The following is a 57,671-nucleotide window of genomic DNA, read 5'->3' as shown; positions in this document are numbered from 1 at the left end:
GGAATGTGGATGATGTCGCCATGCCCCGCCTGCCGCACCTGTACGTCCCAGGTTCCGGGCAAAGCGGGGTCAGGGGTGAAGGTAAAACGGCCGTTCTCATCCGCCACCCCTGTCAACCACGGCGTCGCCGGGTCGTTGGGCGCATACACCACCACCTGCCCGCCGCCCATCGGCTCGCCGGAATCATAACGCGCCTGAATTTGAATCACTGTGTCCAGACTATACTCAATCTTGGCTCCGTGCGCGGCGGCTGTCGCCGTTCCCGCCAGCAGCCAGACCAACGCGGCTGTCCACCAAATCTGTCGTTTCATGGTTATCCTGTGAAAATGGGAGCGCGGACGGGACGTCCGCCCTGGCAGGCGAAACGCCTGCGCTTCCAGGGCTTTCAAGTGAATTCAGCGGCCCTACTGGCTGTGACAATGCCCTTCGCCGACGTGCCCCAGGCTGGGCAAAATGTCTACCAACGCCTGATACGCGGCCGGGTCCATTTGCGCTTGTAGGTCGCTCAGGGTGGCATTGAGTTGGCCGCCGCTGGCCACGGCCGCAAACGGGGCAAAACCGGGCGCGCCCAGGTTCAGGTCATCGTCGGCCGGTGTAGCGGCGTCGCCGAAGATATGGTCGAAGTGGAAGGTCAGTTCCAGGTCGGTTGTGCTGTTGGCTGCCAGGATGCCTTTGCGCCCATCGCCCACGTAGTCGCCGCACCAGTATTCGTAGCTGGTAGGGATGCTAATGGTGAAGGGGATGGTTTGGGAACCGGCAACGGCCGTGCCCACCATCACCAGAGTGCTGCCCGCCGCCGCGCCATCGGCCGCCGGGGCCATCCGCCACGACAGTGCGTTAAACTGCCCGGCCGGCGCATCGGCCGCTGCGCCAATGAACAGTGGTTCCGCGTCCGCGCCACCCTCGGCCAGATCCACCAGATGTACGCCAGGCAGCGCCGCCCGCGTTTTGCTTTCAATTGGCGCTGCCGAATGGGCGTCGTAAGGCGGATCGGTTTGGTAGGCGGTGATGTCGCTCAGATTCACGTAGACATGATCAAAGGTAATCTCCCAGCCATCTTTCGACACAAAACCTTGCCGCACAAAATCCTCGCCATTGGCGCGGAAGGCCAGTTCGCCTGTCTCCGCTGGCGAACACGCCATCAGCAGAGACAACATAAGCAATAATAGTAGTGATAACGACCATGTGATTCCTGTTTTCATTACTGTCTCTCCTTGAAAGAATTGATGACAAAAAACAAAGGGATACAAGGGACAAAAGGGGGTTATGTGGCGCAGGCTGCGCAGAGGCCAGGCAGCGAGACGTGGTGCAAATCCACCACAAAGCCTTGCGTCTGCTGGCACTGCTGCGCCAATCCATCCAGCGGCGACGCCTCCATCTCTGCCACCTGCCCGCACTGGCGGCAAACCAAGTGGATGTGTGGCCCATGATGCAGCGACGAGTAAACTACGCCGCCTTCGCCCAGGTCTGCCCGCTGGATCAGCCCTTGCTCCACCAGGAAGTTGAGCGTGCGGTACACCGTTGCCAGATTGACGCCGCTGGCCTGGCCTTGCACGATGGTAAACACCGCTTCGGCCGTCAGGTGCTCGTGAGGCTCGCCTTGCAGCAGCGCGGCGATAATCATCTCCCGCTGTGGTGTGATGCGGAATTGGCGCTGGCGCAGGGTGTCCAGAATGGTTTGCAGATCGTACATGCGAATTTTCCTTATTGCAATTATTTGCAATAACGTCATTCTATCTGATCAGGCGTAAAATACAAACCAGGGAGTTTGTAAGAGCCTTGACCTGTATTCGGTAATCTATAATCCGTAATCCGTGTTCCGTAGGGTGCGGCCTATGGCAAATGCTGACGGAAAACGGATTACGGAACATGGTTTACGGCTCAGGATGGAACTATACGGCCGTGACCGACGTCTTTAACCACAACATAGTTCTTGTCCAATCCTTTGTCCCTTACGTTCCTTTGTATAGCAGGAGGCCATCATGTCTAAAAACGCTCAGATCATTCTCGTCCTTGTCTTTGTTGCTCTGGCGGCTGGGTTGGCCGGGTTAAGCTGGTACTACGCCAACCTGCCCGACCACCTGAGCCAACATGAGACCATCATCCTGGGCCAGAGCGATCTGGTTCCGGGCAGCACGGCCGTTTTGCGTGTAGCCGTGCGTGACAGCCGAGACGCCGCGCCGCTGACCGGGGCCACCGTGAACGTCCGGCTGCAAGCTCCCGGTGGCGCAGCCCAAACCGTTTACAGCGGCCAGACCGACAGCCTGGGCACGGCCGATGTCGCATTCGCTGTGCCCGATGACGCCCAAAGCGACTACACCCTGATCATCGAAACCGCCTCTCCCCTGGGCGACGACCGCGTGGAACGCCCCATCACACTCAGCCGTGACTACCGCATCCTGCTCACTACCGACAAGCCACTCTACCAACCCGGACAGGTCATTCACCTGCGCGCCCTGGCGCTGAGTACCTTCGACCGCGTTCCGGCCGCCGGGCAAGCGTTGGAAATCGCCATCGCCGACGGCAAAGGCAATACTGTCTTCCGCCAGACCGTGCCCATCTCCGCTTTTGGCGTCGCCAGCGCCGATTTTCAGCTTGCCGGAGAAGTGAATACCGGCCCTTACAAAATCACCGCCACGCTGGGCGGTGACTCCTCGGAAAAAACCGTCACCGTGGAGCGGTACGCGCTGCCCAAATTTAACGTCACCCTGACCACCGACCGCGCCTATTACCGCCCTGGCGATGTCGTGCGCGGCAGCCTAAACGCCGCCTACTTTTTTGGCAAGCCGGTGGCCGACAGCGCCATCACCCTTACCGGGTTCACGTTTGATTTTGAGCGCCAGGACGCCGTCGCCCTGCAAGGGGTGACCGACGCGCAGGGTGGTTACGAATTTGAATTCACTCTACCTGGGTTTATTGTGGGCAGTGATTTGGAAGGTGGGTTGGGCATGTTCTACCTGCAAGCCAGCGTCACCGACCAGGCCAACCAGACTGAAGCCAAGCAGTTGTCGCTGCCCGTGTCTGAGCAAGGACTGATCATTGAGGCCATCCCCGAAGGTGGGCAGTTCCGTTCCGGCGTGGAGAATTTGCTCTACGTGCTGGTCAGCACGCCGGATGGCGCGCCGGCCCCAGCCGAATTGTCGGTGGCGTGGCAGAGCGAGGGGTTGGCGGACACGGCCGTTACCAACCCCTACGGCCTCGCCCAATTTCCCATCACCCCCACCAACCCCTACCAACAACTCACCATCACCGCCAGCGATGCGCAAGGGCGCAGCGCCAGCCAGACTTTCTACTTCGATGGCAGCTACCAGGCCGAGTCGGTGCTGCTGCGCCCCGACAAGCCCATCTACCAGGTGGGCGAGACGATGAATCTGGTGATCCTCACCTCGGCACAGAGCGGCGCGGTTTACCTGGACATCATCCGCGAGGGGCAGACCATCAGCACCCGCGCCCTGCCCATTACCGACGGCCAGACGTTGACGGCCGTTGACATACCCCCCGATTTCTTCGGCACGTTGGAACTGCACGCCTACAAAATCTTGCGCGACGGGACCATCGCCCGCGACACGCGGCTGGTGCTGGTGGACGAGGCCAACGATTTAGCCCTCACCCTGGCGCCGGATAAAGAAGAGTATAGGCCGGGGGAAACGGCCGTTCTCACCATCCACACCGCCGGGCAAACCGGCGAAGGGGTGGCCTCCGCCATTGGGTTGGCCGTTGTGGACGAGGCCGTCTTCGCCCTGGCCGAGCAAGACCCCGGTTTCGCCAAACTCTACTTCATGCTGGAGCAAGAGCTGCTCCAGCCCAAGTATGACCTGCACGGCTTCTCTGTGCCCGATTTGCTCACCGATCAGCCGGTTGCCGACGCCGCTTTACGCGCCGCGCAGGAGGGGGCGGCGGCCGCTTCGCTGGCCGAAGCCGCGCCGCAGTCGGTCAACTTCAGCCTGCAAGCCAACTCCCACGACGACGCCATGCAACTGGCCTACGAGCACCAGGACAATTACTTCACCATCCTCAGCGGTGGTCTGTTTGCCCTGATGTTGACCGTAGCCCTGGCGATTGGCGGGATTACGGCCGTGGCCGTCTGGCGCGCCGGTAGTTTTTGGAAAAAGTTGGGTACGGCCGTTGGCCTCGGCGTAGTTGGTCTCATCTTCCTCTACGGCCTCATCACCCTGGTCAACGACGTGTTCTGGCGCTCCGGCGATACGATTATGAGCCTGCTGGCGCTGGCCTGTTTGGGCAGTTTTATTGCGCTGCTGGTCATCGCCTGGCGCAAAAAAGAGCGGGCGCTGAGTTGGGGTCTCTGGCTGCTGCTGGCTTTCGTCGTGCTGCTGCCGCTGCTGGTCGTCGTGGGCGACATGGGCAGCTTTAATCCTGACGACACCTGGCTGTGGCTGACAATCGTCGTTTTGCTGCTGATTCCGCTGGCCTTTTTGCTGCACGCGGCCGGATTTGTGTGGCAGAAGCGGTGGGGAACGGCCGTTCTCGCCTTGTTCGTGGCCCTGGGCGCGGCGGCCGTGCCGCTGGCCGGGACGATGGCTTCACAAGTGGGCACGACCTTGGGCCGCACGGGAATGGGGCTGGATGGCGGCATGATGATGAACGACATGGTGGTGGAAGCCGAGGTGATGATGGCCGTCGAGGAGATGGCCCCCATGCCCACGGCCGCGCCTGCCGCCGACAAATCTGCCTCAGGCAGCGAACCGCCCCGCCTGCGCCAATACTTCCCCGAAACCATGTTCTGGCTGCCCGATGGCGAGACGGACGCCAATGGCAACCTGGTCGTAGACATCCCCGTCGCCGATTCGATTACCACCTGGCGATTAACGGCGCTGGCGAGTTCACAAGACGGCCGTTTGGGTTCGGCCACCGGTGGCTTGCGCGTCTTCCAGGAATTTTTTGTGGATTTGAATCTGCCGCTGGCCCTCACTGTCGGCGACGAAATCGCCGTGCCGGTGGGCGTCTTCAACTACCTGCCCGACGCCCAGACCGTGCGCCTAGTCGTCGAAGACGCGAGCTGGTTCACCCTGCTGGACGAGCGCGAAAAGTCCATCGAAATCGCCGCCAACGACATCGAAGTGGTCTACTTCCGCGTCCGCGCCGACCAGTTTGGCCGCCAGCCGTTCACCGTCACCGCCTGGGGCAGCACGATGAACGACGCCATCCGCAAGGAAGTGCAGGTGGTTCCTAACGGGAAGGAGATACGCGGGAGCGAAAGCGGCCGTTTGACTGTCGGCGAACCCATCCAGACCAACGTCGCCATCCCCACCGACGCCATCCCCGGCACGCAGGCCATCACCGTCAAAATCTACCCTGGCGTGGTCAGCCAGGTGGTGGAAGGGCTGGACAGTATGCTGCAAATGCCCAACGGCTGCTTCGAGCAGACATCTTCCACCACCTATCCCAACGTCCTGGTGCTGGATTATTTGCAAGCCAGCGGCCAGGTCTCGCCCGAAGTGCAGTTTAAGGCCGAGGATTACATCAACCTGGGCTACCAACGGCTGACGACTTTTGAAGTGAACGGCGGCGGCTTTTCGCTCTTCGGCTACCCGCCGGCCGACCGGATGCTGACAGCCTACGGGCTGCAAGAGTTCAGCGATATGAGCCGCGTATTTGAGGTAGACCCGGCGCTGGTGCAGCGGGCCGCCCGCTGGCTGCTGGACCAACAGCAGGGCGATGGCTCCTGGGAAAACGATCAGGGCCTCGTCCACGAAACAACCTGGAGCAGCCTGGAGAACGACCGCCTGCCGGTGACGGCCTACATTGTCTGGAGCCTGACGGAAGCGGGCTTTTACGACGAGTCGGGCACGCAGCGCGGCCTGAGCTATGTGCGCCAGCACGTCAGCGAAGCTGGCGATCCCTACGTAATGGCGCTGGTCGCCAATGCCCTGGTCTCGGCTGATTTAGCCGGGGGTGGCGATATAAGCGACGTGACCGAGAGCGTGCTGAATCAACTGGCGGGCCTGGCGCAGCCGGATGGCAGCGGCGGCGTCTCCTGGTCCAGCGGCGTCGCCAGCTTCGCCGGCAGCGAGGGGCAGACGGGCAGCATCGAAACAACGGCGCTGGCGGCGCTGGCTTTCTTGCGCGCCCAAAGCCATGATGACGTGGCCAACGACGCCCTGACCAGTCTCATCAGCCAGAAGGACAGTTTTGGCACGTGGTACAACACCCAGGCGACTATTTTGGCCTTGAAGGCGCTGATTGAGACGGTGCGTAGTGGGGCGGAAGATATGAACGCCGCGGTCACCATCACCCTGAACGGCGGCCAGACGCGCACATTGCAAGTGACGCCGGAGAATTTCGACGTGGTGCAGCAAATCAGCTTTAGCGATGCGCCGCTGGGCGACAGCGTGGTGGGCATCACCGTCGAAGGCGAAGGCAGCCTGATGTACCAGGTGACCAGCAGCTACTACTTGCCCTGGGAAAAGCTGGCCGATTACCCGGAATTGATGAATGTTGAGGAAGCGCTGACGATTGACGTGGCCTACGACCGCACAGAGCTGGCCGTCAATGAGGCCGTGACGGTGGATGTGGCGGTAACGCTGAACGGCGCTGGCGCCTATGCCAAGCAGGCGCTGATTGACCTGGGCATTCCGCCCGGCTTTGTGGTGAATACGGACGATCTGGCGTTGTTGGTGGCGCGGAGCAACCAAACGGCCGTCGCCGAAGGCCAGCCATCCATCCAACGCTACGAACTAACCGGCCGGCAAATCCTCATCTACCTCAACAACCTCAGCGGCGGGCAGCCCCTCAGCTTCAGCTACCGGCTGACGGCGCAGTACCCGCTGCGCGCCCAAACCCCGGCCAGCAGCGCCTACGACTACTACAACCCTGATGTAAATGGCGAACATGCGCCGGAGATGTTGGTGGTGGCGGAGGAAAGTTAGGTCCTGAAATAGAGTTGTCAAATCTTTAAGATTTGGCAACTCTATACTTTTTTATTCGTGGTGGTGGGTGTAGCCCACTCATGAAGTCTCCTTTATAATTATGCCACTTTTACCTCTTTGTCCCTTTGTCATCAATTCTTCAGGAGGCAGCAATGGCAACCCCAACCCATCCCCTGGCCGGAAAACCCGCGCCACGCAGTCTATTGGAAAACATCCCTCGTCTTATTTCCGCGTATTACACCCACAAACCGGACTCAACCGACCTGGCGCAGCAGGTGGCGTTTGGCACGTCGGGGCATCGCGGCAGTTCGTTGGACGGCAAGTTCAACGAGGACCACATCCTGGCGATTTGCCAGGCGTTGGTGGAGTACCGGCGCGGGCAGGGGATTGATGGGCCGTTGTACGTGGGCATGGACACGCACGCTTTGTCGGAACCGGCGCTGGCAACGGCCGTTGAAGTGTTTGCCGCCAACGAGGTAGACATCGTCATCCAGGCCGGGCTGGGGTACACACCCACGCCGGTCATCAGTCACGCCATCCTGACGCACAACTACATGGGCAAAGGGGGCACGGCCGATGGCGTGGTCATCACCCCGTCGCACAACCCGCCCAACGATGGCGGTTTTAAATACAACCCCCCTTCCGGCGGTCCGGCGGACACAGGCACCACCAAAGTGATTCAGAATCGGGCCAATGAAATCATGCGGCAGGGATTAACGGCCGTGCGCCGTATGCCCTATCAAAAAGCGCTGCAAGCCCCCACGACCCACCTTTACGATTACATCACGCCCTACGTGGCCGATCTGGGCAGCATTATCAACATGCCGGCTATCGCCGCCGCCGGGCTGAAAATTGGCGTGGATCCGTTGGGTGGGGCGGGCATCGCCTATTGGGAACCGATTGTGGCGATGTATGGGCTGGATTTAGAGGTGGTGAACACGGCCGTTGACCCCACCTTCGCCTTCATGACTGTAGACAAAGACGGCAAAATCCGTATGGACTGCTCCTCGCCATATGCGATGGCCGGCCTGATCAGCCTGAAAGACCAGTTTGACGTGGCCTTTGGCAACGACCCGGACTACGACAGGCACGGCATCGTGACGCCCAGCGCCGGTCTGCTGAACCCCAACCATTACCTGGCTGTGGCTATCTGGTATCTGTTCCAAAACCGACCGGGCTGGCGGCCCGATGCGGCGGTGGGTAAAACGCTCGTTTCCAGTTCGATGATTGACCGTGTGGCCGCCCATCTGGGGCGGCGGCTGGCGGAAGTGCCGGTGGGTTTTAAGTATTTTGTGGATGGGCTGGTGGATGGCTCTTACGGTTTTGGCGGTGAGGAAAGCGCCGGGGCCTCCTTTTTGCGGCAGGATGGCACGGTGTGGACGACGGACAAGGACGGCATTATTTTGGATTTGTTGGCGGCGGAGATAACGGCCGTTACCGGCCAGGACCCCGGCCAGCATTATCAGGCGCTCGAAGCGCAGTTTGGCAGCCCAGTTTACGAGCGTATGGATGCCCCGGCCAACCGCGAACAAAAAGCGGTCCTGGCCAGCCTGTCGCCAGAGATGGTCGAGGCGGCCGAGCTGGCCGGCGAACCCATCACCGCCAAACTCACCCGCGCGCCGGGCAACAACGAGCCTATCGGCGGGTTGAAAGTGGTGACGCAAAATGGCTGGTTTGCCGCACGGCCGTCGGGCACGGAAGAGATTTATAAAATTTACGCCGAGAGCTTCAATGGGCCGGAACACCTGAAGCGTATTCAAGAAGAGGCACAGACCATCGTTCAGGCGGCGTTCCGCAAAGCAGGTATATAGACGATTGGGGCCGCTGGCAGTAAGACCTGGCAGGTTTCACAAAACCTGCCAGGTCTTGGTCTTACGACAACTGTTCCTGAAAAAACGCAGTCATCCGATTGTAGACTGTTACCCGGTTTTCAAATTTCAGCACGTCGTGGCCTTCGTCGGCAAAGAGCAAATAATCCACTGTTTTGCCCAACCCGCGCAGCTCCTCCACCAGTTCCCGCGATTCTTGCTCAATGACACGCGGGTCGTTTTGCCCCTGGACGACCAGCAGCGGGCATTCGATCTGATGGATGTAGGTGCGCGGCGAACGTTCTTGCAAAAACTCTTGCTCCGTCTCCGGGTCGCCAACCAGCATTTTCATGAATGGCTTCCATGTTTCCGGCACACGCCCGGCAAATTGGCTCAGATCATACGGGCCAAACATATCCACCGCCGCCGACCACAGCTCTGGGTGGCGGCTGGCCAGGGTTAGCGTCATATAACCGCCATAAGAACGGCCGACCACCCCGGCGCGGCTGACGTCCAGGCGGGGGTCTTGGGGCAATACCTGGGTCATGGCGTGAACGTGGTCCAGCCGGTCCTGGCCGCCCCAGTCGCGCTCGACGCGCTTCATGTAGGCAAAGCCGTAGCCCGTGCTGCCGCGGACGTTGGGCACAAAAACGGCAAAGCCGTTGAGGGTGAGGAATTGGATGAAAGGCATGGAGAACCAGGCGAAATCGGGTCGTTCCTGTCCCTGGGGGCCGCCGTGAACGTAGTAGATTAACGGCCGTTGCCCCTCATAGCCTAATTCCGCTGCCGGTAGATACAGCCGGGCCGATATGCGCAGCCCATCATACGAGACAAACGAGGCGTCTTCGCCGGCCGAAAGCAGGTCTGGGGCGATGCCCAGCACTTGCTCGTTGGTGTGCCGCCGAATCTGGTCCCGTGCGGCCCCTTCGATCGTGTAAAGCTGCGTCGGCGAGGTGGAGGTGGAGAAGGAAAGGGCAAAGCGGTCGCCGGCTGCGTCGTAGGTCACCGATTCCAGCACACCGTTGGACAATTCCCCTTCGCCGCAAAGTAAATGGACCAGGCTCATCGTCCAGGTTGTTTCGTCGAGTTCGCCTTCGTAGAGCCAGGTGCAGCCGTCAATGTTAAATTGCAGGCTGTAGCGGCTGCCAGTCAGATGTTCCACAGTTTCCATCTCGCCCACGCCGCTGTGGCGGACGCCCTTCAGGTGAATAGGCGTCACATGTTCCGGATCGGCGAAGGGCATGTAGGCCAGGCTGTAGCTGTCGTCGAAGAGGATGCTGGAGAAGATGAGGCCCTGCCCATTGGCGGTGAAGTGGAGGTTGGAAACGGCCGTTGGCTCCACCTTCTGCCCCGCCTGCCGCTGCGCCAATGTCACCCCATAAAAGTGCCGTGGCGTCTTGTCGGCCCGGCTGGCGTGGTAGAGGACGGGATCGCCCATGCCAAACTGCTCAGCCAGGATGAACTGGTCGTTGCTTTCGTTGATGCCCATCGGGAACATGCCATACGTGCCTTCGCTGATTTTTTCCAACTCACCGGTAGACATGTCGGCCAGGTAAGAGGTAAAGAGGGATTCGCTGCGCGATTGGGCGATGAAGTAGACGGTGTTTTGCGCCAACTTTTCGCCGACGGCCATGACGCTGTGATTGGGGAACGTCTCGCGGAAGGGAAATTCCGGGTAGCCGCCGTCTATGGAGATGATTGCCGGTTGGTAATTTTCGTCACCGTCCTGGTCAATCAGCACCATGATTTTGCCTAGATCGGGGAAGACGATGAAGGAACGACCTTCGATGAGGTGTGGATTTTGCAGGGCGATGTTGCCGGGCAGCAGGGGTTGGGGCACGCTGCCGCCGAGTTTCATGCGGTAGAGGTTGTTACGGCCGTTTAAATTGCTGATGAAAAAAAGCTGGTCGCCCACTACTTGGGGCGTCAGAAACAGGCGCGCGGATAGAAGGGACTCGATTCGATACATGATATGATCTCCTTGTGAATGGGTAGTTTTTTTGTTGATCCGGCTATGGTGTGCTGCTGTTTTCTGTGGGACGGTGAACCGGGAAAAAGGCCAGCGTCAGGTTGTAAAGCGGGGTTTGCGGATCGGTCTCGTTGGTTTGGGAAAGCGCGTCGTATTCTTGCAGCAGGGCATCCAGACGGCCGTACAACGCCCGTGCCTGCTCCTCCGACAGATGAAAGTTTGCCCGCAGCAAACTGCCTTTGTGGGGCTGCCCTTTCTCTTTCAGATTTACCAGCCCGGCGCGGATGCTCTGCTGAAATTCGCGCTGCGCCATGGTAAAAAATGAGCCAAGCAGCGCATTCACCGGCCCTTCATCGCTGCTCGTCGCCAATAGGTTGTCGTCAATATGGTATTGGCGCGCCACCGCCTGATACCGCTTCTCAATAATGCCGGAGACGATTTGTGTATCTACCACATGAATGAACCCTTTTTCTTCCAATAAATTGATGTGGTAGTACAACTTCGTCGGCGGCAGGACAAGCGCGGCGGCCAATTCTTTGACAGTTTGTGCCTGCTTCAACCGTTCTAGCAGTTGCAGCCGCAGCGGGTGGGTGATGACCTTGAGGCTTTCGACGTCGGCGATGTTGAATTCGTCCAGAAGTTTGGACATCGGTTTATTCACCTTTGTTTAACCATTGTAATTATCTTGAATGATTGAGAAAAGTTTAATGCAAGACGGCCGTTTTGTCAATGGGTGTGTTTCATTTCAGTTAGGGGCAGTGGATTGGCAGGATTTGCTCCTCGACAGCACTTATCCACCTGTGCTTCTATATCAAATTATGATATTATTATTACCATGATAAAAATAAGATTATCATAAGGAAAAAGTGAAACATGACAAAAATCACCACCCATAGAGGCGAGATCATAGACGATCCACAAATTATTAAGACCTTGTTGAATGATCCCCGCGCTGGTTGGCTGTGGTTGGTCTTGCGCGTCTGGCTGGGCTGGCAGTGGTTGTCGTCTGGTTGGGGCAAAATTGGCAACCCCGCCTGGATGGATGGCGGTCAGGCGCTGCGCGGTTTCTGGCAAGGCGCCGTCGCCATCCCGGAGACCGGCCGTCCGCCGATTGCTTTTGATTGGTATCGCAGCTTTCTGCAAACCTTGCTCGACGCCCAGGCCTATACCTGGTTTGCCAAATTGGTTGTGTATGGCGAGGTGCTAATTGGCATTGCCCTGATTCTTGGTGCGTTCACCGGTGTCGCCGCCTTCTTCGGCGCGATGATGAACTGGAACTTTATGATGGCCGGCAGCGCCAGTACCAACCCCATGCTCTTCATCATTGCAGTTGGGCTGATCATGGCCTGGAAAGTGGCCGGGCACATCGGCGCCGATTACTTCCTACTGCGTTGGATTGGCACGCCCTGGGGCTGGGTGTACACCCCGACTGAAAAGCGCCTGTCCATCAGCCCTAACCAACCAGATTCAGCGCCTGCCGGGTAACGGCCGTCAGGTCGGGCAGCGGCGCTGGGATGGGTTCCAGCATGATGTGGCGTTGGGCGGCAACGGCCGCTGCCTCATCCCGCACCCGCTGCCAGGACGCCGGGTGCGCCGCCGCCAGCCACAACATCTGCTGCGCCAGCGCCGTTTCGCCTCGCGTCATGGCGACTTCTGCCAGCCCCACCAAAGCCGCTAACAGCAGCGGTTTCACGCCCAACTTCTGCGCCAACGCCAGCGCCTGGCCGTAGGCAGCCGCGGCCTCGGCTGTCTGCTCCAGTCGCCAATATGTATGCCCCAAATGCACCAGGGAAAAGATCATGCCCCGTTCATTGCTGGCCGCCTGCTTTAAAGCCAGACTTTCCTGCAAATAAACCAGCGCCTGTTCTGGCTGCCCCTGTGCGTTGGCGACGTCGCCCAGGTTATTCAGCAGAATAGCCACCCGCGCCTGGTTGCCTTCATTTTGTTGAATGGTCAGGGCTTGTAAATAGGCAGCCTGGGCGTCGGCGTATTCGCCGCGCGCCGCCAACACCAGCCCCAGATTCGCCAGCGAAGCGCCATACGCCGGCAGATTGCCGCCGGCCTCATCCAGCAAGACGGCTTCACGCAGCGCGGCCGCCGCCCCGTCGTTGTCACCCAGGCGGTGCAGCAGCAGCCCATAGTTGCTTAGCCCCTTCGCCAGCGATTGCGGCGCGCCCCGCTGCCGCAGCAAGACCAGGCTTTGGGCGAAAGATTCTTGGGCCAACGCATAATCGCCCTGGTTTTCCCAGGCGCGTCCCAATGCCGAAAGGGTGGTCGCCAGCGCCGCCTGGTCGCCCAACTCGCTGAAACATTGGCGCGCCTGCTGCAGGTGGGCGATGCCGCCAGCCGATTGGTCGAGCTGGGTTTCATAAGACCCCAGGACGCGCAGACAGTGCCCGACTCCGACCGCATCGTCTATTTGTTCCAACTCTGGCAAGACGGCGCGCAGTAGAGACACGGCCGTTTCCAACCGTCCCGTCTCGCCCATAAAATAGGCGCGCCAGGTATCCAGCCGGGCCACCAATCCGGCGCTCGCCGTGTCTTTTTGGCGCAGCGGGCGCAGGCGCTCGGCGGCGGCGGTAAATACCGTTTTGCCTTCTGTCAGCTTGCCGCTGTCGGCGAAGAAGGCGGCCAGCGGCGGCAGCATGACCGCCAGTTGGTCCACGTGGGCGTCAGCTACGGCCGTTTCCCAGGCATGGCGCACATTGTCCAACTCCACCCGAATGGCGGCGATGGCCGCCCGCTGCTGTGGCCCTTGCAAGGCGGGCTGCATCTGCTGCAAGAAGTTGGCGTAATAACGGCCGTACCGGGCCAATGCCCCCGCCTGTAAATCCGGCCGGTCGGCCAAAGCATCGGCGGCAAAGTGGCGCACCAGGGCGTGCAGCGCATACCGACCGGGGCGGGTCACCCGCAGCAGCGATTTGTCCACCAGCGCGGCTAACGCGGCCACCGACCGGCCACCGACCTCCAGCGCCGCGTCGCGGCTGAACTCGCCGCGAAAGAGGCTGATTTGCGCCAGCACCTCCTGCTCGACCGGCGTTAGCAACCGCCAGGCGTAAGCAAAAACGGCCGTGATGCCCTGTTGGCGCGCTGGCAAATCGGCCGCCCCTGGCGATTCAGCCAACAGGGCGATGTTGTGGCGCAGGGCAGCGGCAATTTCCTCCGCGGTGAAATGTTCGGTCAGGGCGGCGGTCAGCTCAATCGCCAGCGGCAAGCCATCCACCAGGCGGCAAATGTCGGCGACAGCGGCCAGATTGGTGGCGTTCAGGCTGAAGCCGGTCAACGTCTGGCCGGCGCGTTCGGCAAACAGGGCGATGCTGCCATTTTGCGCCACCGTCGCCAGCGTCATCTGGTCGGCTTCGGGCAGCGCCAGACCGCCGACGGGCACAACGCGCTCGGCGCGCACGCGCAGCCGCGCCTGAGACGTCGCCAGGATGGTGATCTGTGGCGCAGCCTCTAACAGCGCCGCCACAAACTGGGCGGCGGCCGGCAGCAGGTGTTCCAGGTTGTCCAATACCAGCAGCGCTGTTTTGTGCGCCAGATAAGCCGCCAGACTATCCCAGGGCGCATCAGGCTGTTGCAGGACCAGGCGCAGGTGGTCGCTTACGGCCGCAGCCAGGATAGATTGGGCCGATGCCGGGTCGGGCATGGGCACATCGGCCAGCGACGCGAACCAGACGCCATCGGCGAAGTCTGGCATCACCTGTTGGGCGGCGGCCAACGCCAGCCGCGTTTTGCCCACGCCGCCCGGCCCCATCAGCGTGATCAGCCGCGCCGCCGACCCCGACAAAATGGCGACCACCTGCGCCAGCAGTTCGTCGCGGCCAATGAGCGGGGTAGTCGGCGGCGGCAGGTTGTGGCGCAGAGCGTCATGGCGCAAAGCGGACGACGGCGGCGTGACCGGCAGGGTGTCTGTCTGGATGAGGCGATAAAGGGTGTTGGTTTCGGCCGATGGTTCAACGCCCAACTCGTCGGCCAATACCTGGCGGCAGCGCTCGTATTGGGCCAGGGCGGCGGCGCGTTGGCCGGAGTGGGCCAGCACCGCCATTAAGTCGCGGTGGGCGTTTTCTTGCCAGGGCAGCAGGTGCAGCAGGCGGCGCAGCGTATCGGCCTGCCGGGGCAGGTCGTTGGCCGCGGCATAACTGGCGCTGAGGCTGTGCAGGGCATGGACCATCTGTTGGTGCAGCGATTCTTGTTGCAGCAGCCGCCAGTCGGCAAAATCTGGGCTGTCGTCCAGCTGCAGGCCGGGCAAGAAGTCGCCATGGTAGAGAGAGACGGCCGTTGCCAACCAGTGGCGGCATTCCAGGCAGCCGCGGGCGTCGGCGTGGTCGTGATGGTCTACCGCCGCCAGCAGACGGCGCAGCGTTACCACATCCACCCATACGGCCGTATGGTCGGTATTCAACTGCACGCTCTGTTGGCTGATGATCAGGGCTGGCGGTTGGGTGGACAGCAGTGGGGCGGCTGCCTGCCGCAGGTTTGAAAGCGCCTGACGCAGGCTGGCGCGGGCGGCGGCCTGGCTGTATTCCCCCCAGAGCAGCGTCGCCAGAGTTTCCCGGCTGTACGGCCGTCCGCCGTTCAGGGCCAGGTAAGCCAGCAGCGCGCGAATTTTGTCCGAACGGAAAGCCGTCACCGGCGCTTCATCCACCTTTGCCTGAAAGGCTCCCAGCAGTTGCAGATGAAAAACAGCCATAACGGCGATTATAAGCCATTCGTCACGTTTTTGTAATGGTCACGATTTGCTCAAAGTCATTCTGAGCGGAGTCTTCGGAGCGAAGAATCCCAATTTGTCGGCAGCACGGGGATTCTTCCTCGAAGACTCGTCAGAATGACAGTACTTCAAACCAAATCGTGACCATTACACCATTCGTCACGTTTTCGTCACGCCGGTTCAAGTAAAGTAACGCCAGGATTCACCATAGGGGCGTGGTGGGCGTGTAGATTCAATTCTGATGGACAAGGATGGAACAATGGCTGAACCGACATCGGGGTATCAGGCGTATGTGCTGCGGCTGTGGCAAGAAATGCCACACAGAACGTGGCGGGCTGTGGTGCAGCCGGTTCCCAACGGAGAATGGCTGGCCTTTAACAGCCTGGACAGCCTGTTTGCTTACCTGTACCAGATGACCGCCAACGATACGCCCCAACCAACCAATCAACCAAACTCGGAGGTAAACAGATGACAAATGTAAACATGAATCAAGAACGAAGCTGGAAAAAGTGGAGCGGCGCATGGCCGCCGCTGGTCCTGCTGCTGCTGTTATTTGTTGGGTTGTTGGCCCTGGCTCAGGGGCGCGTGGCCGCCGCGCCTGAACCCATTCCCCCGGCGCCGGAAGCGGCGCTTACCTGCGGCATCAACCCGTTTAGCAGCGGCTATGACCTGTTTGGTGAGGATGAGATTTTGGTGGGGTATACCAGCGGCGATTTTGTGGGCAATCGGCTGTCTAACTTTTCCTTGAATTTGGAAGAGTGGGGGTTGGCTGAACGCAACCTGTTTTTGGAGGAGACGGCCGTCTGGGGGGCCAACATTCAGAGCCAGACGGCCGTCGCCGCCGACCTGGATGGCGATGGTTACACTGAAATGGTGCAAAGTTTTGTCACCACCAATGCCAGTCAACCTGGTTATTACATTGCCGTCTTCAATCCGGTTTACGGCGTCACCTACAGCAAACTCAGCGCCACCAGTCACGGCCGTTTGGTCGCAGCGTCTGGCAATATCTTGGGCGACGACAATCAGCGCGAGCAGGTGGTCCTGGCGGCGGTCAACAACGCCACCGGCGCTCTGACCATCGAAGTTTGGGATGGGGCGCGCAATGGGATGACGGCCGTTCCCCTGGCCTCTTTTCGCTCCACCACCGGCTTGCATGCCAATGCCGGCGGCCTGGATGTGGCTGTGGGCAACCTGACCAACGACCGCCAGGACGACATCGTCATTAGTTTGTTAGACGAAAACCGGACCACCGTCGAGCTGTTGACGCTCACCTACGACCCCACCTACGTCAGCGGCAGCGGCAGCAACCAGGCCAACAAACTGCGCCCGCTAGACAGCGACAGCTTCTCGGCCGGGCAGTTCCGCGACATTCAGGTGACGCTGCTCCGCCTGAACGGCGACTTTCAGGATGAAATTGTGGTGGCCGCCGACAGTTACCAGAATTCCACGCCCAACGTCAGCCCACAAATTCAGTTGTTTGTCTACAAATACAACGCGCCGCTGCAAACCCTGACGCGCTTCACCAACCTGGATGCTGCCATCCCCGCCTATGCCACTAATTTTTCCCTTAGCTCTGGCGACATCAACGGCCAGATGGTGGGGGAGACCGGCGTCAGCCCGGAAGAGGTTGTGGTGGGTTTTAGCAGCACAGGCAGCTATGAATTTGGGTCTGGCTTTGCCGTGGAAGTGTGGCGGGCGCAGGGACTGAACACGCCCAACCCCACGTTGGCCCGCTACGAGCAGTGGATCACGAACAATGACCAGCGCAATCAGGCAGGTTATCTCTCTATCGCCGTCGCCGACCTGGACAACGACGGCTTGAAGGAGATTGTGGCGGCGTTGGATGACGGCCGTGGCCTGGAAGTGCTGTACCTGACCCATGACGATCTATTGGCCGACGCGCCTGACGTGCCGTTTGGTCAGAGCGTTAATCTGGACCCCACCGCGCTCAATGGCAAAACGGCCGTTGCCGTGGGCGACCGTGACAACAACGCCCTGAAAGCCATTGCCACCGCCGAATGCCAGGAGATTGTGGAGCAGCGGGTAACGGCCGTTACCTTTGCCCCGCCTTATTGGGGCATCATCCAGGATATGTCGGCCAAAGGAGCGGCCATTGGGCGCACTCTGAACAACCAGACGGCGACCAGCACCGCCCTGACGTACTACCGCAGCGATACCGTGTCTGGTTATGTTGGCGCGGCCGTTGGTGGCAGCTATGGGCCGTTTAGCATCGAAGCCAGCGCCCGCCTGACGGCCGCCGAAAGCAAAGAACGCAGCAGCACCGAAGGCGGGACCACCGGCACCGGCGAATCGCTGCAAGTGCAGCGCACTGGCAACGACGACTTCCTCACCTTCGATAACACCGCCTACGATTGTTACGCCTACACGTTGTCGCAAAACGGCGTCTCCATCCCGGAAACAGCGCTGCGTAACTGCGATTATGTCAGCAGCACCCGTCTGGCTACAGACCTGGAAGCCTGGGATAACACTTGGGGGGCGCAGCCCGGCGGCATCAACCAGGCCCTCACCTGGACGCCGGTCGCCCGCGATTGGGCCAGCCTGGGCCTGTTCCGCGGCAGCTTTGCCGCCCAATCCTCCACCTTTAGCAGCCACAGCGCCGACCGCGCCGTAGACGGTACGCTGCGCAGCAGCCCGGCCAATAACTCCATCGCCACCACCAATACCCAGGACAATCCCTGGTGGCAAATAGACCTGGGCAGCACCCAGCCCATCGCCAAAGTGCGCTTGTGGAACCGCACAGATTGGCTGACCTGCGCCGACCTGGCTGCCTGCCCCAACCAATTGGACCACATCTACGTGCTGATCAGCGCCAGCGACTTCCGTAACATGCCCGAAGAAGGCAACCCGGCGGCGCTGATGGCCCGCCCAGATGTGTATGCCTTTTCGCTGGATGATTTCACCAGCGCCCTGGTTGGCGTCTCGGCGGCCAACCCATTGGGCGAAGTGACCACCTTCCAGACGTTAGATAGCAGCATACCGCCGCAGCCGGTGCAGGGCCGCTTTGTGCGTGTGCAGCGCGTGCTGCCCAACGCCCAATTGTCGCTGGGCGAGGTGCAGGTCTTTGGTCTCAACCACGTCAACCCAGACCGCTACCCGGTGAATATCCGCGAAAAAGGGACGCCCACCGACGGTCTGTTTGAAGTGCAGCTGCACAACCCGTTGGGCACAACACCGGCCACCACCTGGCCCTGGGTGGAAGTGCGCGGCAATCTGTTGTGGAACCGCACCGGCTATGCCAATGGCGTCCTCAGTGGCGACATGATCTCTCTGGGAAACGCCGGCATCAACTGGACCTACAGCAGTTACAGCCTGGGCAGCAGTTTCGCCACCAATTCATTGAAGCATGAAACGCGCATTGGCGCGGAGTTCGACTTCACCACCGGCGCCATCTTCCAGATGCAGGTGGGGTATGGCGAAGAGTTCACCACCGGGACCATCGCTGAGCACACGACGGAAACATCGTGGACCGACGCCATTGAATTTGGTGGCCGAGTGGATGGCTTTCCATCGGCTTACAACGGGCAGTCTTGGGTGTTGGGTTGTGGGTATGAGATACGGCCGTATTACTACGAACTGATCGAAACCTCCACCTTTGGCCTTGAAACCCGCTACCCGGTGTTGGACTACATCGTGCCCGACGTGTCGGTGACCGACCCGCTTGGTAACAACAGCGCCGGTCTAAACCGCACCAACAGCACGGCCGTTGCCAACTGCGTCAATGGCAACCAGACGGGCGGCACACCCCAGGCCACCAACGATGAAGGAACTCTGGGAGCTGGCGGCGCGGCAACTTTTAATGTCCTGGCTAACGACATTGGTAATCAATTGCGCATAGTCAATGTGACTGCGCCACAAAGCGGCCAGGTCACTTTTAGCGACCGGACCATCACCTATGTCCCCAATTCCGGCTTTGTGGGCACAGATACCTTCACCTACACCGTCAGCGATGGGGTGACAACCAGCGAAGGCGTGCTCACCGTCGTGGTGACGCTGCGCGAAGTGTTCCTGCCTGTCACCATCCGCTAAAGTCTTGCGGGTTTGCGGCTAGACCTGGCAGGCTGCTGGCAGCCCGCCAGGTCTAGCCGATTGCTGAAAAAGCGAACAAACCGATAAGGACTCTTCCTCGAAGACTCGTCAGAATGACAATGCGACGCGATCTCCTTAGGAAGTATCCCGTTCCGCTGGTGGGAGCGGGATGCTTCGCTGCAAAGCCTCGGCTCAGCATGACTGTTCAGCGTAGATTTGTAAAGGCCGAGCCTGTCCTTGTTGAACCTGCCCAAAATCAGACCGTTTTAGATCGATTCCTGATCGTTTACTCTCTACACTGGCTGATAGTTTGGTGCGCAGCTTCGCGCACTGCCGCTAACAGCGGAGCGTCGGCTGCCAGCATCTTGCTGGCGCTCCACTTCTAAGTAATCGTCTAAGAATAACTTCCTGTTTTTTAGATTGGACCAATCTTGGAGATTGGTCCAATCTGGGCCATGTAATTTCTAGATGATCATTAAGGGAGAAACGAGCATGAATATCCCCAATCGAGCTGCTTTCTGGCGCGCCGCCAGCGTCTCCGTTTTTCTGGCGCTGGCCGGGCTGTTGGCCCTGGGCTGGCTGGCGACGCCGCCAGCCCAGGCCACGCCGATGGCGATCTGGTACGTTGCCCCCGGCGGCGACGACGCCAACGACTGCCTTTCCCTGGCCGCTGCCTGCGCCACCATTGGCGCGGCCGTCGGCAAAGCCAATGACGACGACACCATCCAGATCGCCGCTGGGCTGTACAACGAGAGCCAGATCAGCGTCAACAAACCGTTGACCTTCATCGGCGCGGATGCGGCGACGACAATTGTAGATGGCGGGGGAAACGGCCGTATCTTCACCCTGAACGCCCCCAGCACCTTGTACCACCTCACCATCCAAAATGGCCAGACGCCAACCGATCCTAATATCTTCAACAGCGGCGGTGGTGGGCTGCGCGTCACCGATGTCGTTGTTTTATTACAAAACGTCATCATCAAGGAAAATGCGGCGCCCGGCAGTGGTGGGGCCATCTTCAACACCGGCCAACTGACCATTGACCAGAGCGTGATTATCTCCAACACGGCCGTTGGCTGGGGCGGCGGCATTTTCAACTATGGGGTGGGCAGCAGCGCCATCACCATCACCCATTCGCTGCTGGCCGCCAACAGCGCCGACGGCATCTATGGCGGCGGTCTCTACACCACTCGATCCCTTCTGGTGCAAGACAGCATTATCCGCGACAATGAAGCGGCTGGTGTGGGCGGTGGGCTGGCCGTGGGTGGTGGGGTTGTGTTAGAGCGAACAACCATCACCGGCAACCGCGCCGCCGAAGGCGCCGGCCTCATTGCCGAATTGGGCGATGTCTCCCTGCGTAATACAACGGTTAGCGGCAACATCGCCAGCATCAATTACAGCGGCGTTTACGCCGCTGGCGCAACGGCCGTTATAACCGCCACCAACAGCACCATCGCTCACAATGTCGGCCTGGGCGGAGGCGTTGGCTACAACGGTCTGGCTTTAGTCAGTGGAGCGATAGGCTACCTGCAAAACACCCTCGTCGCCAATAATACGCAGCGTCAGTGTAATGGTGGCAACCTCATCTCCCTGGGCCACAACCTGAGCAGCGATACATTTTGCAACCTGACCCAACCGGGCGACCAGCAGGGCGTTGACCCCTTGCTCATGCCCCTGGGCGACTACGGCGGCCCGACGCCGACCCACGCCCTGAGTCCCGGCAGCCCGGCCATCGAGGGGGGCAGCAACAGCGACTGCCCGGCCACCGATCAGCGCGGCGTCGCCCGACCGTATGATGGCGACAACAACGGCACGGCCGTTTGCGACATTGGCGCGGTGGAAGCAGAACACCAACTGATCATTGCCGATACCTCGGTGTTGGAAGGCACAGGTGGAATGAGTACGGCCGTTTTCACCGTCACCCTGGCCCCGGCCAGCAGCCAAGCCGTCACCGTGGATTACGCCACTGAAGATGGTACGGCCGTTGCCCCCGCCGACTACACCGCCGCCAGCGGAACCCTCGCCTTCGCCCCTGGTCAGACGACGCAGACCATCAACGTGCCCATCGTCGCCGACAACCTGGACGAGTTGGATGAGACCTTTTTCGTCCACCTGAGCAACGCCAGCAACGCCGTCATTTTAATCGGCACGGCCGTCGGTACAATTATTGACGACGACGGCCTGCCCAGCCTGAGTATCAACGACGTCGCCCTATTGGAAGGCAACGGCGGCACACAGCAAATGTCCTTCGACGTGACGCTTTCCCCGGCTAGCCCGGCCGTGGTGACGGTGGATTATGTGACGGTGAATGGAACGGCCGTTGCCCCCAGCGATTATGCCGCCGTCAGCGGCAGCCTCACCTTTGCCCCCGGCGAGACCAGCAAACCGGTTAACGTCACCATCCTGGGCGACTTCATTGACGAGGGCGAGAGCGAACAGTTCAGCGTGCAATTGTCGAACCCAACCAATGCCGCTCTGGACAAAGCCAGCGGCATCGGCACGATCACGGATGATGACACCGCTCGCCTGTCCCATGGGGCCGACAGCAATGTGTTGGAGGGCAATGGCGGGTTGACTCCTGGCGTTTTCACCGTCACCCTGTCCACCCCGGCCGCTTTTGTTATCACCGTGGATTACACCCTCAGCTCTGGTTTTGGCGTGGGCGGCGCCACGGCCGGCGTGGATTTCACCGGTCCCTTCACCGGTACAGTCACCTTCCAGCCAGGCCAGACCACACGCAATTACACGGCCAACATCATCGGCGACCTGGATGTTGAACCGGATGAGATTTTCTTCTCCACCCTAAGCGGCGGCAACGCGCCTATCAACGCCAGTGGCAGTTCAATCACCATTCTCAACGATGACTTTGAGGAGCCGCAGCGGGTGTATTTACCGCTGATCATCAGGTAATAAGTAAAGAAGCAGGAACACGGAAAGACACGGAGACAACATGGAGAATAGGGAGGACTTCAGGAGACAACTCTACATCCCTCCTCTCCGTGTGAGCACTTTCTGCTCGATATGACCAACTACTACGCCTACCTCATTCGCCTATGGCGGGAAAATGAACACCAGCCCTGGTGCGCCGAACTTGTCTCGCCGCAAAGTGGCGAGGCGCAGCGCTTTGCCTCGCCGGAACAAGCATACGCATTCTTACAGCAAAAGCTAGAGCGAGAGATAGAGTGTAGAGATAGGGACAATAGTGCGTAGAGACCCTATCTCTATCCTCTAAACTGAATAGGAGCAGAACAGGAGCCGTCATCAAACCTGGCATTCCCTGATTCCTCTGTGGTCAGACTGGGATTGTTGCTGCAAACCTTCGCGCCGTGGGCGTTGTTGCCGTTGGCAGCCCGCCGGGCAGTTACCAACTGCTCGGTGCGGCTGCCTCGGCCAACAGCAGCGCCAGCGGCAGCGCCGTTGACCCGGATGGAGATACTTTCACCACAATTGAATGGGACTCTGGCGATGGGTATACGATTGGACCAATCTCCAAGATTGGTCCAATCTGGAAACTCAAAAGTTAATTGCAAACGAACCCTTAGGTCAGGCGTCGCGCTCTTCGTAGACGAAGTGGCGCACTTTCTGGGCGATGGACGCCGGGTCTACCTGCACCCGCGCCATGCCAGTTTCGATGGCTTTGCGGGCCACCGCTTCGGCGACAGCCGGAGCCACGGAGAAATCTGTGCCTTTGGGGATGATCCAATCAGCGCGCAGAGCCTTATCACTCACCAGTCCGGCGATGGCTTGCGCGGCTGCCACCTTCATTTCGTCGGTGATGTTGCGCACACGGGTATCCAGCGCGCCGCGGAAGATGCCGGGGAAGGCCAGGGAATTGTTCACCTGATTGGGCAGGTCGCTGCGGCCGGTTGCCACAATGCTGGCCCCCGCTTCCAGCGCCAGATCAGGCATGATCTCTGGCGTGGGATTGGCAAGCCCAAAAATGAAGGGGTCGGCGGCCATCGTCCTGACCATTTCTGGCTTTAACGCGCCGGCCACCGAGAGGCCAATGAACACATCGCGCCCCTGAATGGCTTTTGCCAGGTCCCCTTTTACCTTGTCCAGGTTGGTCACTTCGGCCATCTCTTCTTTGATCCAGTTCAGGTCTTTGCGCCCTTTGTAAACAGCGCCCTTGCTGTCCATTAGGATGACGTTTTGCAGCCCCATAGACATGAGCAGCTTGGTGACGGCGATGGCCGATGCCCCAGCGCCGTTGACGACAAACGACAGTTCGCTCAGTTTTTTGCCGGTGAGGCGGCAGGCGTTCATGATACCGGCCAGAACGACAACGGCCGTGCCATGCTGATCGTCGTGGAAAATCGGGATGTCCGTCTCCTCGCGCAGCTTTTTCTCGATGTAGAAGCAGCGCGGCGCGCTGATGTCTTCCAGATTGATGCCGCCAAAAGTTGGCTCCAACCGTTTGACGATATCCACAATCTGGTCCGGGTCTTGGGTGTTGAGGCAAATGGGAAAGGCTTCCACGCCGGCAAAGGTGTGGAACAAGATCGCCTTGCCTTCCATCACCGGCAAAGCGGCCCGCGCACCGATGCTGCCTAAACCGAGAACGGCCGTGCCGTCGCTGACCACCCCCACCAGATTGCCACGCGGCGTCAATGCAAAAACCTGCTCTGGGTCTTTCTGGATAATTTCGGCCGGTTCCATCGCCTTGGGAACCAGATAGAACATCTTCAAAATGTGTTCATCTTTCACCGGGACTTTGCTGTAAATTTCCAACAAGCCCTGGTAACGTTCATGCAGTTCCAGCGACTCCTCAGCCACGCTCATCGGTTTTTCCGATTTGGGCGGGATGGGGAAATGGCCTTCATAGACAAAGCGGCGCGTGCGTTCGGCGATGTCGGCCGGGTTCACCTCTGGTCGTTTGGCCAGACCGCGGGCAATAATGTCGGCGGCGACGGCCTGGGCGACGGCCGGAGCCACGGCATAATCAATCACCTTCGGGTAAATGTAGTCGGCGTGTAATTCATCTTCGGGGATGATGCCGGCAATCGCTTCGGCGGCGGCAATCTGACTGGAATAGGGGAATTTGGCGGCGCGCACATCCAACAACCCACGGAAGATGCCCGGCAGCACCGTCGTAATATCCAATTGGTTGCGATAATTGGAATGGGCCGTGGCCACCACTGCTGCCCCGGCCTGCTGCGCCTCGCGCGGCGTGAATTGCAACGGCGAAGCCAGGGTAAACAAAATGGGCGAATCGGCCATTTTGCTTATTTGTTGCAGTAAGGGACCATCACAAGGCGCAAAGCCGATAAAAACGTCGGCCCCCTGCAAAACTGCGTTCAGGTCTCCTTTTTCGTCGTGCGGGTTGCTGTTGTGGGCGATTTCCCATTTGGCCCAGTTCATGCCGTGCGGCCGGTAATGGTAGATGGCCCCGTAGCGATCACAAACGATGACTTCCTGAGCGCCATACTGCCGCAGCAGCGCGGCCGTGCCCAGGCCGGCCGAACCGGCGCCGTTGATGATGATGCGCATCTCCTTGAGATTTTTGCCAACCACTTTGGCGGCATTGATTAGCCCGGCCAACACGCCAATGGCCACCCCTTCGCGGTGGTTGTTGACCACCGGGATGGAGAGCGAGCGTTCCAGGCGGTTGGCAATGGCCAGTCCCTTGGGCGAGGCGATGTCTTCCAGGCTGATGGCCCCAAAGGTCGGGGCCAGGTTCAGGATGGTATCGACGATCTCTTCGATGGTTTGGGCTTTGAGGGCGATTGGCAGGGCATCTACCCCGGCAAAGGTCTTCATAATGACGGCTTTGCTTTCCAGCACCGGCAAAATGGCGTCGGGGCCGATGTTGCCCAGAGCAAAAGCGGAAGAACCGTCGGAGACGATGGCGATGGTGTTGCCGCGACAGGTGACGTCAAAGGAACGTCTGGGGTTTCGTTCGATTTCCAGGCACGGCTCAGCTACGCCAGGGGTGTAGACGAGACTGAGCATGATGTTGTCGCGCATTTGTACTTTGCTGCGAACCCCAATGAGGCCGGCATGACGCCGCCGGTAAGCGATACCTTCACTTTCAGAAACTTCCATTGCAGACATTCTATCCTCCTTGATAGATTGAACAGCCTATCGCAGGAACGAAAGATAAAAGGGCGTGGCTGCGTGGCTGCCGCTTGGCGAACGCTGTTCACAGTGTCTATCAGGTTACGGGGAATGTCAGGTGACAGGTGTCATGTGGGTTGGCGTCAGGTGTCATGAGTGCCTGGTGGCAGCCTGTTGGGGGGTTAAAAGTGACCTCTGGCGCATGACCAGAAGCTTACCGCCAAACTGGTAATGCTTTGTAAACGAGCCGAGGGTGGTGTTGTGTTCAAAACATTATACACAGCTTGTTCTATGCTGGACTGCAAATCAACTGCAAAACGGCGAAGTTTCAGTGCAGAATGCCGCATGTAAAGCAAACGGCCGTTCCCTCCTCCAACCATCTGTACCTGTGGGGTCTGGCAAACAAAATAGGGTGGCAAGAAAAAAGACCAGGGTCGGCGTGATCCCTGGCCTTTTGCGGTAGTTGGGTAGTGGACGGCCGTTTTGTGACCTTTGCGCCTATCGTTCTAAACGGCCGTTAACAATGTCATCACCAGCAAGCTCAGCACAAACACCGAGCCAATCTTCTGCGAGAGGGGCAGCAGACGATGGCTGGCCCAGTTGACAGTTCGATTATGTGGCAGGGTGGGGCGCAGATCGTTGGCCATCACCCACAAGGTCATGAGCAGCGCCGGAGCTAACGCCAGGATGACGCCTGCCCAGACCAGCCAAAGCGGCAGCAGGGCGATCAGGTTGGGCTGCGCCAGGCTCAACATGGCGATGGTGACAAAATGGGCCAATTGGTCCAGCAAAAATCCTGGCGTTTGCTTCACGCCGGATTTGTGGACCTTGAACCAATCTACGGCAAAATGGATGATGCCATAGACAACAAGCAGGGGGATGTGCTGCCACGGCCGTTGCATAAGCATCGCCGCTACCAGGAGGTGAATGGCGACGTGCAGCGCCAATCCTTTATTTCCCCGCGTCTTTAAGATGTAAATGCGGTTGGTTTGTAGGGGGAAATCAGCGATTAAATGGGCCAACAGCAAAATGGGAAATGTGGTCATAAGCCTCTTCCGGTCAGATAGCCAAGACTGTGCCACCCGGCCGATTACACGGAAGATTGGTCCAATCTTCTGAGATTGGTCCAATCTCAAAATCCGTTTCTGAAATTAGCATTGCAGTGTAACAAGAGAAGTGGGCTTGGGCGGATAACGGCCGTACATCCCCATTGTAATCCGGTTAACAATTTACCCGTCCCGCCCCGCCTCATTTTGGCGATTTAGCCAGTCTGTCGTATAGTGGAAATATGATTCTAACACGTGTTGAATTTGAGGAATTGGTAGACGACGCGCTGGAGGACCTGCCCCCGTTTTTCCAGAACAGGATGGACAACGTGGCGGTATTAACGGCCGTCTGGCCCACCCGCGCTGAATTGGCTGACGCCGGGGTAGACCCGGGCGATACGCTGTTGGGTTTGTACCACGGCATTCCCCTGACCGAACGGACTCAGGGCTACAATATGGTCGCCCCGGATACCATCACCCTCTACCAGGGACCCATCGAGCAGCAGGCCGGGCCAGACCGCGAGGCCATCCGCGAGTGGGTGCGTCATGTTTTTTTACATGAATTGGCACACCATTTTGGCATCAGCGATGATCGCCTGCGCGAATTGGGCGCGTATTGATTCCGTCCTCACGAACGGTTACATGCGCGATTCAACCCTCACCACCCAGGTCATCTGGCGCGTCGTCGCCCTGGTCATCCTGACGGCCGCCGCCACCGGACTTCCCCTGCTTTGGCTCACCCAACAGCAAAACATGGCCCAGGCGTGGCGGCTGGTCGAACAAGGCCACAATACGGCCCGGGCTACCCTGCGCGCCGAACAGAGTGACCTGGCGCAACTGGCCCTCCTGATCGCGCAGCGCCCCACCTTGCGCGCCTTTGTTGTACAGCCGCTCGATGACCCGGAAGCGTTTGCCGCTTATGGTCGGACTTTGCAAACAGGGGCAGGCCTGGACGCCCTGCTGGTCTGTGACGGCAACGGCCGTTCTCTTGCCCAGACGCCCCTCGATTGGTGCAGCGCCCCTATCCCGAACGGCTATTACGTAGATGTTGCTGGCCTGGTCTGGTTAACGGCCGTTTCTCATATCGAATCTGACGCCGGCCGTCTTGGCCGGGTCGTTGTCGCACTGGCCGTGGACGACGCCTTCAGCCGAAGATTGCAAGGGGACACTGAATTGGAACAGATTGTCCTGTGGCAGGGAACGGCCGTCGCCAGCAGCCTGACGGCCGACCGCACCGACGAAAGCATCACCGCCGGCAATGAGGGTGACGCCATCCGCCTGCGCTTCGACGCCGACGGCCGTCCTTATTTCGCCTTGCGCTCACCCCTCACCCCAGACGGACTCGAAATCATCGTCGCCCTGCCGGTCGCCGACGTCGTCCAGGCGCAAAACCGCCTGATCATCACAATGGTCGCCACCATCCTGCTGGTTACAGCGGCCGCTTCGGCTTTTAGCGTGCTGCTGGCGCGGCGCATTGGCCGGCCGCTGGAGGCGTTGGCCCAGGCCGCCACTACCTTGAGCTGGCGTGACCTGGAGAAACCGGTACACATTCAGACGCAGGTGGCTGAAATCGGCCAGGTGGCCCAGGCGCTCGAATTTGCCCGCGTCGAACTAAAACAGGCGGTGGCAGATTTGCAGCGTGAAAAAGCGGCTACCGACCGGCTGCTGGCTTCCCTTGTCGAAGGCATTATGACCCTGGACCACGATGGCCGGATCACCTTTTTTAGTCCTGGCGCGGCGCGTATTACCGGCCAGACGGTGGAACAGGCGCGTTACCATCACTGCAACGAGGTATTCACGTTGGCCGACAGCCCAGAGCCGTTCAGTCAGTTCATCCCGGCCCCCGGCGAAAGGCGCAAAGTGAACGTCAGGGTGGCCAACGGCCGTCAGATCACTCTGGCTATTACTGGGGCGCAGCTTGGACCGCCAGAAGAAGGCGGCGTCGCTCTGGTCTTCCGCGACGTGACCGAGGAAGAGGCTATTAACCGGCTGCTGGCCCATTTCTTGGCCAACGTGGCCCATGAATTCCGCACGCCGCTCTCCGCTCTGGCCGCCTCTATCGAACTGCTCATGGATCAGTCGCCCGACCTGAGCGCCCAGGAGTTTGGTGAACTGCTGAACGCGCTGCATCTGGGCATCCTCGGCCTGCAAACATTGGTAGACAATTTGCTGGAAAGCGCCAGCATCGAGACCGGCCGTTTCCGCGTCTTTACCCGGCCGTGCGATCTGCGCCGGGTTGCCCTGGAAGTGGGGCAGACGATGGCCCCACTTCTAACCAAATATGAGCAGCAGCTTCAGCTGGACATCCCAGACAGCCTGCCCATTGTCCTGGCTGATCCCCGGCGCATTGGGCAGGTGTTGGTCAATCTCATCGCCAATGCCAGCAAGTATGGGCCGGGTGGCGGCGTGGTGAGGGTAACGGCCGTTGCCCATCCCGACCACCTCTATTTCGCCGTCGCCGACCAGGGTCCGGGCATCCCGCCCGAAGCCCGTGATGACCTCTTCCGCTGGTTTATGCGCCGCCCTCTGGAAGACGATAAAACCCGATTTGGCATTGGCCTGGGACTGGCAGTGGTCAAAGCCGTCGTCCAGGCGCACCAGGGGGAAGTCGGTATAGCCGACTCCCCTGGCGGCGGGGCGCGCTTCTGGTTTACCATCCCGCTCAATAAGCCTGCCTAGCAGCTGTTGGAGAACTCAAGATAGGCACACGGATTGAACGGATAGGGCGGATTTTCGTCTACTAACCCTGTTGCCTGAACTTGTCGCAGGCAACAGGGGCCCGCCAATGGGCTTCGACAAGCTCAGCCCTCGATAGCCTTAGTAGTTATGGCAAAGGGGCAAAAGCCGGGTTTACCCGGCGTTGTTTTATAGACCGGCGCTTTAGCGCTGGTTGGCGCCGGTGTCTGCTGCGCCTGGGCGGATGGTCCGGGTGCAATGGGAGCGCTGGCTGGGGGGGGCGGTCGTACGGGGAACGGCCGTTACCACTGCCTTCACCGAATCTGGCACAGCCATCATCACGTGTTCACGAATACACCTCAGTGTGGTCAAGAATCAGCAGGTTCGGTGCAACCTTTGCTATTGGTGGGCCACCTTGTTATGCCATACAATACCGTGCAATTATGAAAGCGCTTGTTGTTGACGACGATCGTGTTCTGGCCGATTTGGTGGCCTTCGCCTTGCGGCGCGAAGGCTTTCAAGTGATTCAGGCTCATGATGGCCAGGCCGCTTTACGCCGTTGGGAGCAGGAACATCCAGACCTGCTCATTCTCGACGTAAACCTGCCTAAATTGGATGGCTTTGCCGTCTGCCGCACCATTCGCGCCCAGGCCAACACCCCCATCTTGCTGCTCACCGTGCGCGAAGAAGAGGATGATATTGTGCGCGGCCTCAGCCTGGGGGCGGACGATTACATCCTGAAGCCGTTTAGCCCACGCCAATTGGTGGCCCGCGTGCAGGCCGTCTTGCGCCGCGCCGGGATGCAGTCCGCCTCGGCCATTCGGCAGGTGGGCGATTTGTCGCTGGATACTGCCCGGCGCGAGGCACGGCTGGCCGATGGGGAGGCCATCCCCCTCACCCCATTGGAGAATCGCCTGCTCGATTACCTGATGCTCAACGCCAACCATATCCTGACGGCCGAAGACATCATCATCCACGTCTGGGGCGCCGAAGGCGGTGACCGGGACGCCCTGCGTCAACTGGTGCGCCGCCTGCGCGCCAAAGTCGAGCCAGACCCGGCCAAACCGGTTTACATTGAGACCATCGCCGGGTTAGGTTACGGCGTGGTCAATCAATAATCCACCGACATCTGTAATGATCAAGGGGTCGTAGGAATCGTTGCCATCCCTTCGACAGACTCGCTGACTTCTCTCCCTGCTTTTTGTCACAACCTTATCACAACTGCATCACAACGCTTGTCATGCGCTGCCCTTACTGTAAGGGTATGTGCAGTATTTGTCTGCTTATTTGTCGTTTACGCTGTGACGGCCGTTTGTGTCCACGCGGCAGACTGTCTGCTGGCCGTTTTGTGGGCATATGGGCGGGTGGGTTGGCACGGCCGTTGCGGCCCACCGCCGACCGGCCATTTTGCCTGCCAATGCTGAATCGGGCGTCAGCCAATGAACTTTCTACTTTCAAGGAGAAAATTGAATAGAATGCCTTTTCAACCCAAGATGTTACGCATTGTTTTACTGAGTCTGACCCTGCTTTTATTGGTTGCTTGCGGTGGTAGTGGCCCGGCTGATTCAGACAGCAGCGCTGCCGACCAGCCGCCACAGCAAGAGACATTGGCGATTTCCGGCGCGTTTGCCCTCTTCCCGATGGTCACGGTTTGGGCCGAGGAATATCAGAAGGTCAACCCCAACGTCCGCTTCGACATCCAGGCCGGCGGCGCCGGCAAAGGCATGACCGACGTGCTGGCCGGCGCGGTAGATATTGCGATGGTCTCGCGGGAATTGCGGCCAATTGAATTAGAGCAAGAGGCATATGGCGTACCGGTGACCATTGACGCTGTGATCGGCACATTGAACGCTAACAACCCCTACCTGGAACAGATTCAGACCCAGGGAATTAGCCGGGAAACGGCTACCGGCATCTGGATCACCGGCGATATTACCACCTGGGGGCAGGCTTTGGGTATTGACGACGACACGCCCATCAACGTCTACACTCGTTCCGACGCCAGCGGCGCGGGCGAGATGTGGTCTTTGTTCCTGGGCGGCGACGCGCAGGAGGATGTGCTGGGAACGGCCGTAAACGCCGATCCCGGTCTGGCAGAAGCGGTGCGTCAGGATCCGCTGGGTGTTGGCTACAACAACATCGGCTTCGCCTATGATCAGACAACAGAATTGCCCATTGCCGGACTGGAGATCATCCCCATTGATTTGAATGGTGACGGCCGTTTGTCCGACGACGAGAAATTCTACGACACACGCGACCAACTGACCGCCGCAATTGCTGTCGAAATCTATCCATTTCCCCCGGCCCGTGTTCTCTATCTGGTCACCAAAGGGGAACCGAGTCCGACCATCGTTGATTTTTACCGTTGGATATTAAATGAAGGGCAAGCCTTCGTGCCTGACGCTGGCTACGTTCGCCTGAATGAAGCCCGTCTTACTGAAGCGTTATCGCTGCTGCCCTAGTCCGAGCTAATCTCCATCTGAAAAGTAGGAGTTCAAGCTCCATCGAACATTGAACTTCTACTTTTCCATTGTTATGTCTGGTATATACCAGACTTTTGCGTTGTAAGGACTTGTCATTATGGAAGTAATTACGAAAGAAACTATCAGAAGCGATAAAATCATCAAGGTGAATCCATTTAAGCTAAATCCCTGGCGACGATTGAAGGATCTGCTCAGCGGCGGCTTGATGAGCATTGTTATCACTGCGATTCTGGCGCTTATCCTGATCATGGGTATGCTGCTGCTGGTCCGTTCCTGGCCGATCATGTCCACCTACCCCTTGCGTGAACTGTTGACCTCCACAACCTGGCGGCCGACACGCGGTGAGTTTGGTTTCGCCCCGTTTATCGTCGGCAGCTTAACCGTCACCCTGATTGCCGGGTTTATTGCCGTGATTCCGGCCCTGTTAAGCGGTATCTACCTGGCAGAATACACCTCCAGACGATCGCGCAGCCGGCTCAAGCCACTGCTAGACCTCCTTGTAGGTATTCCTTCGGTGGTGTATGGTTTGTGGGGCATTCTGTTTATTGTGCCGCTAATTCGCGATCATGCTGGTCCCTGGTCTGACCGGGTTTTGGGCGGCACGTTCCCTTTTTTTGCCCGCACCAATCCCAGCGGCTACGGGTTGTTGGCCGGCGGTTTTGTGTTGGGGGTGATGATTTTCCCCATCATCGTGGCGGTGACGGATGAGGTGCTGCGCAACGTACCCCGCGAAATGCGCGAATCGCTGCAAGCATTGGGGGCCACCCGTTGGGAAGCGACCAAAGTGGTGGTTTTTAAGGCCAGTCTGCCGGGGGTGTTGGCGGCCGTTGTCCTCGGTTTTTCCCGCGCGTTCGGCGAGACGCTGGCGGTGATGATGGTGGTGGGCAACAACCCTAACATCCCTGCTTCACTGTTCGACACGGCTTACCCGCTGCCCGCCCTCATCGCCAACAATTACAGTGAGATGATGTCTATCCCCATGTATGACTCTGCTTTGATGGGGGCGGCTTTGCTGCTGCTGGTGGTTATTTTATTCTTTAACGTGGTCGCCCGGCTGACCATCATGCGGGTATCCCGGTAAGGCGATTCGCCAAATCGTGCTGCTGTGAAGGAGATAAGAGTGATGAGTATCAAACGACGCCGAAAAATAGAAGAGTTTATTTTTGTTTGGCTAATGCGCCTGGCGTTGACTTCAGCGGCTCTGGTATTGGGCCTGATCCTGGTTATCATTACCAGTCGCGGTTTGCAGGCGTTAAGCTGGGAGATGATTTCACAGCCGCCGGGAGCCGCTTTCTACCTGGGCGGCGGCGGCGGCATATTGAATGCTATCGTTGGCTCGCTTTATCTGGCGGCCGGGGCGACTCTGTTGGCCTTGGGCATCGCCATCCCGGCCGTTATGTATCTGCACACTTACGCCCGCAACTCGCGGCTGCGCCACGTCGTCCGGCTGGTGCTGGACGTGCTGTGGGGCATCCCCAGCATCGTTTATGGCGCGTTTGGCTTCGCCCTGATGATCTTAATGGGGCTGCGGGCGTCGCTGCTGGCGGGCATTATTGTGTTGGCGCTGGTGGTTTTGCCGATCCTGGCGCGCACCTTTGACGAGGTGCTGTCGCTGTCGCCTAAAGAGTTGACGGAGGCGACGCTGGCGATGGGCACAACCCGCCTGGAGTTGTTGTGGGTTTTATTGCGGCAATCGCTGCCGGGCTTGTTCACGGCCGTTCTCCTGGCTTTTAGTCGGGCGATTGGCGACGCCGCCTCGGTGCTGTTCACCGCCGGTTATACCGACAGCCTGCCCGATTCGCTGCTGCGGCCGGTGGCATCGCTGCCACTAGCCGTCTTTTTTCAGCTTGGCACGCCCTTCCCCGAAGTCCAGGCGCGGGCGCACGCCTCGGCCCTGGTGTTGACGGCCATCATCTTATTCATCAGCCTACTGGCGCACCTATCCATGACCCGGCTCGGCCGCAACGTGATCCGGTAAAACTGTCTGGCAAATCGGCGACTTGCCCAAGCTGCCGATTTGCCAGGTTGCGCGTCATTTCTGGAGAATTTATGTACGCTTTAACCATCAAAGATTTAAACGTCTGGTACGGTAAAAACCAGGCGCTGAAGAACGTTTCGCTGAACATTCCCCAGCGGCAAATAACGGCCGTTATCGGACCCTCCGGCTGTGGTAAGTCTACCCTGCTTAAAAGCCTGAACCGGCTGCTCGACCTGAACGAAGACGTTAAAGTGAACGGACAGGTCTTTTACGACAACGTGGACATTTACAGCCCAGACGTAGACGTGACGGCCGTGCGCACGCGTATCGGCCTGCTGGCGCAAAAACCCTTCCCTCTGCCGATGTCTATTTACGACAACGTGGCCTACGGACCACGTATTCATGGCCTGTCCAACGGCCAATCTATTGACGAGATTGTCGAATCACGCTTGAAAGCCGTTGGTTTGTGGGAGGAGGTATCCGGGCGGTTGAAGGCTCCAGCCGCGGGATTGTCCGTCGGGCAGCAGCAGCGGCTCTGCCTGGCCCGCGCCCTGGCTGTGCAGCCAGACGTGCTGCTTTGCGACGAATCTACCGCTTCGCTGGACCCCATTTCGGCGCGGGGGATTGAAGAGCTGCTGTCCAGTTTTAGAGAGCAGTACACCCTGGTAATGGTCACCCATGACATTGACCAGGCGCGGCGGCTGGCTGATCACGTTGTCTTCATGTGGTTGGGCGAATTGGTGGAGCATGGCCCGGCGAAACGCTTCTTTGCGGAGCCAAAAGAGGCCTTGACGCAGGCTTATCTGGCCCGCGAAATCGGGTAACGATTCCGTTGTATTTTCCTGCTGCCGGGGGTTTTTCTGGGGGTCATTATCCGCATCCAATATCTGCCAGACTGGTAAGAACCGCTTTGTCACAATCTTGTCATTTTGTAAGTCAAGTCCTTCTCCGCCTCGCAGGACGCGCCAGAATGCTGCCTTTAGGACGAGATTGCTCTGGAAAATAACACCCGCTTGCCCTTTAAATTTCAACAAATTTGCGTCAGGCGTAAGCCAGACGGTTATTTCTTGTCACAACTTTATCACAAGTTTGTCACAGGAATTATCACAACCGATGGCTATGCTCCCCCCGTTAAAGAGTCTGCTTTGTCAGAGCTTGCACCGTTGGGGGCATATCCTCGGGCTGAGAGCAACACAGCACTTCCGATGATATTGCAGGAGGAGTCATTTGTTAAAACAGACTATGTACCGTAAAGTAAATTGGCGGGCGCTTGCCCGGCGTTTATTCTTGACTGGCTTTTTACTTGCCCTGGCCCTGTACGCCCTCTGGCCCTGGCTGCCCGGCATCGGCGCCGCGCCCACCCGCACCATCGTTCTCTACGGCTTCAGCATCCTGGGCGAGGTGATGAACGAAGGCGTCTTTCCCGCCTTCGCTGAGGAGTGGCAGGCGCAAACGGGCGAAAAGGTGGAATTCATTTCTGCTTTTTCAAGTTCTGGCACTGTCACCAACCAGATGATCATGGGTGTACCGGCCGAAGTCGCTATCCTATCCCTGGAATTAGACGCCCAGCGGCTGGTGGATAGCGGCGTCCTAGCCGGCCCCACCTGGAAGGGTTTGCCCCATGAAGGCGTAGTCAACCGCACGCCCTTCATCATCCTCGTCCGGCCGGACAACCCCAAAGAGATCGCCGATTTTAGCGACCTGACTCGCCCCGGTATTGGCGTTGTTCATCCTGATCCATTAACCTCGGGTGGGGCGCTGTGGGCGATTTTGGCCGAGTATGGCTCTGTTATCCACCTGGGCGGTGGCGAAACGGCCGCTTACAACCAACTCCTGGGCATCTGGCGCAATGTGGTGGCCCAGGCCGCCTCCGCCCGCGCCACCCGCACCCAGTTCGAGAGCGGCTTCGGCGACGCCTTGATCACCTACGAGCAGGAAATTGTGCGCGACCGGGCGCGCGGCCGGCTGGCCGCCGAGCCGGTCTACCCACAAAGCACCATCCTCAGCGAACACACCGTCGTCGTGTTAGACCGCAACATCACTCCCGAACAACGCGACCTGATAAACGCCTTTGTCGCCTTCCTCTGGAGCGACACGGCGCAGCAAATCTTTGTCGAATACGGCTTCCGCAGCATAGACGATTCCCTGAACGCGGCCAATCCCGACTTCGGCGTCATCGCCGACCCCTTCACTGTCACCGACCTGGGCGGTTGGCAGGCCGCCAAACGGGAGATCGTAGACGCCATCTGGCGCGCCCAAGTCCTGCCGGAGCTTGGGCGATGATTGGTTTACGCGGAGGGCGCGGAGAAACATGGAGTTTTTACAGGTTTAATCTCTGTGCCCTCTGTGTCTCTGTGGTAAGCAGTTACGGAAGCTCCGTGTCACTTTCTTTGGAGGTTATTTATGACGACGATGACAACCGCCAGACGTTCAAAACGTTTCATCAATCTGGTCCCTGTTGGGCTGCTGCTGGCGGTGCTGCTGCCGCTGATCCTGATGCCTTTGTCGGCTATTTATGTCTTTGCCATCCGCGGCGGGCTGGGCAACTTCGTCCGCATCATCAGCGCGCCAGACGCCCAGTTTGCTTTGCGTTTTTCGATATTGATTGCGTTTGCTACGGCCGTTATCAACGGCATCATCGGCACATTCGCCGCCTACGTCCTATCCAAATATGAGTTTCGTGGTCGGGAAGCGTTAACCGTCGTCGTCAACTTACCCGTCGCCATTCCCACCGTCGTCGTTGGCACATCGCTGCTCTTGCTCTGGGGGCCAATTGGTCTGCTCGGCCAATTCCTGGACCCTCTCGGCATCCAGCCGATGTTCGCCCCGGCGGGGGTGCTGTTGGCCCATCTTTTCGTCACCTTCCCCTATATGCTTGGCTCCGTTAAGCCGGTGCTGGATGAATTGGAAGTAACCTACGAGGAAGCAGCTTACACCATCGGGGCCAACCGCTGGCAGACCTTTCGCTACGTCATTCTGCCGGCGCTGAAGGGCGGGCTGTTCTCCGGCAGCTTGCTCACCTTCGCCCATTCGCTGGGCGAGTTTGGCGCGACGGTCATCGTCAGCGGCAACTTGCGCCTGCGCACCCAGACTGCGCCGCTCTACATCTTCGCCCAATTCGAGGCGGGCAATATAGAGTCGGCCAATGCCGTGGCCGCCGTCCTGGCGACACTCTCGTTTGTGCTGTTCTTCATCCTTATTCGCTTCACGCAGCGGCCGCGCGGCAAAACGGTATAAATATCATGTCTATTATCCTGACTAATCTCACCAAACGCTACGATAGCAACGTGGTGGTTAACGATGTCTCGCTGGAGGTGCACGACGGCGAGTTGTTTGTTTTGCTGGGGGGCAGCGGCAGCGGCAAAAGCACGATTCTGCGTATGATTGCCGGGCTGGTGGAACCGGAGAACGGCCGTATCGAGCTAAACGGCCGTGATGTCACCTACCTGCCTCCTCAGGAACGCGGAACCGGCTTCGTCTTCCAAAACTACTCCATCTTCCGCCACATGACGGTGGCCCAAAACGTGGAGTTTGGCCTGCAAATTCGTCGCGTTCCGTCGGAAAAACGGCAGCAGCGCAGCGCCGAACTACTGGAACTGGTCGGCCTGGCCGGGTTGGGCGGCCGCTATGCCGACCAACTCTCCGGCGGGCAGCAGCAGCGGGTGGCCCTGGCCCGCGCCCTGGCTTACGAACCGGCCGTGCTGCTGCTCGATGAACCTTTTGGCGCGCTGGATGTGAAGATTCGGGCACAACTGCGTAAAAGTCTGCGCGAAATCCAACGGCAACTGGGCGTGACGACCATTTTAGTCACCCACGATCAGGAAGAGGCGTTTGAACTGGCCGACCGTATTGGCGTGGTCCATCGCGGCCGACTGGTTGAAGTTGGTCAGCCGGAGGCGCTCTACCATCGGCCGCGCACAGAGCTGGCCGCCACCTTTATCGGCGGCGGCAACGTCATTGTCGGGCGCAAGGCGGGCGGCAGCATCCGCCTGGGCCAGATCACTCTGCCCATGCCGCCAGACGCGCCGCCCCACGACGAAGGCGCGCCGGTGCGCATTTTGTTCCGGCCGGAGACGGTGCTGCTGCAAACAGAGCCATACACCCTGGACCAGGGCGTCCATAGTTTGGGCCAGGGAGAGATTCGGGAGATGTTTTTTACCGGCGCTTTACAGCGGTTGACGTTGGCGGTGGACAATTTGCGCGGGGCACGGCCGTTATCCCCATCCCCAGCCTACGGCCAACGCACCACGCCCATCGAGGCCGCCCGTCCCAGTGACGCCAGCTCCGAGGCTGATTTTCAACCTGGCCGGTCCGTTTGGTTAGGGCTGCGTTACTTTCATGTGTTAGATCCGGCTGGATTAAAACTGCTCATTTACGCCGATGACTCGGCGGCCGGGGCGGTGGCTGCCTCTTTCGGCTGCCGCCTCGGTCAGGCCGCCGGGGGGCCGGTAACGCTGTTGGCCCTGGCCTCGGCTGGTGACCAGGTGGCCGAAACACAGAGCCGACTGGAAAAAGCAGTATCTTCGTGGCTGCCCCAACTGCCCCACCTGGAGACTCGTGTGCGTCAGGGCGGCATTGAGGAGATTTTGCGGGAAGCCCAGGCAGGCAGTTATGAGGTCGTTGTTTTGGGTCAGCCGACGGAAGGCGCCGACCCGGAACTGGCGGCGGACAACCACCGACTGCAACAACTGCTTCTCCGTTTTGGTGTATCTGTCTTGTTGGCCCCGGCCGCGCGTAATCAGGTGAAACGTGTCCTCATTTGCACGGCCGGCGGTGAGCCGGGTAAAAGCGATGTACGGCTGGGCGGGCGGATTGCCAGACGCACCGGCGCACGAGTGACTGCCTTTCATGTGCCACCGACCGGGTCCGCGCCGAAGAAGCGAGAACGCGCTGAGCGTCATCTGGCACAGGCGCAGGCGTCGCTGGAGGCGCTGGGTGTAATCAGCGATGTGAAAATTGGCGAGGGGATGGTGGTTGATGCGATCTTGCGCGAGGCGGAGCAGGGGGATTACGACCTGGTGGTAATTGGCGCGCCGGCCCCACTGGCGTCGCAGCAGCTTGTCTGGTCTGATCTGACGGGCGGCATTGTTGCCAGGGCCAAACTGCCCCTCCTCGTTGTGCCGATGGAGGGATAAAAAATAATCCCTTGTCAGGAAAAACCTGTCAACCAGCCAGGTGACTGTCAAGATTTTCCCGCTACTGCCAGACCTCCTTCTTCAGTTACACTCTCTCCATGTCTATACTGGCTGGAACGGCCGTTTCCTTCCGTTCCCACCCTGAACCCCAAGACCAACAAGGAGGTCTCCTTATGTCCCTAGTTGAAGAGAAAACCACCACAACCGGGACGACGGCCGCACCCGACAGCACCCGGCGCGATTTTCTGCGCACCCTGTTTGGTACAGCGGGCCTGGCCGCCATCGCAGCCACCCCCGCCGGGAAAATGCTGGAAGACAAGACGGCCGTTGCCGTCTTCACCATCGCCCAGCAAACCGGCGCCGTCCCCGAAATAGACACCAACGCCGATGTCATCACCCGCATGAACGCCGACCTGGCCCGCGCCCTACAAAAGCAGCCGGCCGAGCGCCGCTGGGTGATGGTCATAGATTTGCGTAAATGCGTCGGCTGCCACGCCTGCACCATCGCCTGCGTGGCTGAAAACAAGCTGCCACCCGGCGTTGTCTATCGCCCCGTCCTCGAAGAAGAGTGGGGGACGTATCCCAACGTTGGCCGCCGCTTTGTGCCGCGCCCCTGTATGCAGTGCGAAAACCCGCCCTGCGTGCCCGTGTGCCCGGTGGGGGCCACCTTCACCAACGAAGAAGGCATTGTGGAGATGAACTACGAGCGCTGCATCGGCTGCCGCTACTGCATCACCGCCTGCCCCTACTCCGCCCGTACCGCCGACTTTGGCTTCACCTATAACGAGGGTCTTCCCATCGCCGAAGGGCTTATTCTCGGCCAAACAACAGCCGACGATTACGAGCGGATCAGCAATTTTGAGTATGGACGGGGTTATGACCGTCCCGAAGGCAAACGCAGTTCCCCTATCGGCAATGCCCGCAAATGCCATTTCTGCCAGCACCGCATCAAAGAAGGTATTTTGCCTGCTTGCGTCACCACCTGCATCGGCCGCGCCACCTACTTCGGTGACGCCAACGACCCCTTCGCTTTGGTGACAGGGTTGGTTGCCAGCCCCAACGTCATGCGTTTGAAAGAAGAATTAGGCACTGAGCCACGAGTCTATTACCTAACTTAAGGAGGCGAATCATGGCAGAGACAACATTTGACACGCAGTCCAAAAAACGCCGTATCCAATTTACCTGGCGCAACACCGATATATTTTGGGTGGTTGGCGCTGTTTTGCTTCTTATTGGCTCCGTTGGCCTCTACCAACGGATAACCCAGGGACTGGCCCCCACTGCCCTGGGCAGCTATGTCCCCTGGGGTCTTTGGGTGGGCTTTTACGATTATCTGGTGTGGTTGGAAGTGGGCAGCCTGCTCGTCTTTACAACGTTGGTGTACCTGGTGCAGTTTAAACGTGTGGCGCGGCTCAAGCCGTTGGTCCTCTTCACCGGCTTTGTGGTGTTGTTGATGGCCTTGCTCATTGTTCTTCTGGACCTGGGTCAGGCGATGCGTTTTTGGCACGTGCTGATTTTTCCCACTTTTAGCTCTATGATCACCTGGATGGTGTGGCTGCACATCCTCTATATGTTGGTATTGGTGGCTGAATTGGCGCTGGTGCTAGATCTGCTAAAAGTGGAAGAGACCCGCAAAGCGACAGTTCTGAAACTGCTGGCTTACCTGAGCCTGCCCATAGGGATGGGTTTGATTATCGTCAGCGGGTCGGTTTTTGGCGTGGTGGCGGCACGGCCGTTGTGGAATACCTCCTCCCTGCCTCTCATGTTCCTCGTCTCTGCTCTGGCCGCTGGCAGCGGGCTGCTGCTGCTGCTCACCGTCCTCTTCTGGCCGGACAAAGAATCCACCGACTATGTGGAGGTTGTTACCCGCCTCAGCCGCATCACCGCCTGGTTTTTGTTAGCCGGCATTTTTGCCGCCAGCGTCATCGGCTTCACTACCCTCTATGGCGGCAGCCCATCGCGCACGGCCGCCATGCAGCTCATCCTCACCGGCCCCTTCTGGTGGAGCTTCTGGATCATCCACGTGCTGTTAGGCGTCTTCATTCCCATCTTGCTCCTCTTCATTCGCGGTCATCAACCCAAATGGGCTGGCGTCGGCGCCTTCCTTTCTGTCATCACCTTCGTCGCCGTCACGCTCAACGTGGTGATCCCCGTACTGGCAACGCCGGAACTGGAAGGATTGGCAACCGCCTTCCACCACACCAAACTCAACTTCAACTACGTGCCCAACGTGATGGAATGGTTGACCATCCTTTTCGTCTTGGGCCTCGGCGGCGTCCTCTATGGCCTCGGCCTGCGCTGGCTGCCCGTTATGGAAAGGATGAAGTAGGAATTATGAATGATGAATTGAGCAGAATCCTCTTGCTTCATAATTCATCCTTCATAATTCATAATTTCAATAAGGTGCTATGATGAAACAAAACGGAAACAAGCAACAACCCGAACAACCCAACGCCTGCGGTCTGTCGCGGCGCGATTTTCTAAAAATGTCGGCGGCTACCGGCGGCGCGGCGGCCATTCTCGGTGGTATGGGCGGTTTCGCCCGGCTGCTGGCCCAGACCGAAGGGGCGGATACCATCGCCCTGCACGATCCGGCCAACCAGATTTACACCGTCTGCCTGCAATGCAACACCGGCTGCGGCATTAAGGTGAAGCTGCTGGATGGCGTGGCCGCCAAAATTGACGGCAACCCGTACAGCCCGTGGACGCTGTGGCCTCATCTGCCCTACGAAACGCCCGTCAGCGAAATGGGCGGCGTGGAAGGGGGACTGTGCCCCAAAGGGCAGTCGGGCTTGCAATCAGCCTACGACCCCTACCGCATTGTCAGCGTCCTCAAGCGCAAACCGGGCACAAAACGCGGCGAAGGGCAGTGGGAGACCATCGCTTTTGACAAAGCGATTGAGGAAGTGGTCAATGGCGGCGACCTGTTTGGTGAAGGGCATGTGGACGGCTTCAAAGACCTTTACGCCCTCAGCGATTCGGCTGTCGCCAAGCAGATGGCCGACGCGGTGGCCAAGATTTGGGGCGAGAAAGACGCTGCCAAAAAACAAGACCTGGTGACCGAGTTTAAGACAACTTTTGCCGACAACCTGGATGCGATGATAGACCCCGACCATCCCGATTTGGGACCCAAGAATAATCAGTTCGCCTTTATTTGGGGGCGGCTGAAGAACGGCCGTGGCGACCTTTTCAAGCGCTTCGTCGGTGACAGCTTCGGCTCGATCAACGCCAACGGCCATACCACCGTCTGCCAGGGGTCGCTCTACTTCACCGGCAAGGCGATGAGCGAGCAGTGGGACGGCAGCAAATTCAGCGGCGGCTCCAAGTTTTACTGGCAAACTGATACAGCCAACAGCGACTTTGTTATCTACGTCGGCGCGAACATGTTCGAGGCCAACTATGGCCCGCCGCAGCGTGTGCCCAAAATGACCGAAGGGTTAATTCAGGGTAAGCGGTATGCGGTGGTAAACCCGCGCTTTAGCAAGGCCGCCTCCAAAGCGTGGCGGTGGGTTCCGATTAAGCCGGGTGAGGATGCGGCGCTGGCGTTGGCGATGATCCGGTGGGTGGTGGATAACGGCCGTTACAACCTCCCCTTCATCAGCAACGCCAACAAAGCCGCTGCCAATGCCAACGGCGAAGCCACCTGGACCACCGGCCCCTGGCTGGTGAAAATCAAAGACGGGCAGCCCGGCAAATTCTTGCGCGGCGCCGACCTGGAACTGACCGCCACCCGCACCGAAACCAACGATGAGGGCAAAGAAGTCACCATCTACACCGACCCCGATGGCGTGGATTACACCTTCGACCCCTTCGTCGTCCTGGCCGATGGCGAGCCGGTCCTCTTCGACCCCAACAGCACGGAAGCGCCCGCCTATGGCGATCCCTTTGTAGATGCCACCCTCAACGGCGTCGCCGTCAAGAGCGGCCTGCAAATCATCTACGAAGAAGCCACCTCGCGCACCATCGCTGAATGGGCTGAGATTGCTGGCATCAGCGAGCAAGATGTAGTGATTCTGGCCCGCGAATTCACCAGCCACGGCACCCGCGCCTGCGCCGACCTGCATCGCGGCGTCAGCCAGCACACCAACGGCTTCTACAACGTCATGGCCTGGTACACGCTCAACTGCCTCATCGGCAATGTGGACCACGTTGGCGGTATGATCAAAGGCACAACCTACGATTACACCGGCGCGAAGGCCAAAGGGCCGTTTGATCTGGGCAAGATGATCAACGGCAAGAACAGCAAGTTTGGCATAGACCTCCTGCGCACGACGACCACGTATGAAAAGTCTACCTTGTTTGGGGAATATCCGGCGCAACGGCCGTGGTTCCCCCTGGCGACCGATCTCTACCAGGAAGATGTGGCTTCCATGGACAGCATGTACCCCTACCAGGTGAAGATCGCCATGTTCTACATGAGCGCCATCAACTACGCGCTGCCCGCCGCCCACAAAGTCATCGAAACCCTGGCCGACCCAAACAAAATCCCGCTCATCATCACCAGCGACATTCTGGTGGGCGAAACCTCCACCTACGCCGACTACATCTTCCCCGATCTCTCCTACCTGGAGCGGTGGGAACTGCACGGCACGCATCCCTCCGTGCCCTGGAAAGTGGAGAACGTGCGCAACCCGGCCATCTCCATCCCCGGCTGGCCCACCGTCACCGTCTTCGGCGAAGAACTCCCCATGAGCGCCGAGGCGATGATGATGGCAATTGCCGAAAAGCTGGCCCTGCCCGGTTTTGGCCCCGATGGGTTGGGCGAAGGCGTGCCCTTCACCCGCCCGGAACACCTCTACCTGAAGCAGGTCGCCAACATCGCCTTTGGCGAAAAAGAAGACGCCAGCGACACCGTGCCGGAAGCCGACGACGAAGAACTGCGCCTCTTCCGCGAGGCGCGCCGCCATCTGCCCAAATCGGTCTATGATGAGGCCACCTGGAAAGAAGCAGTGGGCGGCGATGACAGCTTGTGGCGCAAAGTGGTGTACGTAATGAACCGGGGTGGACGTTACCAGGCCCACGCCAAAGCGTACAAAAGCGACCCCACCACCGGCGCGATGAACGTGCTGGTGAGCAACGCCTACGGCAAGCAGCTCAACCTGTACCAGGAAAAGACGGCCACCAGCATCAACACCATGACCGGGAAGCCATTCGCTGGCTATGCCGTCTACCTGCCGCCCGGCCTCTCCTCCCTGGGCGAAAAGATCGAGGACGCGGGCTACGACCTGACGCTCATCACCCACAAGGAGATTACGATGACCAAGGCGCGCACGATGAGCAACTACTGGCTGCTTGCCGTGCTGCCGGAGAACCCGGTGTTGATGAACGCCAGCGATGCTGCCAGTCTGGGGCTGAAAGATGGTGATCTGGTAAAAATCGTCTCTGCCAGCAACCCTGATGGTGTCTGGGATTTGCAGGATGGCACGCAGAAGCCGATGGTGAGCAAGCTGAAGGTGACACAGGGGATGCGTCCGGGTGTGGTCTCCTTTGCTCTGGGGTTTGGCCACTGGGCCAGCGGCGCGCGAGAAATCAGCATCAACGGCACAAAAATTGCCGGGGATGAGCGGCGCGGCACGGGCATTCACGCCAACGCGGCCATGCGCGTAGACCCGCACCTGGGCAACGTGACGCTGCAAGACCTGGCCGGTGGCAGCGCCGTGTTTTATGATACAAAAGTGAAGGTAATAAAGGCGTAGGCCATGAACCGTGTTCCGTAAACCGTAATCCGATTACGGTTTACGAAACACGGCCGTAAAGGAGTGAAGGCATGATAGGCCCATTGGGAACGACAGAACTGCTCATTATTTTGGTGGTGGTTGTGCTGCTGTTTGGCGTAGGCCGCATCGGCAAGATAGGCCATGAATTAGGCGCAGGGATTCGCGCCTTCAAACAAGGTTTACAAACGGCCGAATCTGAGGTTCGGGAACAGACTGAGTGATGCCAGACTTACAAGCTATTCTGGGGGTTTCCTCGGCGCAGCATCAGCATTTGTGCCCGCGCCAGGTGTTGGGGGCGCGCATCGGGCTGGCAGGCACGGCCTCCCTGGGACTGGACGTGCCGCGCAGCGATAAGCGGCTGCTGATTATCGTGGAGACGGATGGCTGCTTTGCCGATGGCGTAGCGGCAGCGACGGGCTGCACCATGGGCCACCGCACTTTGCGACTGGCCGATTATGGCAAGATTGGGGCCACCTTTGTGGATGTGAAAACGGAAACGGCCGTGCGCCTCTCCCCTCAACCCCAAATCCGACAACGAGCCTACCAGTATGCTCCCGACGAGAAAAAGCATTACTATGCCCAACTCATCGGCTACCAGCACATGCCCGATGACGAATTGTTGACCATCCAGCCCGTGCGCCTGAGTACGCCGGTCGGTCAAATCATCAGCCGGGCCGGGGTGCGGGTGAACTGCGCCGGCTGCGGCGAAGAGATCATCAATGAACGGGAGGTGGTGCGGGAGGGACGGCCGTATTGCGCGGCCTGTGCTGGCCCGGCTTACTACACGCCGGAAGCGCTGCTGTTTGCAGTAGATGGGGTGATGGTGCAGCGGGAAGGTGGCAGGTAACGGGCATCCCTCTGCCGACCGCCTCCCATCTTATGCTATACTTGGCGCATGGACGCATCTGAAGCAAAAGCATATACTCAGCGATGGGCTGCTGTCGCTGAAATAGAACAACAGGAACTCCAATCATACTCCGTCACCGAAAATTGGCGACAACTCAACGCCATCAGACGCCGTGCATCCCGCCTGGGTATTACGCGAGGGAATGATGATGGAGAAATGGAGTTGTTCCTGTTGTGGGCCAGGTTAAGGGCGCAATATGTCGCCAACTGAACAAAAGGAAGCCCACTATGACCGACAAACCGAAAGCCCACAACCAATTTATGACCGAATTCCCGGCTATCGCCGCCGCCTACGAACAACTGGCCGCCGCCAGCCACGACAATGGCCCCCTGGACGACAAAACCCGTCAGCTCGTTAAACTGGCCCTGGCCATTGGTCTGGGGCACGAAGGCGCCGTCCACGCCCACACCCGCCGCGCCCTGGAAGCCGGCATCAGCCCCGCCGAAATTAAACACGTCGTCACCCTGGCCGTCACCACATTGGGTATGCCCAACACCATCGCCGCCTACACCTGGGTCAATGACCTGTTGAATGGTTAATTATGAGTTGTGAATTGTGAATGAAGCGCAATTCAAACTTCACACTTCTCATGCGCTACTTTCTCCTCCTTGCCCTATTCCTTTTCGCGGGCTGTGCCGCGCCGCAAGCTGCGGCGTCGGTTAAGCTGTCGGAATTAGAGCCGCTGCCGAAGGTATCGGCAACGGCCGTTACCCCCCTGCGTGTTGCCGTCGCGGCTATTGTCTCCCCCAAAGGCACGGTAGACAGCTATGGCCCCCTGCTCGATTACCTCCAGGCCGAATTAGACCGCCCCATCGAATTGGTGCAGCGGCGTACTTATGGCGAGGTCAACGACCTGATCGAAAGCGGTGACGTAGACGTGGCTTTTGTCTGTACCAGCGCCTACGTGGTGGGCGAGCGGGAGTTCGACATGCAGCTATTGGCCGCGCCACAGGTGATGGGGGATACCATCTACCATTCGCTGCTGATTGTGCCCACGGACAGCCCGGCCGCAAGCATGGCTGACCTGCGCGGTATGGTCTTCGCCTTCACCGATCCCATCTCCACCAGCGGCCGTAATTACCCTATCGCTCTGGTGCAGCAGATGGGCGAGACACCGGAGAGTTTCTTCGGCCGCACCTTCTACACCTACAGCCACGACGATGCCATTCGTGCTGTCGCCAACCACGTAGCCGATGGCGCGGCCGTAGACAGCCTGGTCTACGCCTTCGCCATTGAACGCGAGCCGGACCTGGCCGAAAAAACCCGCGTCATCCACCAATCGCCCCCTTTTGGCATTCCGCCTGTCGTCACTGGCCCCACAGCGCGGCCGCAGTTGGTGGCCGAGATACAATCGGTGCTGCTAAATATGCGTAACACGCCCGCTGGCCGCGCCGCCCTGCAGGTGGCCGGGATGGATGGCTTTGTGTTGATTGAGGATGCTGTTTATGAGTCGGTACGGGAGTTGGAAACGGCCGTTAACCGTTAACCGCAATCTGTGAAACGATGGTCATTCACCATTTACAATTCACAATTCAAAATTCAGTCGTCTTCGCCCGCTTCTGGCGTTTTGCCGGCTCCTTTAGCGTGCGCACCAAAATCATGGGCATCGTGTTGGCCCTGGTCCTGCTGTTAGGCGTCGGCATCACCTTACAAGTGCGCGGCGTCCTGCGGCAGGCGCTGGAGCAGCGGCTGCAAGATCAGAGCATCTCTGTCGCCCGCGATGTGGCTGCCCGCGCCACGGATATGATCCTGATCAATGACCTGTTTGCCTTGCATCAACTGCTCATCGAAACCCAGGTAAACAATCCCGACGTGCGTTATGCTTTTGTCGCCGCTAACGACGGGACCATCCTGGCCCATACCTTTGGCCCTGGCTTCCCATCTGATCTGCTGGCGGCAAACCCGGTTCAGAGCGCCGACCATCATCGCACGGCGCTGCTAGAGACAGATGAGGGACTTGTGTGGGACACGGCCGTACCCATTTTTGATGGCAAAGCGGGTGTTGCCCGTATTGGGCTGTCTGAAGAGAGCATGAGGATGACGATGGACGCCCTGACTGGGCAAATGCTGCTGACGACAGTGATGGTTTCGGCTGTGGGCATCGCCGCCGCCACCTGGCTCACCTGGCTGGTAACGCGCCCCATCCTGGCCCTGAAACGGGCCGCCGAGGCCGTGGGGCAGGGGGACTTCCAGCAGACCATCCAGCCCTGGGCAGGCGATGAGATTGGCGAATTGACGGAAGCGTTTAACGCCATGACCGCCGATTTATCCCGCGCTGAGCAAGAACGGGCAGAACGGGACCAACTGCGCAGTCAACTGCTAGAGAAAGTGATCGCCGCTCAGGAAGAAGAGCGCCGCCGCATCGCCCGCGAGCTGCACGATGAGACGGGCCAATCGCTTACATCGTTGATGGTCCATTTGCAGATGGTTAACCAGCAGTGCCCGCTGCCGGAGACCCGCGAGCAGCTTGATGGCGTGCGGACGCTGCTGGCGCAGACGCTGGACAACGTGCATAACCTGGCGCTGGAACTGCGCCCCAGCGTGCTGGATGATCTAGGCCTGGCGGCGGCGCTGCGCCGTTATGTGCGCGATTACCAGGCGCGTTATCCGCTAGAAGTGGACCTGGAAGTGATGGGGTTGGCCGAGCGGCTGCCGCAAGGGGTGGAAACGGCCGTCTACCGCATCATCCAGGAAAGCCTGACCAACATTGCCCGCCATGCCCAGGCCACAACAGCCAGCGTTTTATTAGAGCAGCGCGGCGGCCGTCTTCGCGCCATTGTCGAAGATGACGGTGTGGGTTTTGACCCGGCGGCGGTGAACGGCAGCGGCCGCCTGGGGCTTTACGGGATGCGCGAACGGGCCGAGCTACTCAACGGAACTCTCACCATTGAATCTGAGCCAGGGCAGGGAACCAGCATCTTCATCGAGGTTCCCCTATGACGACACCCATCCGCATTCTCCTGGCCGATGACCACGCTGTCCTGCGAACCGGGTTGGCTGCCTTGCTCAACGCCCGCAGCGACATGACCGTCGTTGGTGAAGCCGCCGATGGCGCGGAGTTACTCACACTGGCGGAAGCAGCGCAGCCAGACGTGATTTTGCTTGACCTGACCATGCCACGCCTGGGTGGATTAGAGGCGCTGCCACTGCTGCGCCAGCGCGTACCTGCCGCCCGCGTCCTTATTCTGACCATGCACCAGGACGAAGGCTACCTGCGCCGGGCATTGAAGGGGGGCGCTGTCGGTTACGTCCTCAAAAAAGCGGCCGATATGGAGTTGATTGCTGCCATCCAGGCTATCATGCGCGGTGATATGTATGTGCATCCTTCCATGACCAGGGTGCTGTTGGAAGACATCACTCCAGAGAGGGACAATTCGGCAAGGAGTGATGAAGCCGACCAGTGGTCCACGCTGAGCGAACGTGAGCAAGAGGTACTCCAACTGGTGGCCCTGGGTCATACCAGCAAAGAGATCGCTGATCAGCTTTCGGTCAGCGCCAAAACAGTAGATACGTATCGGGCGCGAGGCATGGAAAAGCTGGGCCTGCGCAGCCGGGCGGCGTTGGTGCGTTTTGCGTTGGCCAAAGGGTTGATGGAGTAGCGTCATCCAGGCGCTAACGGCCGTAAACCGAAGTCCGTATCCCGTTTTCCGGTGGCATTGGTCAATCTCAGGATGGCTTTCGCAGCGGGAGTTGATTTGAAAACCGGGTCAGGAGCTCACCGTTAGTCTTACCTGATCGGGTGTTGTGTTCTGCCCTTCGGGGCCACAGACGGGGTGTTCCTGAATGCGCGCCGGGTCGAGAAAATAAGCAAACCAGGTACTCCAACGGGTGGCGGCAGGGCGGTCTACGCTGTAGTAAATCCAACGGCCGTCTACCCTGTCCCGCCGTGAGTGTACCAGACCAGCATTCTCCAAAATGCGGAAATGGTGCGAGAGCAAATTGGGGGCCAGTCCTAGCCGCTCTTGCAATTCGCAGTTGCAGGAATCGCCCTGCATCAGCTCGGCAAATATGCGCATCCGGTTGGGTTCGGCCAGGGCTTTAAGAACGGCCGTTATTTCGTTAATCTCTATCTCGTTTTCAGGCAGCATTTCTTTTGCTCCATATCAACATCAGGCTAATAATTCAATTTCAGTTGAAGCATAATCGGAGTCAGGCAAGCTGTCAAGGAACGGCCGTTTAGCTTCTACGACCTCACCACCAACACGTCCGGACTCAGCCGCGCCCGCCAGGCGATGATGCAGACGCCGCCAATTTAATGGGGCGGGCATTGTGAAAAAGGTGGCGCCGCCCGCCACAGCCAGCCGCCTGCTGGATGTGGGCGGCTGGCTGCCCATGCCACAAAAAGCGCTTACTGCCTGCGGCGATCACAACTGCGCCGAATTGTGGGCTTAACAAAGGCACTTTTGCCGATAGTCACCTCCCCCATTTTCTGTCATACTACGCACCATGAACATTTTACAAGCCATTGGTCTCGGTAAACAGTATCAAATGGGGGAGGTAGCCGTCGCCGCGCTGCGGTCAGTGGATTTCGCCGTCCGCCAAGGGGAGTTTGTCGCCATCATGGGGCCGTCCGGCTCGGGCAAATCTACGCTGCTGCACCTGCTTGGCGGGCTGGATACGGTCAGCGACGGGGAGATCATCCTCGACGGCCGTCGTCTGACCCATCTCACCGACGACGAAATTACCGTTGTCCGGCGGCGGCAAATTGGCTTCATCTTCCAATTCTTTAACCTGCTGCCCACCCTCACAGCCGCCGAAAACGTCGCCCTGCCGCTGCTGATTGACGGCCGTTCCCTCAATGCCTACCAGGAGCGGATTGACGAACTATTGACCCTGGTGGGGCTGGCCGACCGGCGTGACCATAAACCCGACCAACTCTCTGGCGGGCAGCAGCGGTTGGCCGTCGCCCGCCCCCTCATTACCGCCCCGGCCATTGTCCTGGCCGACGAGCCGACGGGCAACCTGGACAGCCAGGCAGGCGGCGACATTTTGCGCCTGCTGCGCCGCGCCTGCGACGAGAAAGGACAGACCATCGTCATGGTTACGCACGATCCCCGCGCCGCTGAGTTTGCCGACCGGGTGGTCCAGCTTCAGGACGGCCGGATCATTTGATCTTTCAAAAGATGCCCACCTCCTTGATCTTCTTCCTTGCCCGGCGTAATTTAGCGCAGGATAGGCTGCGGGCGCTGGTTAGCATGGTCAGCGTGGCTCTGGGAACGGCCGTCGTCGTCGCCGCCGATTTTGTCGGGGCGGCCATTCGCCGCGCCGGGGAGGAGATGAGCGAAGGGGGAACCGTCCCGTTTGTCAGCGAGTTTCTCAACGTCAGCCTCAGCCTGACCGGGCTGATTATTCTGCTGGTGGCCGCCTTCCTCATTTTCAACGTCTTTGGCATGAGCGTGACGCGGCGGCGGAGGCAGATTGGGGCGCTGCGCGCGTTGGGGATGACGCGGGGGCAAATCGGCCGTCTGGTTCTGGCCGAAGCGATCTTGATCGGCGGCCTGGGCGCGGTGGCGGGCGCGGCGCTGGGGCCGTTGTTGGGCTGGCTCATTGTAAGCTTGCTGGCGGCCGTCGCCGGAGTCGCGCATGGGGCGGGGACGATGACGGCCGTTAATTTAATGCTGGCGATGTCCGCCGGAATGGGCGTGACGCTGCTGGCGACGATTCTGCCGGCGGCCCGCGCCTTAGCCATTTCCCCCCTGGCTGCTTTACGCGCTGCCGCCGCGGAAGCCCCGCCCTGGCCGCGCCGCCGTTTGCTCGCCGCTGGCGCTTTAGGGCTGGCCTTGACCGGGTTGGCGCCACTTTATCTGATTGTGGACCCGCCCGCTGCCCGCGACCTTGTCCCGCCCTGGGACGGGGCGTTGACCGCTCTTTTTTCGCTGGGTTGGCTGCTGGGCTGGGCGGTAGCGCTGCCTCTGATTTTGCGCGGGACACGCCGGGCCGTTTTGGCTTTGAGCCGCCGGGCGCTGCCCCGCCTGATGGCCGACAATCTCATTCGCGCCCAGAGCCGCGTCATCCTGACCATCTTCACCCTCAGTCTGGCTTTGTTGACGATTACGGCCGTTACCGGCATCACCAGCTTTACCCTCAACGTGGCGATGAAACAGACCATGGCCACCGCTGGCCGGACGTGGGTCATTGTCGCCATGCCGCCGGTGGGGGAGGGGGCGGCCGTAGATTTTGGCGTTTTGAGCGGTTGGGATTTACAGGCGATGAAGTTGTCGCCGGAATTTGTGGATGGGATAACGGCCGTCAGCGGCGACCGGGCTTCGATTCTGCGTCTCCCCCAGGTCGTTGTGCCGGAACTGGCGACTTTGCCAGGGATGCCCGCCTACATGGCCGACGTCGCCGAACTGCGAGCGGGTGATCTGTTTGAATTTGCCGAAGGGGATTGGGCGACGGCCGATCCCTGGCTGCGCGAAGAGTGCGCCCTGTTGGTTATACCGCGCATCGCCGCCACCCTGGGCGCGGGCGTGGGCGACCGGGTGATTGTTACCGGGACGCGGGGGCCGGTAAGCTGCGTGGTGGCCGGTATTGGCGCCAACCGGATGATGATGGGCACTTCCATTATCGGCCAGGGGGCGGCGGCCGATTTTGACGTGGATATGGAACGGCCGTTTGGCCTGCTGGCTCGGCCTCGCCCCGGCGCGGATGTGGACGCTGTTATTGCCGACAGCCAGCGGCTGTTGGCCGACTATCCCACCTACAGCCTGATTGAACTGGAGAAATTCCTGGCCGACACAGACAGCATGTTAGCCACGCTCCAGGGAGCGCTGAACGGGATGCTGCTGTTGGCGATTGTGACCGCCGCCCTGGGTGTGGTCAACGCCACCGTCAGCGGCGTTGTGGAGCGGCGCGCCGAGTTGGGGCTGCTGCGCGCGGTTGGCGCGACGCGGCGGCAAGTTTTAACCGTCGTCGTGGGTGAGGCGGTTTTGTTGGGGTTGGTTGGCGGAGCAGTGGGCGCGTTGGCCGGACTTGGGCTGGTCGTGATTTTTATTCTGGTGAACGGCGGCAATTTGTACGGGCTGGTTGATTTGGATCTGGCGCAGAGCGTCCGCCTTAGTTTACCGGCGGCTGCGCGGGCAGGGCTGGTGGGAGTGGTCGCCGCGCCGCTGATCGCTGCCTTTGCCGCTTACTGGCCGGCTGTCCACTTTTTACGCGGCACGGCGATCAGTATGCAGGATCGCTGAATCGCTGGTGGGATTTGCCGAGGCGGCGACGGCCGTAGAAGATAAGCAGGGTGGCTTCAGGCGCAATGCGCGTGACCGCCTCCCGCCTCCCAATTTGCGCGTGTAGATGGTGGGGCGGAACGGCCGTTCATAAAGCTGACAGACCGTTCCTCTTGACTTCTAAAAATCCGAAGCTATATTTGATATAAAGTATCAATGATATTAAATATCAAACAGGAGCGAGGATAATTAGAATGACAAATACCCTGCTACAACGGTTCACAACACTGCTTGTGATTATTGTATTGGCGCTGGCGGCCGTGGGCTGTTCCACCGGCACAGCCACAGAAGAACCGGCAGCGACTGGCGCAGAATCGGCGGCAACGGCTGTTACAGAAACAACGACTGAGGACGCGCAGACAGAAGAGACCGCCGCCGACCATGACCATGAGGCCGAAACGGCCGACGAACATGAGCATGAAGAGGCCGCCTCAGCGGACATGCTCACCCTGCCGGAATTGGCGGCGGCCGAACTGAATGGCGAACCGCTGCGCGTCGTCGCCACCACCAGCATCATCGGCGATGTGCTGGCGCAGGTAGGTGGTGACGCCATCGCCCTGAATGTGTTGATGGGACCGGGCCAGGATCCCCACAGTTACACCCCGGCGGCACGAGATTTAACGGCCGTTACCGACGCCCACGTCATCTTCATCAACGGCTGGAACCTGGAAGAAGGGTTGGTCGGCGACCTGGAGAGCATCGGTGAAAGCGTCCCCGTCGTGCCCATCTCCGCCAACATCGCCCCCCTGGCCTTTGCCGAAGAAGACCATGCGGACGAAGAACATGCGGAAGAGGAAGCCGAACACCACCACAGCGGCGCTGATCCGCACGTCTGGTTCAGCATTCACAACGTCGAACATTGGGTAGAGAACGCCGTGCAGATCCTGAGTGAGCTCGACCCGGCCAACGCCGCCACCTTTGCCGCCAATGCCGCCGCCTACCAGGAATCACTGGCAGAATTGGAAAGCTATGCCGAGACGCAATTGGCCGTTATCCCGATGGAGAAACGTTTCCTGGTCACCAACCACGACGCCTTCGGCTACCTGGCTCGAGACTACGGCTTTAACGTGTTGGGCACGGTCATTCCCAGCACCAGCACGCTGGCCGAACCCTCAGCCAGCGACCTGGCCGACCTGATTGCCGCGATGCAAGAGCACAACGTGTGTACCATCTTCACAGAAACAACCCTGAACGATGCCCTGGCGCAAACGGTGGCCGCTGAACTGGATGGCTGCGACAACGTGCAGGTCTTGAAGCTGTACACCGGCGCACTTGGCCCGACCGGCAGCGGCGCCGACAGCTACATCAGCATGTTCCGCGCCAACATAGACGCAATTGTAGCCGGTTTGAGATAAGCGAGAGCGAGAGCGAGAGGAATATTCTTGTTCTTCCTCTCGCTCTCGCTCTACCCTCTACCCATCTTATGGACGCGCAAGTGGAGAAGATCCAGGCGGTTTTGGCGCAGCATGGGTATCGTCTGACGGTTTCCCGCCAGGCAATTATTGCTGCCCTGGTAGGCTGCGAGGGGCACATCACGGCCGATGGTCTGGTGCGGCACGTGCGCCAAAACGCGCCGGAAGTCGGCCGGATGACGGTTTACCGCACATTGGATTTGCTGTGTGAAATGGGCGTCGTTCGCCCCATCTACCAGGGCACAGGCGCCGCCCACTATGTCCTGATGGCGAATGGCAGTCACCAACATCTCATCTGCACGCGCTGTCATGGCGTGATTGAGTTTGAGGATTGTCTGGCGAACGGCCTGGCGCAGCAGTTGGCGGACCAGTTCAATTTCCATGTTTTCAGCCATTTGTTGGAACTGCATGGGCTGTGCGAAAACTGTTATCGTTAAGGCAACGGCCGTAACTGCCCGCCTCTTTTTTTTGTCAATAATAGTGATATTTTGTATTAATTAAATCCATAACCCGTTATCTACGAATTGCGGAACACGGATTACGGATTACGGATTACGAACCACGAGCATCCAAGACAATGCCCATTTACGTCTACAAATGCCCTGATTGTGAAATCGAAGTTGAGGAGCGGCGCAAAATGAGCCAGGCCGATGATCCGCTGACCTGCCCGTTTTGCGGCGACCTGCTCGTGCGTGGCCTTACCTCGTTCATGGTCAACACGGGGCGCGGCACGGCCGTTTCCCCTTCCGAGACACAGCCAGCCGCCCATGCCGCCGGTTGTCCCTGCTGTTATCCCATCACAAGGAGATGAAAGGGTTGGTTCACCAACCTGTGAAACGACGCTTATGAAACAGAGCAAAATGACCAACGGCCGTATCCCCCTCGCCATCCTCACCGGCTTTTTGGGCGCGGGCAAGACGACGCTGCTCAACCACATCCTGCACGGTGACCATGGCCTGCGCATTGCCGTGCTTGTCAACGATTTTGGCGCGGTCAACATAGACGCGCAGTTGGTGGTCGGCGTGGATGGCGAAGATACCGTCAATCTGGCCAACGGCTGCATCTGCTGCACCATCCGCGACGATTTGCGCCTGGCGACGGAGAAAATATGCCAGCGGCCCGACCCGCCCGACCACATCGTGGTGGAAACCAGCGGCGTCTCCGACCCCCTGGCGGTCGCCCACACCTTTTTACTGCCGCCCCTGCGCGACGCCGTTTTGCTGGAAGCGATCATCACCATCGTGGACGCCGAACAGGTGGGCAGCATCCCCCGCGAAAACCAGGTGTTGGCGATGGACCAGATCGGCACGGCCGACATCGTCATCGTCAACAAGGTAGACCTGGTGACGCCGACCCAACTGACTCGCGTCAGACAGTACATCCGCCAGATTGCGCCCAAATCGCGCATTCTGGAAACCAGTTTTGGGCAGACGCCGGTAGACCTGCTGCTTGGTCTCGGTCTGTCGCTGCCTTTCCAGCCGCCTACTCGTTCCGCCCACGATGTCCACGTCCACGGTGTCCACGAGGATGACGGCCACGAAGACCACCATGACCACGAGCATGACCATGAACATGGCGACCATACGCTGTTGTTCCACACCTGGCATTACCGGGAGCAACGGCCGTTTACCTTCAAAGCCATCAAACAGGCCGTCAACAACCTGCCCACCACCATCTATCGCGCCAAGGGCTTTCTCTACCTGGATGAAGCTCCCGACCGCCAATGCGTTTTGCAAATCGTAGGCAAACGAGTCCACCTGGTCGTGGGCGAACCGTGGGGCAGCCGCCAGCCGGAAACCTCCCTCGTCTTCATCGGCCAGGCCAATGGCGTAGACCCGGCGTTGCTGGCTGCCTCGTTTGCCGCCTGCCTGCATGAAAATCAAACGCCGCAATCGCCCTTGAAAACGGCCGTTAACTGGGTCCGTGACGCCTGGAGTCTGGCCGCCGGGTAGTTTTTTTTGTCAATATAAATGATATAAAGTATCAGTAAGAACGAAGGACAATTCATGAAATCCAACGGACAACCATCTCTGGACAGCCGCCTGCCCGTCACCGTCTTATCCGGCTTTTTGGGCGCGGGCAAAACAACCCTGCTCAACCACGTGCTGCACAACCGCGAAGGGCTGCGCGTGGCCGTCATCGTCAACGACATGAGCGAGGTGAACATAGACGCGCAGTTGGTGAGCAATGGCGACGCTAACCTGAGCCGCACTGAAGAGAAGCTGGTGCAGATGAGCAATGGCTGCATCTGCTGCACGCTGCGCGAAGATTTGCTGCTGGAAATCGGCCGGTTGGCGGGCGAAGAACGCTTCGACTACCTGCTCATCGAGGCCACCGGCATCGCCGAACCGCTGGCGATTGCCGCCACCTTTGATTTTCCGGTGGATGACAACGGCCGTTCCCTGGCTGACATCGCCCGTTTAGACACCATGCTCACCGTGGTAGACGCCGCTACCTGGCTGGCCGAATACACCAATCAGCAAACCCTATTGGAGCGGGGATTAGCCGTCACCGACGACGACGGCCGTACCCTGGCCGACTTGCTGGTGGAGCAGGTGGAGTTCGCCAACGTCATCCTCATCAACAAAACCGACCTGGTAACGGCCGACGACCTGGCCCGGTTGAAGAGCTACCTGCATCGCTTCAACCCGGACGCGGTGGTGCTGGAGAGTAGATACGGCCGTATCGCCCTGGACCGGGTGCTGAACACCGGCCTGTTCAACCTGGACGCCGCCGCCCAACTGCCGCGCTGGGCCATCGAGCTGCAAGGCCACCACATCCCGGAGACCGACGAGTATGGGATTAGCAGTTTTGTGTATCGGGCGCGACGGCCGTTTCATCCCCAACGCCTGCTAGACTTCATCGAGGGCGGCGGCTTCAAGAGATTACTCCGCTCCAAAGGCTTTCTCTGGCTCGCCAGCGACACCGACATGGCCTACTACTGGTCGCAGGTGGCGCGGCACGGCTACTTCCAACTGGCCGGCCGCTGGTGGGCCGCCGAACCCCGCGCAAACTGGCCCGACGACGCCGAAGTCCAGTTGGAAATCACCGAAGCGTGGGCTGAACCCTACGGCGACCGCCGCCAGGAGATTGTCTGCATCGGCCAGAAGCTCAAGAAGGAGAAGCTCACCGCCCGCCTGGACGCCTGTCTGCTCACCGACGCCGAGTTCGCCCGCTGGCAAACGGGGCAGTTGACCCTGGAAAACCCATTCCTCATGCAAACCGATGAAGGAGAAGATGATGACAAATACATAACCCAACCAACCGACGGCAGCGGCCCAAAAACCTGACCCACGTAGACCTGGATTACAAACGACCGGAGACTCTGCGCCCCTTTATCACCGAATTTGGCCGGATTCGCCCCCGCCGCCAGACGCGCCTCAGTGCCGCCAAACAGCGCGAGTTGGTGCGCGAAGTGAAACGCGCCCGCCACCTGGCGCTGCTGCCTTTTGCTGCTCCAGATTGATTTGAGTCATGAACGAGCCACAAGAGCAGCAGCGAGCGCTGGCTCGCATTCGCCAGGGATTGGCGACAAAGGTGCGCATTTTGGCGGCGCATGACGCCTGCCTGCTTTGCCGCCAATTTGAGGGCGTTTATGAATTTGATGACGCA

At 59.4% G+C, this 57,671-nt stretch carries 45 protein-coding genes (1 of these 45 running past the window's edge); 36 read left to right on the top strand and 9 right to left on the bottom strand.

The features are described from left to right. The 3 genes from IPM39_22210 to IPM39_22200 form a co-directional block, all read right to left on the bottom strand. On the bottom strand, positions 1 to 311 hold the 5' portion of the coding sequence (locus IPM39_22210) for a carboxypeptidase regulatory-like domain-containing protein (protein ID MBK8988752.1). It extends 136 nt beyond the left edge of the window; the window shows 311 of its 447 coding nt (coding positions 1-311); the start codon lies at positions 309 to 311; its stop codon lies off the left edge, out of view. 93 nt (positions 312 to 404) lie between these two features. Beyond that, a complete protein-coding gene (locus IPM39_22205; GenBank protein ID MBK8988751.1) occupies positions 405 to 1,202 on the bottom strand; it encodes a DUF4382 domain-containing protein in 798 nt (265 codons plus the stop codon). 62 nt (positions 1,203 to 1,264) lie between these two features. Then, a complete protein-coding gene (locus tag IPM39_22200; protein ID MBK8988750.1) occupies positions 1,265 to 1,693 on the bottom strand; it encodes a transcriptional repressor in 429 nt (142 codons plus the stop codon). 289 nt (positions 1,694 to 1,982) lie between these two features. Here IPM39_22200 and IPM39_22195 point away from each other — a divergent pair, with 289 nt between their 5' ends. Further along, positions 1,983 to 6,887 (top strand): hypothetical protein, encoded by a 4,905-nt coding sequence (locus tag IPM39_22195; protein MBK8988749.1) that lies wholly within the window; start codon positions 1,983 to 1,985, stop codon positions 6,885 to 6,887. A gap of 152 nt (positions 6,888 to 7,039) precedes the next feature. Then, positions 7,040 to 8,698: an alpha-D-glucose phosphate-specific phosphoglucomutase gene (locus IPM39_22190; GenBank protein ID MBK8988748.1), complete on the top strand. Its 1,659-nt coding sequence runs from the start codon at positions 7,040 to 7,042 to the stop codon at positions 8,696 to 8,698. Between the two features lie 61 nt (positions 8,699 to 8,759). Here the strand turns inward: IPM39_22190 and IPM39_22185 are convergent, their stop codons facing one another. Beyond that, positions 8,760 to 10,664 carry a S9 family peptidase gene (locus tag IPM39_22185; GenBank protein MBK8988747.1) on the bottom strand — a complete coding sequence of 635 codons (1,905 nt, stop codon included), beginning with the start codon at positions 10,662 to 10,664 and terminating at the stop codon, positions 8,760 to 8,762. Positions 10,665 to 10,707: 43 nt separating this feature from the next. Next, positions 10,708 to 11,313 (bottom strand): helix-turn-helix domain-containing protein, encoded by a 606-nt coding sequence (locus tag IPM39_22180; GenBank protein ID MBK8988746.1) that lies wholly within the window; start codon positions 11,311 to 11,313, stop codon positions 10,708 to 10,710. Between the two features lie 224 nt (positions 11,314 to 11,537). On the opposite strand from IPM39_22180, the gene IPM39_22175 reads away from it, so the two are divergent. After that, positions 11,538 to 12,149 (top strand): DoxX family protein, encoded by a 612-nt coding sequence (locus tag IPM39_22175; protein ID MBK8988745.1) that lies wholly within the window; start codon positions 11,538 to 11,540, stop codon positions 12,147 to 12,149. On the opposite strand, the gene IPM39_22170 is transcribed toward IPM39_22175, so the two are convergent. Then, positions 12,118 to 15,357 carry a tetratricopeptide repeat protein gene (locus IPM39_22170; GenBank protein ID MBK8988744.1) on the bottom strand — a complete coding sequence of 1,080 codons (3,240 nt, stop codon included), beginning with the start codon at positions 15,355 to 15,357 and terminating at the stop codon, positions 12,118 to 12,120. The two genes, IPM39_22175 and IPM39_22170, sit on opposite strands and share 32 nt — an antisense overlap. A 277-nt stretch (positions 15,358 to 15,634) precedes the next feature. Here IPM39_22170 and IPM39_22165 point away from each other — a divergent pair, with 277 nt between their 5' ends. From IPM39_22165 to IPM39_22145, 5 genes are all read left to right on the top strand, one after another. After that, complete coding sequence (locus tag IPM39_22165) at positions 15,635 to 15,847, top strand: hypothetical protein (GenBank protein ID MBK8988743.1); 213 nt, start codon at positions 15,635 to 15,637, stop codon at positions 15,845 to 15,847. Beyond that, complete coding sequence (locus IPM39_22160) at positions 15,844 to 19,422, top strand: cadherin-like domain-containing protein (protein MBK8988742.1); 3,579 nt, start codon at positions 15,844 to 15,846, stop codon at positions 19,420 to 19,422. The genes IPM39_22165 and IPM39_22160 overlap by 4 nt, the downstream gene beginning before the upstream one ends. A 492-nt stretch (positions 19,423 to 19,914) precedes the next feature. After that, a complete protein-coding gene (locus IPM39_22155; GenBank protein MBK8988741.1) occupies positions 19,915 to 22,332 on the top strand; it encodes a hypothetical protein in 2,418 nt (805 codons plus the stop codon). Between the two features lie 111 nt (positions 22,333 to 22,443). Beyond that, the gene (locus tag IPM39_22150) at positions 22,444 to 22,632 is read left to right on the top strand and encodes a hypothetical protein (protein ID MBK8988740.1); all 189 of its coding nucleotides are present in this window, start codon (positions 22,444 to 22,446) and stop codon (positions 22,630 to 22,632) included. A 116-nt stretch (positions 22,633 to 22,748) separates the two neighbouring features. After that, complete coding sequence (locus tag IPM39_22145; protein MBK8988739.1) at positions 22,749 to 22,946, top strand: hypothetical protein; 198 nt, start codon at positions 22,749 to 22,751, stop codon at positions 22,944 to 22,946. 19 nt (positions 22,947 to 22,965) lie between these two features. Here the strand turns inward: IPM39_22145 and IPM39_22140 are convergent, their stop codons facing one another. Together IPM39_22140 and IPM39_22135 are read right to left on the bottom strand one after the other, a co-directional pair. Beyond that, positions 22,966 to 25,476, bottom strand: coding sequence for an NADP-dependent malic enzyme (locus tag IPM39_22140; protein ID MBK8988738.1), 2,511 nt, complete (start codon positions 25,474 to 25,476; stop codon positions 22,966 to 22,968). Positions 25,477 to 25,985: 509 nt separating this feature from the next. Then, the gene (locus tag IPM39_22135) at positions 25,986 to 26,525 is read right to left on the bottom strand and encodes a DUF3307 domain-containing protein (protein ID MBK8988737.1); all 540 of its coding nucleotides are present in this window, start codon (positions 26,523 to 26,525) and stop codon (positions 25,986 to 25,988) included. Positions 26,526 to 26,767: 242 nt separating this feature from the next. Here IPM39_22135 and IPM39_22130 point away from each other — a divergent pair, with 242 nt between their 5' ends. The 19 genes from IPM39_22130 (at position 26,768) to IPM39_22040 (ending at position 49,020) form a co-directional block, all read left to right on the top strand. Further along, positions 26,768 to 27,145: a metallopeptidase family protein gene (locus IPM39_22130; protein ID MBK8988736.1), complete on the top strand. Its 378-nt coding sequence runs from the start codon at positions 26,768 to 26,770 to the stop codon at positions 27,143 to 27,145. Positions 27,146 to 27,167: 22 nt separating this feature from the next. After that, positions 27,168 to 29,204, top strand: coding sequence for a PAS domain S-box protein (locus tag IPM39_22125; protein ID MBK8988735.1), 2,037 nt, complete (start codon positions 27,168 to 27,170; stop codon positions 29,202 to 29,204). A gap of 440 nt (positions 29,205 to 29,644) precedes the next feature. Further along, on the top strand, positions 29,645 to 30,319 hold the full coding sequence (locus IPM39_22120) for a response regulator transcription factor (GenBank protein MBK8988734.1): 675 nt from the start codon (positions 29,645 to 29,647) through the stop codon (positions 30,317 to 30,319). Positions 30,320 to 30,676: 357 nt separating this feature from the next. After that, positions 30,677 to 31,663: a substrate-binding domain-containing protein gene (locus IPM39_22115; GenBank protein ID MBK8988733.1), complete on the top strand. Its 987-nt coding sequence runs from the start codon at positions 30,677 to 30,679 to the stop codon at positions 31,661 to 31,663. Positions 31,664 to 31,781: 118 nt separating this feature from the next. Next, positions 31,782 to 32,765, top strand: a complete 984-nt coding sequence (gene pstC / locus IPM39_22110; GenBank protein ID MBK8988732.1) for a phosphate ABC transporter permease subunit PstC — start codon at positions 31,782 to 31,784, stop codon at positions 32,763 to 32,765. Between the two features lie 42 nt (positions 32,766 to 32,807). Beyond that, the gene (locus tag IPM39_22105) at positions 32,808 to 33,662 is read left to right on the top strand and encodes an ABC transporter permease subunit (GenBank protein MBK8988731.1); all 855 of its coding nucleotides are present in this window, start codon (positions 32,808 to 32,810) and stop codon (positions 33,660 to 33,662) included. Between the two features lie 71 nt (positions 33,663 to 33,733). Further along, positions 33,734 to 34,486, top strand: coding sequence for a phosphate ABC transporter ATP-binding protein (locus IPM39_22100; protein ID MBK8988730.1), 753 nt, complete (start codon positions 33,734 to 33,736; stop codon positions 34,484 to 34,486). Positions 34,487 to 34,889: 403 nt separating this feature from the next. After that, on the top strand, positions 34,890 to 35,945 hold the full coding sequence (locus tag IPM39_22095; protein MBK8988729.1) for a substrate-binding domain-containing protein: 1,056 nt from the start codon (positions 34,890 to 34,892) through the stop codon (positions 35,943 to 35,945). Between the two features lie 120 nt (positions 35,946 to 36,065). Further along, positions 36,066 to 36,899 (top strand): sulfate ABC transporter permease subunit, encoded by an 834-nt coding sequence (locus tag IPM39_22090; protein ID MBK8988728.1) that lies wholly within the window; start codon positions 36,066 to 36,068, stop codon positions 36,897 to 36,899. A gap of 5 nt (positions 36,900 to 36,904) precedes the next feature. After that, the gene (locus tag IPM39_22085) at positions 36,905 to 38,797 is read left to right on the top strand and encodes an ATP-binding cassette domain-containing protein (GenBank protein MBK8988727.1); all 1,893 of its coding nucleotides are present in this window, start codon (positions 36,905 to 36,907) and stop codon (positions 38,795 to 38,797) included. Positions 38,798 to 38,970: 173 nt separating this feature from the next. Continuing rightward, positions 38,971 to 39,915: a 4Fe-4S dicluster domain-containing protein gene (locus tag IPM39_22080; GenBank protein ID MBK8988726.1), complete on the top strand. Its 945-nt coding sequence runs from the start codon at positions 38,971 to 38,973 to the stop codon at positions 39,913 to 39,915. 11 nt (positions 39,916 to 39,926) lie between these two features. Further along, positions 39,927 to 41,126: a polysulfide reductase NrfD gene (gene nrfD / locus IPM39_22075; protein ID MBK8988725.1), complete on the top strand. Its 1,200-nt coding sequence runs from the start codon at positions 39,927 to 39,929 to the stop codon at positions 41,124 to 41,126. 82 nt (positions 41,127 to 41,208) lie between these two features. After that, the gene (locus IPM39_22070) at positions 41,209 to 44,493 is read left to right on the top strand and encodes a molybdopterin-dependent oxidoreductase (protein ID MBK8988724.1); all 3,285 of its coding nucleotides are present in this window, start codon (positions 41,209 to 41,211) and stop codon (positions 44,491 to 44,493) included. Positions 44,494 to 44,564: 71 nt separating this feature from the next. Continuing rightward, positions 44,565 to 44,735, top strand: a complete 171-nt coding sequence (tatA, locus tag IPM39_22065) for a twin-arginine translocase TatA/TatE family subunit (protein ID MBK8988723.1) — start codon at positions 44,565 to 44,567, stop codon at positions 44,733 to 44,735. Then, complete coding sequence (locus tag IPM39_22060; protein MBK8988722.1) at positions 44,735 to 45,361, top strand: TraR/DksA C4-type zinc finger protein; 627 nt, start codon at positions 44,735 to 44,737, stop codon at positions 45,359 to 45,361. The genes tatA and IPM39_22060 overlap by 1 nt, the downstream gene beginning before the upstream one ends. A gap of 287 nt (positions 45,362 to 45,648) precedes the next feature. Next, positions 45,649 to 45,960: a carboxymuconolactone decarboxylase family protein gene (locus tag IPM39_22055; protein MBK8988721.1), complete on the top strand. Its 312-nt coding sequence runs from the start codon at positions 45,649 to 45,651 to the stop codon at positions 45,958 to 45,960. A gap of 50 nt (positions 45,961 to 46,010) precedes the next feature. After that, entirely contained in the window at positions 46,011 to 46,907 is an 897-nt protein-coding gene (gene phnD, locus IPM39_22050; protein MBK8988720.1) for a phosphate/phosphite/phosphonate ABC transporter substrate-binding protein, read from the top strand. A gap of 17 nt (positions 46,908 to 46,924) precedes the next feature. Continuing rightward, on the top strand, positions 46,925 to 48,361 hold the full coding sequence (locus IPM39_22045) for a HAMP domain-containing protein (protein MBK8988719.1): 1,437 nt from the start codon (positions 46,925 to 46,927) through the stop codon (positions 48,359 to 48,361). Beyond that, on the top strand, positions 48,358 to 49,020 hold the full coding sequence (locus tag IPM39_22040; GenBank protein ID MBK8988718.1) for a response regulator transcription factor: 663 nt from the start codon (positions 48,358 to 48,360) through the stop codon (positions 49,018 to 49,020). The genes IPM39_22045 and IPM39_22040 overlap by 4 nt, the downstream gene beginning before the upstream one ends. Positions 49,021 to 49,128: 108 nt before the next feature. Here IPM39_22040 and IPM39_22035 read toward each other — a convergent pair whose 3' ends face one another. Continuing rightward, complete coding sequence (locus IPM39_22035) at positions 49,129 to 49,509, bottom strand: winged helix-turn-helix transcriptional regulator (protein MBK8988717.1); 381 nt, start codon at positions 49,507 to 49,509, stop codon at positions 49,129 to 49,131. A gap of 358 nt (positions 49,510 to 49,867) precedes the next feature. Here IPM39_22035 and IPM39_22030 point away from each other — a divergent pair, with 358 nt between their 5' ends. The 9 genes from IPM39_22030 to IPM39_21990 form a co-directional block, all read left to right on the top strand. Further along, positions 49,868 to 50,533 (top strand): ABC transporter ATP-binding protein, encoded by a 666-nt coding sequence (locus IPM39_22030; protein ID MBK8988716.1) that lies wholly within the window; start codon positions 49,868 to 49,870, stop codon positions 50,531 to 50,533. Further along, positions 50,530 to 52,608, top strand: coding sequence for an ABC transporter permease (locus IPM39_22025; protein MBK8988715.1), 2,079 nt, complete (start codon positions 50,530 to 50,532; stop codon positions 52,606 to 52,608). Before IPM39_22030 ends, IPM39_22025 begins: the two co-directional genes overlap by 4 nt. 233 nt (positions 52,609 to 52,841) lie before the next feature. Beyond that, complete coding sequence (locus IPM39_22020) at positions 52,842 to 54,002, top strand: zinc ABC transporter substrate-binding protein (GenBank protein ID MBK8988714.1); 1,161 nt, start codon at positions 52,842 to 52,844, stop codon at positions 54,000 to 54,002. An 80-nt stretch (positions 54,003 to 54,082) separates the two neighbouring features. Continuing rightward, positions 54,083 to 54,496 carry a transcriptional repressor gene (locus IPM39_22015; GenBank protein MBK8988713.1) on the top strand — a complete coding sequence of 138 codons (414 nt, stop codon included), beginning with the start codon at positions 54,083 to 54,085 and terminating at the stop codon, positions 54,494 to 54,496. 140 nt (positions 54,497 to 54,636) lie between these two features. Continuing rightward, a complete protein-coding gene (locus tag IPM39_22010; GenBank protein MBK8988712.1) occupies positions 54,637 to 54,870 on the top strand; it encodes a zinc ribbon domain-containing protein in 234 nt (77 codons plus the stop codon). Positions 54,871 to 54,919: 49 nt separating this feature from the next. Beyond that, a complete protein-coding gene (locus IPM39_22005; protein MBK8988711.1) occupies positions 54,920 to 56,011 on the top strand; it encodes a GTP-binding protein in 1,092 nt (363 codons plus the stop codon). Between the two features lie 54 nt (positions 56,012 to 56,065). Then, on the top strand, positions 56,066 to 57,349 hold the full coding sequence (locus IPM39_22000; protein MBK8988710.1) for a GTP-binding protein: 1,284 nt from the start codon (positions 56,066 to 56,068) through the stop codon (positions 57,347 to 57,349). Further along, positions 57,307 to 57,525 carry a 30S ribosomal protein S18 gene (locus tag IPM39_21995; protein ID MBK8988709.1) on the top strand — a complete coding sequence of 73 codons (219 nt, stop codon included), beginning with the start codon at positions 57,307 to 57,309 and terminating at the stop codon, positions 57,523 to 57,525. The genes IPM39_22000 and IPM39_21995 overlap by 43 nt, the downstream gene beginning before the upstream one ends. 8 nt (positions 57,526 to 57,533) lie before the next feature. Continuing rightward, positions 57,534 to 57,671, top strand: a 138-nt coding sequence (locus IPM39_21990; protein MBK8988708.1) for a hypothetical protein, incomplete at its 3' end; no start/stop codon positions are given.

The organism is Candidatus Leptovillus gracilis (genome assembly GCA_016716065.1).
Lineage (GTDB): Bacteria > Chloroflexota > Anaerolineae > Promineifilales > Promineifilaceae > Leptovillus > Leptovillus gracilis.
This window is presented reverse-complemented; position numbering and strand designations above follow the sequence as displayed.

Excerpts from the sequence above, each read along its gene's own strand:
- IPM39_22205 (MBK8988751.1), bottom strand. The coding sequence starts at position 1,202 with ATGAAAACAGGAATCACATGGTCGTTATCACTACTATTATTGCTTATG.
- IPM39_22200 (MBK8988750.1), bottom strand. The coding sequence starts at position 1,693 with ATGTACGATCTGCAAACCATTCTGGACACCCTGCGCCAGCGCCAATTC.
- IPM39_22195 (MBK8988749.1), top strand. The coding sequence starts at position 1,983 with ATGTCTAAAAACGCTCAGATCATTCTCGTCCTTGTCTTTGTTGCTCTG.
- IPM39_22190 (MBK8988748.1), top strand. The coding sequence starts at position 7,040 with ATGGCAACCCCAACCCATCCCCTGGCCGGAAAACCCGCGCCACGCAGT.
- IPM39_22185 (MBK8988747.1), bottom strand. The coding sequence starts at position 10,664 with ATGTATCGAATCGAGTCCCTTCTATCCGCGCGCCTGTTTCTGACGCCC.
- IPM39_22180 (MBK8988746.1), bottom strand. The coding sequence starts at position 11,313 with ATGTCCAAACTTCTGGACGAATTCAACATCGCCGACGTCGAAAGCCTC.
- IPM39_22175 (MBK8988745.1), top strand. The coding sequence starts at position 11,538 with ATGACAAAAATCACCACCCATAGAGGCGAGATCATAGACGATCCACAA.
- IPM39_22170 (MBK8988744.1), bottom strand. The coding sequence starts at position 15,357 with ATGGCTGTTTTTCATCTGCAACTGCTGGGAGCCTTTCAGGCAAAGGTG.
- IPM39_22165 (MBK8988743.1), top strand. The coding sequence starts at position 15,635 with ATGGCTGAACCGACATCGGGGTATCAGGCGTATGTGCTGCGGCTGTGG.
- IPM39_22160 (MBK8988742.1), top strand. The coding sequence starts at position 15,844 with ATGACAAATGTAAACATGAATCAAGAACGAAGCTGGAAAAAGTGGAGC.
- IPM39_22155 (MBK8988741.1), top strand. The coding sequence starts at position 19,915 with ATGAATATCCCCAATCGAGCTGCTTTCTGGCGCGCCGCCAGCGTCTCC.
- IPM39_22150 (MBK8988740.1), top strand. The coding sequence starts at position 22,444 with ATGACCAACTACTACGCCTACCTCATTCGCCTATGGCGGGAAAATGAA.
- IPM39_22140 (MBK8988738.1), bottom strand. The coding sequence starts at position 25,476 with ATGTCTGCAATGGAAGTTTCTGAAAGTGAAGGTATCGCTTACCGGCGG.
- IPM39_22135 (MBK8988737.1), bottom strand. The coding sequence starts at position 26,525 with ATGACCACATTTCCCATTTTGCTGTTGGCCCATTTAATCGCTGATTTC.
- IPM39_22130 (MBK8988736.1), top strand. The coding sequence starts at position 26,768 with ATGATTCTAACACGTGTTGAATTTGAGGAATTGGTAGACGACGCGCTG.
- IPM39_22125 (MBK8988735.1), top strand. The coding sequence starts at position 27,168 with ATGCGCGATTCAACCCTCACCACCCAGGTCATCTGGCGCGTCGTCGCC.
- IPM39_22120 (MBK8988734.1), top strand. The coding sequence starts at position 29,645 with ATGAAAGCGCTTGTTGTTGACGACGATCGTGTTCTGGCCGATTTGGTG.
- IPM39_22115 (MBK8988733.1), top strand. The coding sequence starts at position 30,677 with ATGCCTTTTCAACCCAAGATGTTACGCATTGTTTTACTGAGTCTGACC.
- pstC (MBK8988732.1), top strand. The coding sequence starts at position 31,782 with ATGGAAGTAATTACGAAAGAAACTATCAGAAGCGATAAAATCATCAAG.
- IPM39_22105 (MBK8988731.1), top strand. The coding sequence starts at position 32,808 with ATGAGTATCAAACGACGCCGAAAAATAGAAGAGTTTATTTTTGTTTGG.
- IPM39_22100 (MBK8988730.1), top strand. The coding sequence starts at position 33,734 with ATGTACGCTTTAACCATCAAAGATTTAAACGTCTGGTACGGTAAAAAC.
- IPM39_22090 (MBK8988728.1), top strand. The coding sequence starts at position 36,066 with ATGACGACGATGACAACCGCCAGACGTTCAAAACGTTTCATCAATCTG.
- IPM39_22085 (MBK8988727.1), top strand. The coding sequence starts at position 36,905 with ATGTCTATTATCCTGACTAATCTCACCAAACGCTACGATAGCAACGTG.
- IPM39_22080 (MBK8988726.1), top strand. The coding sequence starts at position 38,971 with ATGTCCCTAGTTGAAGAGAAAACCACCACAACCGGGACGACGGCCGCA.
- nrfD (MBK8988725.1), top strand. The coding sequence starts at position 39,927 with ATGGCAGAGACAACATTTGACACGCAGTCCAAAAAACGCCGTATCCAA.
- IPM39_22070 (MBK8988724.1), top strand. The coding sequence starts at position 41,209 with ATGAAACAAAACGGAAACAAGCAACAACCCGAACAACCCAACGCCTGC.
- tatA (MBK8988723.1), top strand. The coding sequence starts at position 44,565 with ATGATAGGCCCATTGGGAACGACAGAACTGCTCATTATTTTGGTGGTG.
- IPM39_22060 (MBK8988722.1), top strand. The coding sequence starts at position 44,735 with ATGCCAGACTTACAAGCTATTCTGGGGGTTTCCTCGGCGCAGCATCAG.
- IPM39_22055 (MBK8988721.1), top strand. The coding sequence starts at position 45,649 with ATGACCGACAAACCGAAAGCCCACAACCAATTTATGACCGAATTCCCG.
- phnD (MBK8988720.1), top strand. The coding sequence starts at position 46,011 with ATGCGCTACTTTCTCCTCCTTGCCCTATTCCTTTTCGCGGGCTGTGCC.
- IPM39_22045 (MBK8988719.1), top strand. The coding sequence starts at position 46,925 with ATGGTCATTCACCATTTACAATTCACAATTCAAAATTCAGTCGTCTTC.
- IPM39_22040 (MBK8988718.1), top strand. The coding sequence starts at position 48,358 with ATGACGACACCCATCCGCATTCTCCTGGCCGATGACCACGCTGTCCTG.
- IPM39_22035 (MBK8988717.1), bottom strand. The coding sequence starts at position 49,509 with ATGCTGCCTGAAAACGAGATAGAGATTAACGAAATAACGGCCGTTCTT.
- IPM39_22030 (MBK8988716.1), top strand. The coding sequence starts at position 49,868 with ATGAACATTTTACAAGCCATTGGTCTCGGTAAACAGTATCAAATGGGG.
- IPM39_22020 (MBK8988714.1), top strand. The coding sequence starts at position 52,842 with ATGACAAATACCCTGCTACAACGGTTCACAACACTGCTTGTGATTATT.
- IPM39_22010 (MBK8988712.1), top strand. The coding sequence starts at position 54,637 with ATGCCCATTTACGTCTACAAATGCCCTGATTGTGAAATCGAAGTTGAG.
- IPM39_22005 (MBK8988711.1), top strand. The coding sequence starts at position 54,920 with ATGACCAACGGCCGTATCCCCCTCGCCATCCTCACCGGCTTTTTGGGC.
- IPM39_22000 (MBK8988710.1), top strand. The coding sequence starts at position 56,066 with ATGAAATCCAACGGACAACCATCTCTGGACAGCCGCCTGCCCGTCACC.